The organism is Stenotrophomonas sp. 116085_Sma (assembly GCF_056479585.1).
Window position 1 is genome coordinate 3,201,827 of sequence record NZ_CM151057.1, and the last position, 53,544, is coordinate 3,255,370.

58 protein-coding genes, 5 tRNA genes and 1 riboswitch (2 of these 64 only partly in view) are annotated in these 53,544 nt (G+C 65.3%); of the genes, 18 read left to right on the plus strand and 45 right to left on the minus strand.

Going from position 1 to position 53,544, the window contains the following annotated elements; translation table 11 throughout:
* Both ACZK0Z_RS15000 and ACZK0Z_RS15005 read left to right on the plus strand, forming a co-directional pair.
* Nucleotides 1-735: the 3' portion of an endonuclease/exonuclease/phosphatase family protein gene (locus ACZK0Z_RS15000; protein ID WP_197633397.1), read on the plus strand. 75 nt of this gene lie to the left of the window's left edge; only the last 735 of its 810 coding nucleotides appear in the window; the start codon falls outside the window, past its left edge; its stop codon occupies nt 733-735.
* Nucleotides 736-750: 15 nt separating this feature from the next.
* A complete protein-coding gene (locus ACZK0Z_RS15005) occupies nt 751-2,085 on the plus strand; it encodes an MFS transporter (RefSeq protein WP_232246120.1) in 1,335 nt (444 codons plus the stop codon).
* 58 nt (nt 2,086-2,143) lie between these two features.
* Here ACZK0Z_RS15005 and ACZK0Z_RS15010 read toward each other — a convergent pair whose 3' ends face one another.
* The 9 genes from ACZK0Z_RS15010 to ACZK0Z_RS15050 form a co-directional block, all read right to left on the minus strand.
* Complete coding sequence (locus ACZK0Z_RS15010) at nt 2,144-4,105, minus strand: relaxase/mobilization nuclease domain-containing protein (RefSeq protein WP_197633395.1); 1,962 nt, start codon at nt 4,103-4,105, stop codon at nt 2,144-2,146.
* A gap of 439 nt (nt 4,106-4,544) precedes the next feature.
* Entirely contained in the window at nt 4,545-5,141 is a 597-nt protein-coding gene (locus tag ACZK0Z_RS15015) for a S26 family signal peptidase (RefSeq protein ID WP_197633393.1), read from the minus strand.
* Nucleotides 5,138-5,671: a DUF2840 domain-containing protein gene (locus tag ACZK0Z_RS15020; RefSeq protein WP_197633391.1), complete on the minus strand. Its 534-nt coding sequence runs from the start codon at nt 5,669-5,671 to the stop codon at nt 5,138-5,140. Before ACZK0Z_RS15020 ends, ACZK0Z_RS15015 begins: the two co-directional genes overlap by 4 nt.
* Nucleotides 5,668-5,919, minus strand: coding sequence for a chromosome partitioning protein ParB (locus ACZK0Z_RS15025; protein WP_197633390.1), 252 nt, complete (start codon nt 5,917-5,919; stop codon nt 5,668-5,670). The genes ACZK0Z_RS15020 and ACZK0Z_RS15025 overlap by 4 nt, the downstream gene beginning before the upstream one ends.
* Complete coding sequence (gene parA / locus ACZK0Z_RS15030) at nt 5,916-6,554, minus strand: ParA family partition ATPase (RefSeq protein ID WP_017513917.1); 639 nt, start codon at nt 6,552-6,554, stop codon at nt 5,916-5,918. Before parA ends, ACZK0Z_RS15025 begins: the two co-directional genes overlap by 4 nt.
* Nucleotides 6,555-6,807: 253 nt before the next feature.
* Entirely contained in the window at nt 6,808-7,653 is an 846-nt protein-coding gene (locus tag ACZK0Z_RS15035) for a replication initiator protein A (RefSeq protein ID WP_035882053.1), read from the minus strand.
* A 14-nt stretch (nt 7,654-7,667) separates the two neighbouring features.
* Nucleotides 7,668-7,949 (minus strand): helix-turn-helix domain-containing protein, encoded by a 282-nt coding sequence (locus tag ACZK0Z_RS15040; RefSeq protein WP_035882051.1) that lies wholly within the window; start codon nt 7,947-7,949, stop codon nt 7,668-7,670.
* 125 nt (nt 7,950-8,074) lie between these two features.
* On the minus strand, nt 8,075-8,833 hold the full coding sequence (locus ACZK0Z_RS15045; protein ID WP_197633388.1) for a DUF7011 domain-containing protein: 759 nt from the start codon (nt 8,831-8,833) through the stop codon (nt 8,075-8,077).
* 310 nt (nt 8,834-9,143) lie between these two features.
* Nucleotides 9,144-9,494: a DUF2958 domain-containing protein gene (locus ACZK0Z_RS15050; RefSeq protein WP_197633386.1), complete on the minus strand. Its 351-nt coding sequence runs from the start codon at nt 9,492-9,494 to the stop codon at nt 9,144-9,146.
* Between the two features lie 375 nt (nt 9,495-9,869).
* Here ACZK0Z_RS15050 and ACZK0Z_RS15055 point away from each other — a divergent pair, with 375 nt between their 5' ends.
* The gene (locus tag ACZK0Z_RS15055) at nt 9,870-10,106 is read left to right on the plus strand and encodes an XRE family transcriptional regulator (RefSeq protein WP_264160316.1); all 237 of its coding nucleotides are present in this window, start codon (nt 9,870-9,872) and stop codon (nt 10,104-10,106) included.
* 77 nt (nt 10,107-10,183) lie between these two features.
* Here ACZK0Z_RS15055 and ACZK0Z_RS15060 read toward each other — a convergent pair whose 3' ends face one another.
* The 3 genes from ACZK0Z_RS15060 to ACZK0Z_RS15070 form a co-directional block, all read right to left on the minus strand.
* Nucleotides 10,184-10,501, minus strand: coding sequence for a DUF736 domain-containing protein (locus ACZK0Z_RS15060; RefSeq protein WP_197633384.1), 318 nt, complete (start codon nt 10,499-10,501; stop codon nt 10,184-10,186).
* A 681-nt stretch (nt 10,502-11,182) separates the two neighbouring features.
* Nucleotides 11,183-13,174, minus strand: a complete 1,992-nt coding sequence (locus ACZK0Z_RS15065; RefSeq protein WP_458998369.1) for a ParB/RepB/Spo0J family partition protein — start codon at nt 13,172-13,174, stop codon at nt 11,183-11,185.
* A gap of 136 nt (nt 13,175-13,310) precedes the next feature.
* Nucleotides 13,311-14,135, minus strand: a complete 825-nt coding sequence (locus tag ACZK0Z_RS15070; protein WP_197632357.1) for a DUF932 domain-containing protein — start codon at nt 14,133-14,135, stop codon at nt 13,311-13,313.
* A gap of 520 nt (nt 14,136-14,655) precedes the next feature.
* Here ACZK0Z_RS15070 and ACZK0Z_RS15075 point away from each other — a divergent pair.
* Complete coding sequence (locus tag ACZK0Z_RS15075; RefSeq protein WP_197632356.1) at nt 14,656-15,675, plus strand: IS110 family RNA-guided transposase; 1,020 nt, start codon at nt 14,656-14,658, stop codon at nt 15,673-15,675.
* Between the two features lie 516 nt (nt 15,676-16,191).
* Nucleotides 16,192-18,840, plus strand: coding sequence for an AAA family ATPase (locus tag ACZK0Z_RS15080; RefSeq protein WP_197865088.1), 2,649 nt, complete (start codon nt 16,192-16,194; stop codon nt 18,838-18,840).
* 51 nt (nt 18,841-18,891) lie between these two features.
* Here the strand turns inward: ACZK0Z_RS15080 and ACZK0Z_RS15085 are convergent, their stop codons facing one another.
* The gene (locus tag ACZK0Z_RS15085; protein WP_197632354.1) at nt 18,892-19,956 is read right to left on the minus strand and encodes a PDDEXK nuclease domain-containing protein; all 1,065 of its coding nucleotides are present in this window, start codon (nt 19,954-19,956) and stop codon (nt 18,892-18,894) included.
* Entirely contained in the window at nt 19,953-21,155 is a 1,203-nt protein-coding gene (locus ACZK0Z_RS15090; RefSeq protein ID WP_197632353.1) for a tyrosine-type recombinase/integrase, read from the minus strand. Before ACZK0Z_RS15090 ends, ACZK0Z_RS15085 begins: the two co-directional genes overlap by 4 nt.
* A 383-nt stretch (nt 21,156-21,538) precedes the next feature.
* Between ACZK0Z_RS15090 and ACZK0Z_RS15095 the strand changes: the two genes are divergently transcribed.
* Entirely contained in the window at nt 21,539-22,384 is an 846-nt protein-coding gene (locus tag ACZK0Z_RS15095; RefSeq protein WP_336339775.1) for a tyrosine-type recombinase/integrase, read from the plus strand.
* A 36-nt stretch (nt 22,385-22,420) separates the two neighbouring features.
* On the opposite strand, the gene ACZK0Z_RS15100 is transcribed toward ACZK0Z_RS15095, so the two are convergent.
* The 3 genes from ACZK0Z_RS15100 to ACZK0Z_RS15110 all read right to left on the minus strand — a co-directional run bounded on the left by ACZK0Z_RS15100 (nt 22,421) and on the right by ACZK0Z_RS15110 (nt 24,299).
* On the minus strand, nt 22,421-22,969 hold the full coding sequence (locus ACZK0Z_RS15100; RefSeq protein ID WP_197569452.1) for a hypothetical protein: 549 nt from the start codon (nt 22,967-22,969) through the stop codon (nt 22,421-22,423).
* Nucleotides 22,970-22,972: 3 nt separating this feature from the next.
* Nucleotides 22,973-23,608, minus strand: a complete 636-nt coding sequence (locus ACZK0Z_RS15105; protein ID WP_336339774.1) for a hypothetical protein — start codon at nt 23,606-23,608, stop codon at nt 22,973-22,975.
* Between the two features lie 370 nt (nt 23,609-23,978).
* Nucleotides 23,979-24,299, minus strand: coding sequence for a hypothetical protein (locus ACZK0Z_RS15110; protein WP_100448230.1), 321 nt, complete (start codon nt 24,297-24,299; stop codon nt 23,979-23,981).
* A 425-nt stretch (nt 24,300-24,724) separates the two neighbouring features.
* Here ACZK0Z_RS15110 and ACZK0Z_RS15115 point away from each other — a divergent pair, with 425 nt between their 5' ends.
* A complete protein-coding gene (locus ACZK0Z_RS15115) occupies nt 24,725-24,973 on the plus strand; it encodes a hypothetical protein (RefSeq protein WP_049430641.1) in 249 nt (82 codons plus the stop codon).
* Nucleotides 24,974-25,136: 163 nt separating this feature from the next.
* Here ACZK0Z_RS15115 and hemN read toward each other — a convergent pair whose 3' ends face one another.
* On the minus strand, nt 25,137-26,546 hold the full coding sequence (gene hemN / locus ACZK0Z_RS15120) for an oxygen-independent coproporphyrinogen III oxidase (RefSeq protein WP_049430659.1): 1,410 nt from the start codon (nt 26,544-26,546) through the stop codon (nt 25,137-25,139).
* Nucleotides 26,547-26,590: 44 nt separating this feature from the next.
* Nucleotides 26,591-27,031: a group III truncated hemoglobin gene (locus tag ACZK0Z_RS15125; RefSeq protein ID WP_049430639.1), complete on the minus strand. Its 441-nt coding sequence runs from the start codon at nt 27,029-27,031 to the stop codon at nt 26,591-26,593.
* Between the two features lie 179 nt (nt 27,032-27,210).
* Here ACZK0Z_RS15125 and ACZK0Z_RS15130 point away from each other — a divergent pair, with 179 nt between their 5' ends.
* Both ACZK0Z_RS15130 and ACZK0Z_RS15135 read left to right on the plus strand, forming a co-directional pair.
* Complete coding sequence (locus ACZK0Z_RS15130; protein WP_111203420.1) at nt 27,211-27,498, plus strand: hypothetical protein; 288 nt, start codon at nt 27,211-27,213, stop codon at nt 27,496-27,498.
* Nucleotides 27,495-28,544, plus strand: a complete 1,050-nt coding sequence (locus tag ACZK0Z_RS15135; protein WP_197619666.1) for a 4Fe-4S dicluster domain-containing protein — start codon at nt 27,495-27,497, stop codon at nt 28,542-28,544. The genes ACZK0Z_RS15130 and ACZK0Z_RS15135 overlap by 4 nt, the downstream gene beginning before the upstream one ends.
* Nucleotide 28,545: 1 nt before the next feature.
* Here ACZK0Z_RS15135 and ACZK0Z_RS15140 read toward each other — a convergent pair whose 3' ends face one another.
* Both ACZK0Z_RS15140 and ACZK0Z_RS15145 read right to left on the minus strand, forming a co-directional pair.
* Nucleotides 28,546-28,782, minus strand: coding sequence for a hypothetical protein (locus ACZK0Z_RS15140; RefSeq protein ID WP_005408923.1), 237 nt, complete (start codon nt 28,780-28,782; stop codon nt 28,546-28,548).
* Nucleotides 28,783-29,135: 353 nt separating this feature from the next.
* Nucleotides 29,136-29,345, minus strand: a complete 210-nt coding sequence (locus tag ACZK0Z_RS15145) for a helix-turn-helix domain-containing protein (protein ID WP_049430635.1) — start codon at nt 29,343-29,345, stop codon at nt 29,136-29,138.
* A gap of 111 nt (nt 29,346-29,456) precedes the next feature.
* Between ACZK0Z_RS15145 and ACZK0Z_RS15150 the strand changes: the two genes are divergently transcribed.
* Both ACZK0Z_RS15150 and crcB read left to right on the plus strand, forming a co-directional pair.
* Nucleotides 29,457-29,858, plus strand: coding sequence for a transcriptional regulator (locus tag ACZK0Z_RS15150; protein ID WP_005408921.1), 402 nt, complete (start codon nt 29,457-29,459; stop codon nt 29,856-29,858).
* A 22-nt stretch (nt 29,859-29,880) separates the two neighbouring features.
* Nucleotides 29,881-29,944, plus strand: a riboswitch (Fluoride riboswitch).
* Between the two features lie 74 nt (nt 29,945-30,018).
* Nucleotides 30,019-30,411: a fluoride efflux transporter CrcB gene (gene crcB / locus ACZK0Z_RS15155; RefSeq protein WP_049430634.1), complete on the plus strand. Its 393-nt coding sequence runs from the start codon at nt 30,019-30,021 to the stop codon at nt 30,409-30,411.
* A gap of 3 nt (nt 30,412-30,414) precedes the next feature.
* Here crcB and ACZK0Z_RS15160 read toward each other — a convergent pair whose 3' ends face one another.
* Nucleotides 30,415-31,248 carry an AraC family transcriptional regulator gene (locus ACZK0Z_RS15160; protein WP_197619684.1) on the minus strand — a complete coding sequence of 278 codons (834 nt, stop codon included), beginning with the start codon at nt 31,246-31,248 and terminating at the stop codon, nt 30,415-30,417.
* A 134-nt stretch (nt 31,249-31,382) separates the two neighbouring features.
* Here ACZK0Z_RS15160 and ACZK0Z_RS15165 point away from each other — a divergent pair, with 134 nt between their 5' ends.
* The gene (locus ACZK0Z_RS15165; RefSeq protein ID WP_049430632.1) at nt 31,383-31,877 is read left to right on the plus strand and encodes a DUF6265 family protein; all 495 of its coding nucleotides are present in this window, start codon (nt 31,383-31,385) and stop codon (nt 31,875-31,877) included.
* An 18-nt stretch (nt 31,878-31,895) separates the two neighbouring features.
* Here the strand turns inward: ACZK0Z_RS15165 and ACZK0Z_RS15170 are convergent, their stop codons facing one another.
* Nucleotides 31,896-32,402: a P-loop nucleotide/nucleoside kinase family protein gene (locus tag ACZK0Z_RS15170; RefSeq protein WP_197619664.1), complete on the minus strand. Its 507-nt coding sequence runs from the start codon at nt 32,400-32,402 to the stop codon at nt 31,896-31,898.
* Nucleotides 32,403-32,663: 261 nt separating this feature from the next.
* Between ACZK0Z_RS15170 and ACZK0Z_RS15175 the strand changes: the two genes are divergently transcribed.
* Both ACZK0Z_RS15175 and ACZK0Z_RS15180 read left to right on the plus strand, forming a co-directional pair.
* Nucleotides 32,664-33,740, plus strand: a complete 1,077-nt coding sequence (locus ACZK0Z_RS15175) for an alpha/beta hydrolase family protein (protein WP_049430629.1) — start codon at nt 32,664-32,666, stop codon at nt 33,738-33,740.
* 90 nt (nt 33,741-33,830) lie between these two features.
* A complete protein-coding gene (locus ACZK0Z_RS15180) occupies nt 33,831-34,031 on the plus strand; it encodes a hypothetical protein (RefSeq protein ID WP_049430627.1) in 201 nt (66 codons plus the stop codon).
* Nucleotides 34,032-34,234: 203 nt separating this feature from the next.
* Here the strand turns inward: ACZK0Z_RS15180 and ACZK0Z_RS15185 are convergent, their stop codons facing one another.
* Together ACZK0Z_RS15185 and ACZK0Z_RS15190 are read right to left on the minus strand one after the other, a co-directional pair.
* A complete protein-coding gene (locus ACZK0Z_RS15185) occupies nt 34,235-34,504 on the minus strand; it encodes a hypothetical protein (protein ID WP_049430626.1) in 270 nt (89 codons plus the stop codon).
* A gap of 124 nt (nt 34,505-34,628) precedes the next feature.
* Nucleotides 34,629-35,333 (minus strand): ArsR/SmtB family transcription factor, encoded by a 705-nt coding sequence (locus ACZK0Z_RS15190; protein WP_049430624.1) that lies wholly within the window; start codon nt 35,331-35,333, stop codon nt 34,629-34,631.
* Between the two features lie 105 nt (nt 35,334-35,438).
* Here ACZK0Z_RS15190 and ACZK0Z_RS15195 point away from each other — a divergent pair, with 105 nt between their 5' ends.
* Nucleotides 35,439-36,086: a flavin reductase family protein gene (locus ACZK0Z_RS15195; protein ID WP_049430621.1), complete on the plus strand. Its 648-nt coding sequence runs from the start codon at nt 35,439-35,441 to the stop codon at nt 36,084-36,086.
* Between the two features lie 4 nt (nt 36,087-36,090).
* Here the strand turns inward: ACZK0Z_RS15195 and ACZK0Z_RS15200 are convergent, their stop codons facing one another.
* The 3 genes from ACZK0Z_RS15200 to ACZK0Z_RS15210 all read right to left on the minus strand — a co-directional run bounded on the left by ACZK0Z_RS15200 (nt 36,091) and on the right by ACZK0Z_RS15210 (nt 37,796).
* Nucleotides 36,091-36,618, minus strand: a complete 528-nt coding sequence (locus ACZK0Z_RS15200) for a DUF4124 domain-containing protein (RefSeq protein ID WP_295548533.1) — start codon at nt 36,616-36,618, stop codon at nt 36,091-36,093.
* A gap of 92 nt (nt 36,619-36,710) precedes the next feature.
* A complete protein-coding gene (locus ACZK0Z_RS15205) occupies nt 36,711-37,220 on the minus strand; it encodes a GNAT family N-acetyltransferase (protein ID WP_336339773.1) in 510 nt (169 codons plus the stop codon).
* 78 nt (nt 37,221-37,298) lie between these two features.
* Nucleotides 37,299-37,796 (minus strand): GNAT family N-acetyltransferase, encoded by a 498-nt coding sequence (locus ACZK0Z_RS15210; RefSeq protein WP_197619660.1) that lies wholly within the window; start codon nt 37,794-37,796, stop codon nt 37,299-37,301.
* Between the two features lie 107 nt (nt 37,797-37,903).
* On the opposite strand from ACZK0Z_RS15210, the gene ACZK0Z_RS15215 reads away from it, so the two are divergent.
* Nucleotides 37,904-38,308, plus strand: a complete 405-nt coding sequence (locus ACZK0Z_RS15215; protein ID WP_049430614.1) for an NUDIX domain-containing protein — start codon at nt 37,904-37,906, stop codon at nt 38,306-38,308.
* Between the two features lie 72 nt (nt 38,309-38,380).
* Here the strand turns inward: ACZK0Z_RS15215 and ACZK0Z_RS15220 are convergent.
* The 3 genes from ACZK0Z_RS15220 to ACZK0Z_RS15230 form a co-directional block, all read right to left on the minus strand.
* Nucleotides 38,381-38,454: transfer RNA gene (locus ACZK0Z_RS15220), tRNA-Cys, on the minus strand.
* Nucleotides 38,455-38,520: 66 nt separating this feature from the next.
* A tRNA-Gly gene (locus ACZK0Z_RS15225) sits at nt 38,521-38,596 on the minus strand.
* Nucleotides 38,597-38,738: 142 nt separating this feature from the next.
* Nucleotides 38,739-38,814, minus strand: a tRNA-Gly gene (locus ACZK0Z_RS15230).
* 130 nt (nt 38,815-38,944) lie between these two features.
* Here ACZK0Z_RS15230 and ACZK0Z_RS15235 point away from each other — a divergent pair.
* Together ACZK0Z_RS15235 and ACZK0Z_RS15240 are read left to right on the plus strand one after the other, a co-directional pair.
* Nucleotides 38,945-39,346: a hypothetical protein gene (locus ACZK0Z_RS15235; RefSeq protein ID WP_197632312.1), complete on the plus strand. Its 402-nt coding sequence runs from the start codon at nt 38,945-38,947 to the stop codon at nt 39,344-39,346.
* Complete coding sequence (locus tag ACZK0Z_RS15240) at nt 39,339-39,767, plus strand: hypothetical protein (RefSeq protein WP_049429469.1); 429 nt, start codon at nt 39,339-39,341, stop codon at nt 39,765-39,767. Before ACZK0Z_RS15235 ends, ACZK0Z_RS15240 begins: the two co-directional genes overlap by 8 nt.
* A 22-nt stretch (nt 39,768-39,789) precedes the next feature.
* Here the strand turns inward: ACZK0Z_RS15240 and ACZK0Z_RS15245 are convergent, their stop codons facing one another.
* The 14 genes from ACZK0Z_RS15245 to msbA all read right to left on the minus strand — a co-directional run.
* Nucleotides 39,790-40,710 carry an HlyD family secretion protein gene (locus ACZK0Z_RS15245; protein WP_197632311.1) on the minus strand — a complete coding sequence of 307 codons (921 nt, stop codon included), beginning with the start codon at nt 40,708-40,710 and terminating at the stop codon, nt 39,790-39,792.
* Entirely contained in the window at nt 40,707-41,435 is a 729-nt protein-coding gene (locus ACZK0Z_RS15250) for an ABC transporter ATP-binding protein (protein ID WP_049429471.1), read from the minus strand. The genes ACZK0Z_RS15245 and ACZK0Z_RS15250 overlap by 4 nt, the downstream gene beginning before the upstream one ends.
* A 10-nt stretch (nt 41,436-41,445) precedes the next feature.
* Nucleotides 41,446-42,585 carry an ABC transporter permease gene (locus tag ACZK0Z_RS15255; RefSeq protein WP_049429472.1) on the minus strand — a complete coding sequence of 380 codons (1,140 nt, stop codon included), beginning with the start codon at nt 42,583-42,585 and terminating at the stop codon, nt 41,446-41,448.
* The gene (locus tag ACZK0Z_RS15260) at nt 42,582-44,045 is read right to left on the minus strand and encodes a TolC family protein (protein ID WP_197632310.1); all 1,464 of its coding nucleotides are present in this window, start codon (nt 44,043-44,045) and stop codon (nt 42,582-42,584) included. The genes ACZK0Z_RS15255 and ACZK0Z_RS15260 overlap by 4 nt, the downstream gene beginning before the upstream one ends.
* 369 nt (nt 44,046-44,414) lie before the next feature.
* Nucleotides 44,415-44,490: transfer RNA gene (locus tag ACZK0Z_RS15265), tRNA-Gly, on the minus strand.
* A 115-nt stretch (nt 44,491-44,605) separates the two neighbouring features.
* On the minus strand, nt 44,606-45,712 hold the full coding sequence (locus ACZK0Z_RS15270; protein WP_197632309.1) for an FAD-dependent oxidoreductase: 1,107 nt from the start codon (nt 45,710-45,712) through the stop codon (nt 44,606-44,608).
* A 138-nt stretch (nt 45,713-45,850) separates the two neighbouring features.
* Nucleotides 45,851-45,926, minus strand: a tRNA-Gly gene (locus tag ACZK0Z_RS15275).
* A 111-nt stretch (nt 45,927-46,037) separates the two neighbouring features.
* Nucleotides 46,038-46,664, minus strand: a complete 627-nt coding sequence (pgsA, locus tag ACZK0Z_RS15280) for a CDP-diacylglycerol--glycerol-3-phosphate 3-phosphatidyltransferase (RefSeq protein ID WP_010486073.1) — start codon at nt 46,662-46,664, stop codon at nt 46,038-46,040.
* An 18-nt stretch (nt 46,665-46,682) separates the two neighbouring features.
* Nucleotides 46,683-48,527, minus strand: coding sequence for an excinuclease ABC subunit UvrC (gene uvrC / locus ACZK0Z_RS15285; protein ID WP_049432503.1), 1,845 nt, complete (start codon nt 48,525-48,527; stop codon nt 46,683-46,685).
* Complete coding sequence (locus tag ACZK0Z_RS15290; RefSeq protein ID WP_049432506.1) at nt 48,524-49,936, minus strand: nhl repeat protein; 1,413 nt, start codon at nt 49,934-49,936, stop codon at nt 48,524-48,526. Before ACZK0Z_RS15290 ends, uvrC begins: the two co-directional genes overlap by 4 nt.
* Nucleotides 49,933-50,421: a low molecular weight protein-tyrosine-phosphatase gene (locus tag ACZK0Z_RS15295; protein WP_049432508.1), complete on the minus strand. Its 489-nt coding sequence runs from the start codon at nt 50,419-50,421 to the stop codon at nt 49,933-49,935. Before ACZK0Z_RS15295 ends, ACZK0Z_RS15290 begins: the two co-directional genes overlap by 4 nt.
* Nucleotides 50,418-51,191: a 3-deoxy-manno-octulosonate cytidylyltransferase gene (kdsB, locus tag ACZK0Z_RS15300; protein ID WP_100443625.1), complete on the minus strand. Its 774-nt coding sequence runs from the start codon at nt 51,189-51,191 to the stop codon at nt 50,418-50,420. Before kdsB ends, ACZK0Z_RS15295 begins: the two co-directional genes overlap by 4 nt.
* Before the next feature lie 74 nt (nt 51,192-51,265).
* The gene (lpxK, locus tag ACZK0Z_RS15305) at nt 51,266-52,285 is read right to left on the minus strand and encodes a tetraacyldisaccharide 4'-kinase (protein ID WP_049432514.1); all 1,020 of its coding nucleotides are present in this window, start codon (nt 52,283-52,285) and stop codon (nt 51,266-51,268) included.
* Nucleotides 52,285-53,544, minus strand: the 3' portion of a protein-coding gene (gene msbA / locus ACZK0Z_RS15310) for a lipid A export permease/ATP-binding protein MsbA (RefSeq protein ID WP_049432515.1). Its footprint extends 489 nt past the window's final position; the window shows 1,260 of its 1,749 coding nt (coding positions 490-1,749); the start codon falls outside the window, past its right edge; it ends in the stop codon at nt 52,285-52,287. The genes lpxK and msbA overlap by 1 nt, the downstream gene beginning before the upstream one ends.

Below are 53,544 nucleotides of genomic sequence, written 5' to 3' on the forward strand. Positions count from 1 at the left end.
CAAATCGATCTAATCAAACAGGTGCGCCCCGACGTGTTTCTGATGCAAGAAGCTAAGGGGTTCGATGCCAATGGAAGCGCTTGGCTCTATGCCACGGAAGAGCGCATCGGCATGCGCGGCTTCCTCGCCGTCGCGCCGCGCACTGGCCAGAACGTCGCCATCTTCATCCGCGAGCCGCTGCGCCCACTGACGTTCGAGGCGGATGGCGCGCACTTCCACCATGCACTAGCGACGCTCAAGGTGACTGTGCCAGGCAGCAACGAACCGATCACCTTCATCAGTGCGCACCTGTGCCCCAACGGCCCCGAGGTGCGCCGCCGTGAAGCGGCCTACCTGGCCGTACAAGCCGCGCCGGACCGGCTCGCGCTGGTCGCGGGAGACTTCAATTCGGCCTCGCCGCACGACCCCGAGCCGGAAGGTTTCGAGGCACTGCCGGCGCACCATCGCGCCCGCTACCTGGCCGACGACCTGCAAGGCGCCGACCGCAGCGTTCTGGCCCGCCTAGAGGCGGCTGGATGGGTCGATCTCGGCCACCGGCTGGACCCGGTCAAGGTGGCGACTGTGCCCACGGCGGGCTTCACGGGCACCGAGTTTGCGACGATGCGCTGCGACTACCTGCTGGCCTCCGCTGCCCTCGCCCAGGCGGCGCGGCATTACGAGGTGATCCGCACGCCGGGCACGGATGGCGCCTCGGACCACTACCCCGTCCTCGCACGCTTCGAGTTACCGCAATGACCTCGGAGCCTGCCCATGCTGCCCTCGACACTGGTCACGCGCCTGCGGCCGCTTAACGACCAACATCACGAATTGCCCTCCATGCAGAATGAACTACAAGAAGCGGCCGCCGAAGCCCCCGCCACGACGAAGGGCTGGTTCAATCGCACCGTCGCCGGCGCGGGACTGACCAGCGCCTTGGGCGACTTCTGCTACGAAACGACGACTGTGATCCTGCCTGGTTTCCTGGCTGTGTTGGGTGTTCCGGCGGCGGCGCTGGGCATCATCGAGGGCATCGCCGATGCCGTCGCCAGCTTCACCAAGATGGTATCGGGCTACATCGCGGACAAGCTCGGCCACCGCAAGGGCCTCGTGCTGGTCGGCTACGCGCTCACGCCGATTGGCCAGGTTCTGATCGCCCTGGCGGCCGGATGGCCGCTGCTGCTGCTCGGGCGATTGGTGTCCTGGTTCGGCAAGGGCCTGCGCGGTCCTTTGCGCGATGCCATCGTGGTTCAAGCCGTCAGCGTGCAGACGCGAGGCCGCGCCTTCGGTTTCCACCGGGCGGTGGACACCATCGGCGCGGTCATCGGCCCATTGTTGGGCGTGGCCGTTTTGGGATGGGCGCAGGCTTTGCATTGGGACGATGCGACGGGGCCGTTTCGCTTCGTCCTTTGGCTATCGGTGATCCCTGGTGCGCTTGCCGTGCTGGCCTTCCTCACGCTGGTCAAAGACCCGGAGCATTCGCCCAATCCTGGTCTGCGACTCCTGAGCACGCTGCGTGGATTGCCAACCCGATTCAAACGCTACCTGGGTGCAGTCGGCATATTCGGCTTGGGCGATTTCTCGCATAGTTTGCTGATCCTCGGAGCGACGCAATTGCTCACGTCGTCGCTCGGCGTCGTCCATGCCGCACAGGTCGCCGGGCTGCTCTATGTCGGCCGCAACGTGGTTCAGGTGTTGGCGTCTTATCCCGTAGGCGCATGGGCCGACCGTATCGGCTCGCTGCCGCTACTCGTGGTGGGATACGCCTTAGGCGCGCTGACGGCCGTGTTGATGGTCCTGGCCTTCTGGTTCGGCACGGCAAGCGTCCCGCCGCTCGCCGGCATCTTCGCCGTTGCCGGCCTCTATGTCGCGGTGCAGGAGGCCCTGGAGTCCACGGTAACGGCCGATATGGTTAGTCCCGAAACGCTGGCGACAAGCTATGGCGCATTGGGCACGGTCAATGGCGGCGCGAAGTTTCTCTCCAGTGCGACGGTCGGTATGCTCTGGACGGCCGTTTCGCCAGCGTTTGGGTTCGGACTGGCCGCTGCATTGATGGCTGTCGGCACGTTGGCCTTGTTGCGTGTCCAGCGAAGAAAACCAACCATCTAACGGCTTGCTTCGTGTCAAACGTTCGTGGAGAAGAGGCTGTGATTGTTGAGACGCCGGATCAGCCTACGGTGGGGCCTCGTTGCCTTCCCAGCTCCCAGGACACACCGCCACCACGCACCGTCGCCGCAAGCTGCTGCCCCAGCCGCTGCTCGATCACCGGGCGCCACGGCACGAGACTGAATCCCCTGCCGTCGTCGAGCATCGCATAACGTCCGCTGGCAAGCATGACGCTGCGCCGGTAAATGCCGGCCACGCGCTGCCCCTCGGCCACGGGCCGATGCTCCTGCCCGGTTTCTGCGGCAATGTCCTTCGCGGCCTTCGCCAGCTCGCGCCCGCGCAGCGTCGCCAGCAGGTTGCGCGCGAGGACGACGCGCTGCCCGCGCTGCTCGGCCAAGCCCTGTTCAGTCAAAAAGTCGGCGCGCTGGCGTAGCGCGTCCTTCACCTCGGCCCCAAAGCCCAGGTCGCCCAAGCCCTTGCCACCTCCGATCAACTGCTGGTCGAGCCAGGTGGCGCCGACGACGCGCGCTTGGCGCTCGATGGGTAGGTGCGATTTCAGTTCCACCGCCACGCCGCCGCCAAGGCGCTGCGCGTCGTACTGGCGGCCCTGCTCGGTGAGGTCGTCGGGCACTCGCCAGACGCCTTCGGCCTCGCGCTCCACGATGCCGGCGCGGCGCAGGGCTTCGAGCCGGCGCACGTGCGTGGCCACCACCTCACGCGGATCGCGGTCGGGCGTAGCCTGTCCTTGGGCAAGCGCAAGATGGTGGTCGGTTCGGTACACGCCACCAACGGACAGTGCGGCGATGTTGCGGTCGGCAACGCGCACGTTGGCCGCCCTTTTCACCTCTATCACGGCCCCGGTCGGGTACTGCTCCAACTCCGAGCGCGGCGGCAAAGCGACGTAGTGCGCTTTGCCGTCCGTGCCATCGACGATCAGATAGCCCTTGTCGTACAACTCGTCCGCCAGCCCCTTGCCAGCGACGCGACCGACGATGGCGCGGCCAGCCTCGCCGGGTTGGAACACGACCAGCTCGCGCTGCTTGCCACTCATAGCCCGCTGCATCGTGCGGATGATGTCGCCGCGCTCGCCCATTGCCCGCAAGGCCGGCTCGGCCTCGGCGTGGACGGCCCACACGCCGGGCTGTTGCTCGCTCGCCAGGCCCATGCGTTGCAAGCGTTGCAAACGGCCGATCAGCATTTGTCGCTGGCGTTGCAGCCGGGGTTCTGCGAAGCGTTCGATATGCACCAAGCCGTCGTCGCCGGCCTCGCGCTGCAAGGTGCGATCCAGACCTGTCCATCGCTCCTGTTCGACTTCGCGCAACATGGCCTGCTGCATCTCCAACTCGGTGCGCGGCCCCAGCCATTCGGTCGCCAGCTCCGACGCACGCCGACGCATCCCTTCGGCGATGTAGTCACACGAAATGATGAGGTCTTTGCCGGTGTCGTCCTTGCCGCGCAGAACGACGTGCGTGTGTGGGTTGTCGGTGTTCCAGTGATCGACGGCCGCCCATTCCAGCCGCGTGCCCAGGTCGGCCTCCATGCGCGCCATCAGGTGCCGCGTGTAGGTTCGCAGGTCGTCGAGCTGTTCGGCGTCCTCCGGCGAAACAATGAACCGGAACTGGTGGCGGTCGTCGGCACCACGTTCCTTGAACACTTCGAGGTCGGCGGCATCGGTCGTCGGCCCGTAGGCATGGCCTGGGCCGCCTTGACGATCGACGCCTTCGCGCTCGATGTAGCGCAGGTGCGCAGCAGCGGAGCGCGGCCCCGCCTGTGCCAGATTGACCAGCCTCGCCTTGATCGTCACGCGCCGGGCGTTTGCCCCAAGTCCACGACCAGCAAAGCGAGCGGCAACGTGGCCGCGCCCTAACCGGGAACCGGGTCGCTGGCCGACCTTGCCAGCCGCCTTGCCGAGCTTGGCGCCGGCCTTGTTGGTCTGGCGCAGTACCTTGTTGATGAAGGCGTCGCCACGCTGCTTCGGGGCACCAGGCCGAACGCGGAATCGGTCGTCGTCACGGCTGCTCATGGTGCGGTTACATCCAAGGCCGTCGCAGTCCAGCGGACGAAGCACGCGGTTTCGCCAACGCCGATGCGGCGTTGCGCACCTTCGCGGCACGCTGCCGCCCCCTGGCGCGTGCCGCGCCACCCCCATGTGCAGACAAGGTTTCCAAGCGGCCACGTGCCGCGACCTTTTATCTTGCCTTCCGCCTTTGCCCTGCGCTGTCGCTCCGGGCGTCGGCGGCCCGGCGGCGCTGCGCTGCTTGCAGCCAGCGCGCCGGCGAACGCGCCCACGGCCACCGGCCGGGCGCGTTCGAGGCAAGACGCATGCACGTGTGAAAGCAATGCCGGATGCTGCGCAACGTGCGACGCGGATGCGCTCGCACGACATGCGCGACGACACGGCAAAGGGCGGCAGGACGACACGCCGGATGGCACGATGAAGCGCAGCGAATCGGCGGCCATCATCAGCGTGTCTCCAACCAGACCGGATGCGCGAGGCCGAGCACGGCCGATGCGCACACCGGCCCGAAGTAACGGCTGTCGAACGACGCGGGATTGGTCACGCTCAGTAGGAACAGCTCGCCCGGTTCGAGGCGGCGGCACTGCTGCCAGGATGGCAGCGGCCGGCCCATGCGGTCGGCAGGCAATGCGGCGGCCACTGGCACGCCGTCGATGCGCACGCTGCGACCGACAATACACACCTCCTGCGGCGCGACGGCACCAACGCGCTTGAGCAACGGAATGCGCGTCGGCAGGTAGCCGCGCTGCGCAGCCAGCGCAGCGGCTTCGGCCGGCAAGGGCACCAGCACGATGCTGTCCACGGACAACGGACGTGACAGCAAGGCGGTATGCGGGTCGAACGGTTCGATGCGATACCAACCGATCGCCACGCTGTCGGACGGGTTGTAGGTCAGGCGCGGCAGCGGCGACACGAAGGATGCCCAAGCCAGCGCAGCGAAGCCGCAGACCGACAGATTCGCCAGCACGAGGCGAGCGCGCAGGCGCGAGCGAGGATGCGGCGCTGTTTCCGTAGTGTTTGCGGACGTGGGAAGCGTCGTCATGGCAGCGCCCTCCCGGCGAGCCAGGCGGCGTGCCGCTCGGCGGTGTACGCCGGCAGCGGCAAGCGTGCCGCGAGCCGGTTGCCGAGCGTGCGCCAATACGCCGGCGAAGCGGCGTTCGGCGCAATGCCCAGCGCCTCGATGGCGTCGAGCTGTGCCAACACGGCGCGCACGGCGGGTTCACCTTCGGCGTGCAGCAGCAGGCGCGCACCGGGCAGCACGCCGGGAATGCGCTGTGCCGCGTCCAGTGGTGTGCAAGCCTGCATCACCATGAGTTGCCAGCGCACGGTTCCGTACTCGTTGGCGTGCCAGCGGATGCGGCAGAACATCGCGCCAGGCAGGAACACCGCGACGCGACGCCAGCGGTCGAGCCGGACGATACGCGCTGGCTCGCCGAAGCGCAGATAGAGGTCGATGCGTTGCTCAACGTAGGCGAGCGATACGCGGGTTAGCGGCGCGGCGCCGGCCTGGCCGGCGAGCACTGCGGGCGATGGCGGCGGGGCAGCCGTGGCCGCCAGAGCAGATGCGTTCATGAGGTCTTCTCCGGGAACTCGCGTTCGAGCAGCGCGCGCAGCAGTTCGGCGACAGTCACGCCCTGCGTGAACGCCGATACCTTGATGCGGGCGCGCATCGCAGGCGTGATGTCGAGGGTCAGGCGCGCGGTGTAGAGGTCGCCTTTCTGGATGCCGTCAGCGTCGCCCTGGCGAATCCACGCCTCGGCGTGTGGATTCGCCGGCGGACGCGCGCCGATAGCGATGCGCTTGCCGCCACGCTCGCTCATGCTGGCCACCGCAGCAGCTCGTCGGTGAGCGCGGCGATCTCGCGCGCGGCGGCGCTATCAGGCGCCATTTCGCGTGCAAGCCGGCCAGCGGTCACGCTGTCTGCAAAGACGATGCGCTGATGCACTTCCGAGCGCAGCGCCGGCAGCGGCTGCTCGGCGAGCGCGCTGCGCGCCTCGCGTCCGATGACGGTGGTGCTGACGCGACGGTTGACGACGAACGCCGCGCGCAGCGCAGGCCGGAACACTTGCGCCTCGCGGATCAGCGACACCATCTCGGCCGACGCCCACAAGTCGTAGGGACTCGGTTGTACGGGGATCAGCACACGCTCGGCCGCCAGCAGCGCGGAGCGCGCTAAGGCGGCAATGCGTGGCGGGCCATCGATGACCACGTGATCGGCGCGACGGGCCAGCTCCGGCGCTTCCTGGTGCAGCGTCTCGCGGGCGAGGCCCACGGCGCTGAACAAGCGCGGCAAGCCTTGCTGGCTTCTGCGCTGCGTCCAGTCCAGCGCAGAACCTTGCGGGTCGGCATCAAGCAAGATGACGTGCTGGCCGCGCATCGCCAGCTCGCCGGCGATGTGTGTGGCAAGCGTGGTCTTGCCAACCCCGCCTTTCTGGTTGAGCAACGCGACGATCATGGCGCGGCCCTCCGTGTGTGAAGGCCAGGCTTTCGCAGTTGCCCGCAGTGCCGTTTCGCGGTTTTCCACCGAAACGGCGCGCTCTTATTAAAAGTTAGAGTATTTGAGTTAGGGAAGTTAGAGCACGCCGAAACCCGCGCCACTATTGGCTTTCCGGCGATTTCGCACGCCTGATAGCACGATAGGGACACGCCTGATAGCACGATACCCCGCACGCCTGATAGCACGAGGCCGTCCACACGTTTTCCCCGAGTTATCCCCGTGCCGTGGACGGCACCGGTCGAAAGGTCAACAGTTCCTCGCCGGTATCCAGCGTCCGTTCGATGCCGAGCACATAGCCGGGCAGCGACTGCCGCGCGACCAGCGCGCGCAGGTCGCAAGCGAAGTCGTAGGGCTTCGCCGTGCTGCCCGATTTGCGGTGCAGGTGCCGGAAGTCGAACTGCCAGCCGCCCGGCTGTTTGCCGCCGTGCTTGCGCACTAGGCGGTACAGCCACCGCTCGATGCCACCGGTGAGCTTGAAGTAAGCCGGGTCGATGGTCAGCACCAGCGCGGCGTCGAGCACGCCGGCATAGAACCAGTCCGGCAGGATTAGCTCGATGCCCAGCGGCGTGCCGCGGGCGTCGGCCAGCTCCTTCCATTCGTTGATCCACGAGAAGCGATGCAGGCGCCGTCCGGTCGTCTCGCGGATGGATGTGGCCACGCTGGTCGATTGCAGCCGATCGAGCGCGGCCTTGAGGCGCTGGTAGTCGCGCAGCGACGTGCCGCGCCCGATGAAGCGCAGGATCTCGTAGGGCGTCGCGTGCATCAGGCGCGACGGGCGAATGCCTGCGTCTCGCGCTTCCACGATCTGCGATGCCGCCCAAATCAGCACGTCCGCATCCCAAATCGTGGCGATGCCATGCTCCTGCGTGCCCTCCACGCGCACGGTGACGCCACCGGCGCGGAAGTCGATCGGCGCCGTGCGCCGCGACTTCGCTAGCGAGAAGAACGGAAAGGCCATCAAGTCCTGGCTGTCGCGCGGCGCCATGTCGCCCGGCAAGGCGCGGAACAGGTCGAGCTGTTCCCGCTCCCGCGATGGGCTGGGCATGGCGATGGCCACCGGCGAGCCTTCCGTCAGCGCGCACGGCTGTCGGCCGAGTGGTGCTCGGCGTATTCGGGGTCGGACGTAGCCTCGAAGCTGCGCTGGTCGGCCCAGGCGTCGAGGTCGGCCACCGCGTACATGACACGGCGGCCGAACTTGCGGAACTTCGGGCCGCCGCCGATCACTCGCTGCTTTTCCAGCGTGCGCGGCGACAGCCGCAGGTACTCGGCGGCTTCGTCGTTGGTAAGGTAGCGTTGGGGCTGCGCAGGCGCAGCGGCAGCAGCGGCAGCAGGCCGCGTGGGTGCGGGTCGCATCGGGTGAACCTCCATCGGTCAGAAACGCCGGCAGCACCAGCGCAGCCGGATGGAGGCAGTCTCAAGATAGCGACGGGTTGCGCAGAGGGTCGTTTTGCAGCGCAGGCAAAGCGACCCTCCCCAGGTCATTCGAGCCGTGCCAGGCGGCGGTAGCCGCCGCGCATCAGCGATTGGCCGCGCCGCACCAGGCGGCGCACGCGCGAGCGCAGGCCGCCATCGGTGTACCAGCCGGCGGCCACGGCTTCAGCGCCGAACAGCCCTTCGGCTGTCTCCCGCAAGGACGCGCCCGCGAGGGTCGCGTCGAGCGCCTGCAAGGTGTGCAGTTCCAGCAGCGCGGCCGGCGTGGGCCTCGAGCGGGCCGCTGCCGTAGGCACGGCCGCCGCGTCCACCGTCGCCAGCTTGTCCAGCTCGGCCGTGCTCGTGCGGTAGCTCGCGCAAGGCGCTGCGCAAGCGCGAACGGCATAGAGATAGGCCATGCCGTCGGCCAGGCCCGGCGCAAGTGCAAGCCGCACGCAGCAGCCGGGCCAGCGTGCCGTCAGCACCAGGCGCTTGCCATCGTGGATCAATTGCTTGTTGCCTGGGACGCGCCAGAACTCGAAGGTGTGGGCTTCCGGTGGCGGGTCGGCGTCCGGGTAGAGCTGGAGCACGCCGTCATGATCGGGGAACCAAACAGGATGCGCGTCGCGTGCATCCTGGCGCGGGTCTTCCAACAAGCGCAGGCCCCATGCGTGCGCCGCCTCCGATCGGCGGCGACGGCGTTGCCAGTCACGCCGGTAGTCAGGATGGCGGCGCAAATACTCCCAGGCCAGCGCTGGGCCATCCAGATGCAGGACGTACAGATACGCAGCAGTGGGATACCACCCTTCGGGGCTTCGATCAGCCATGACGCGACCTCCTGTTCAACAGGAACGTCGCCACGGACACTGAAATGCAGGACTACAGCCTCATCGGCAATTTGTCATCGAGGTGGAATAAGCCGAGTAATCAAGTCCGATTAATTCCGAAGCCTTGCATGGATCGTCCGAGTGCGACGGCTGCGCAGCTCGAAAATGGTGCGCAGCGTCACGTACCCTGCCGGAAGCTGCGTCCTGCACCATGTCTCTTTCGGTCAAGGCCGCACCCGCTTGGTGCAAGAGTGCCGATTCAGACTCCAACTGTCTTGAACTAGACCTAAAAAGACACAATTCGCCTCAGTCAGTCGGGGATGGAGCCATCACGTTGCGCGAGCTGCACGTATTCCGATAGCGGTCGTGCCGCACGGAAATACAGGTCACGCAGGACCGGCCGCTGCTGCGGCCCGACGATGCCGGCCAGGTCGGACAGCTTGACCGTCCCGAGCGACGGCATCCCGATGCCAAGGTCGATCAGTCCCCAAGCGGTGTCACTGTCAGCGGGGTCGAGCGCGGCCAACAGCCAGGTCGCGTGCGCATCGGGCGTGAACAGCCGCACCACCGGTAACGGGTCGATGCCTTGACCGGCTGTGCGCGCCGCGCCGACGGCGAGCAGTTGCGCACGTTGTTCGGTAGTGACAAGCGGCTGGGTCATGGCCGGGAATCTCACGAAACCGCCGATGCACGGACACGCTTTGCCGCCAAGACGTGGAAGCGTCGAAGCGGATGCGTGCTTTCGTGCGAAAGCACGCAGGCGTAAGCCATCGAATCCGTACATGCACGGAAACGCAGAAGCGGCATTGTGCAGGTCTGGAAAGACACGGATGTGACTCTCTGGTTCGGTCGAAATCCGCATCTGTGGATTTCCGTAAAGGAACGAATACGTAAATCAGTATCGCCAAATGAACACTATAGATTGTAGCCCTATAGAGCGCAATCGGCTGTCATCTTGGTTTTTCAGGGGAAACCATAGGTGGCGGCGAAGGACTCATTGGCGACGGCAATACGGACGGTCAGGAAGGCGCGTGGCTTGAGCCAGGAAGCGTTTTCCGACGTGTCCAGCCGCACGTATATGAGTTCACTGGAGCGCAACCTGAAAAGTCCAACCCTGCACAAGCTGACCGAGCTGTGCGAGGTCATGGAAGTTCATCCGCTCACGCTGCTGACGCTGGCCTACGCCGGCGACAGCACGCGCAAGGCCGATCAGCTTCTGGAGCAGGTGCGCCAGGAGCTTGAGGCTGTCTTGAAGGAGCGCGACGCGCCATAGGCGCGCGTGCGTGACGTGCTGCGCTAGCAGTACGGCGCCCCGCCGCAAGGGACGGGACGGGGCGCGGTGGGGCGGCGTCAGTCCGCCTGCTGCGGCTTGCTGCGCGACCAGATCAGGTCGTGCGTGCCGTTCTCGCCTTCGATCAGGCGGGCGTAGACCGTTGCCGGGAACGAAGGATCGTCGAGGGTCACGGACAGGTAATCCCGGCCGGCCTCGCTGGTCTTCTTCCACGCCGCGCCGATGTCGTGGCCAGCCGCCTGCAGGCGGAAGTCCGGGGCTTTCTCGTTGTCGCCCTTGTCGTTGGGAACCAGCTTGACCTTGATGTTGAGCGTCAGGGTGCGAAGCGTGCCGGTGAAGCCGTCTTTCTCTGCGGTGAAGGTGCCGATGTTAGCCATGATGTTTCTCCTTTCGGGTTGAACAAGGTCGCGCCGGTGCGTCCTTGTTGTGAACCGGCCGGCGGGGGATGGGCGGGTCGCACCGCGCAGCGGTCGCAACAACGTGGAGAACCTGGAAGCGAAAAGAATTTGTCCCGCGAGGAATGCGCGCAGCGCAGGGGAAATTGTTTTCGCTGGAAGGTTGCGGCCATGAAGCCCAAGGCGCAGCCGTGCCCTCGCCAGGATTCACAACAAGCCAAGGACGCACGGGCCGCCCGCTCCCGAAAGGAGAAGCGGCTGACTTGGCATCCCCGCGTGACGGCTGCACCGGCTTGCACCCTGACGCGGACAAGGCCAACCGCCAGCGACAAGGCGAGAACGCCCCTTGCCGCCCGAAGGCGGCCTTCGTAGTTAAGGCGTGGCGTGGAAGCTCCATAGCAAGGCCGGTGGCGTGTCGGTGAACCGTCCTTCGTGACGTACAGGCGGCGAACCGTCAGCGTCGAGGACGGCACGCTTTGGCACAACCTGTCGCAGCAAGCCGGGGCGTAGCTCCACAAGCCCCGTCCCTTGCGGCGGGGCGCCATCGAAATCTTGCCCGCGCCAGCGGGCGCGGATTGTCGTGCCGCGTGCAAGGCACTTGCACGCCCGCCACGTCGCCGCCTGGTCGAAGGCGGCGACGTGGCGATTTTGCTGCGGACTACTTCACGCGGCCAGCGCGTGCGCTTCCTCCTCGCTGGTGGCATCTTCCGGCGCGTCGGCGTCAGCCTCGTCCGCCGCCTCTGGCACGCCTTCCGGCTCGGTGTGATGGCGGGTCTGGAATACGGCGGGCATCCAAGCCGTACCATCCGCCAGCCGTTCCGCTTCGCTGGCAATGTCGCCTTTCTTCAACTTTGACAGGCGGGTGACATGCGCCGGGGCGTACTGGTTCACGGCTTCCAGAATCACGGCCTTGGGGACGTGCTGGAAATAGCCCTCGGCGGTCGGCTTCCACCATGCGGCCATGTCCAGCTCCACGGCCTGCGCCAATTCCGCGCCGGGCTGGTGCTGCGCGGCGCGAGGCGTCACCACGTCCACCGTGGAAGCCACGCACACGGCAAGCAGGCGCACCAGTTCATCTTGCGACTTCGCCAGCAACACGGCGAACAGTTCGACGCTGTCCTCCGGCAAGGCTTCGCCCGCGACTTCCTGCAAGGTGCGCAATGCCACGGCGGCGGGCGATTCCGACACGTCCGGGGCAAGGCTTTCCAGCCGGTCTTGCACTTTCAGGCTGACGCCAAGCGGTAAGTCATGGCGGTGGTAGCGGTCTTGCAGCACGGTTTGCACCATGCCATGCACCAGCGCAGCCAGTGCCACCAGCGGATGCCGGGCGACTTCGACTTGCAACGCCGCCGTGCGGTGGGCGCTCAACCGCTGCGCCAGCCGATCGGACACGCTGGCGGTCTTGGGCGCTTCGGGTTCGTCGCCTTCGTCGTCGTTCGCGCTTTCCCCGACGAAACCCTGCCGCAGCTTTTCCAGCGTGCGCAGTGCCTTGGCCTCGGCCTCGCGCAGCAGGCCGCGATGAATCACGGCTTCGCCCTCGCGGTCGAGCGTGACGATGGCACCGGCCACGGCGCGCACGTCCGGGGCGTAGCTTTGCAGGGCTTCTTCGATGGTTTGCAGTTCCCCGGCCACGTGTTCGCGGCGTTCTTCCAGCGTTGCCGCCTTGTCCTCGTCCTCGGCGTCATAAGCGTCTTCCAGTTCGGCGTCGATTTTTTCGAGGCGGGTTTGCAGCGAGGCGAAACGGCGGGCTTCGCGGGCGGTCGGTTCGCGGCGCTGGCGCGGCGCGTTCTGGAACGCCTGCCGGTCGGCGGAACTGATGTGCGGCGTAGCATCCACCCACGCCCAGCCTTCGGCACGCACACCCTCGGCCAGCGCGTCCAGCTTGCCGCGCACCAGCGTTTCCAGCAGTGCGGCGTCGGTCAGGTAGGTTCCGGTATCGCCTTCGGCGAACAGGTCGCGGCGGGTGCCGCCGCCTGCCGCCGCGTAGGTGTCCAGCCCGGCGAAACGCACCAGCGGATGCGCGGCATTGATTTCGCGCTCGGTCAGGCGTTCGCGCAACGCGGACGCGCCACGCTGCCATTCCGGCGCACCGTAGTACGCGGCTTCCTGCGCGGCGTGGTCGTCGGTGACGGTCAAGGCCATCAACTGTTCCAGCGTTGCGGTGCCGGCGCGGTAATCGACCAGCAGGCGCTGCGAGACGTTTGCCAGCTTCAAGCGGCGCTGCACCACCAGCGGCGTCACGCCGAAGTCAGCGGCAATGTCCTCGATGGGTCGGCCTTCCTTGACCAGTGCGGCAAAAGCCGCGAACTGATCGGCGGGGTGCATGTTCTCGCGCTGCACGTTTTCCGCGAGGCTCACGGTACGGGCGGACGCATCGGCCACCAGCAGGCACGGCACTTCGTAGTCGGCGGCGATGCGCTTCTTCTTCGCCAGCAGCCTCAACGCGGTCAGGCGGCGGTCGCCCGCCACGACTTCGTAATGCTCGACATCTGCGGCGGCAATCACGATGAGGTTTTGCAGCAGGCCGACGCGGGCGATGCTCGCGGCCAGTTCGGGGATGGACTGGCGCGGAGTCGTGCGGACATTGCGCTTGGAGCGGCGCGGCAACAGTTGCGACAGCGGAACCAGAATCAGGTTCTTGGTCGGGTCGGCCACTTCCAGCGGCGTGGCGGCTTCAACGGCGAAGACTTCGGTTTTGAGAACGGCGTTCATGGTGATAACTCCTTGCGGTTAGGGATGCAGCAGCGAAGGAAGCGGCAAGGGCTGCTGCCTGCCCCTGCCGCGTGGGGGTTCAGGCTTTCAACTGGCGCAGGCCATCGGCCAGCAGCCACAAGGCGCGATTGAGGCGGATGCCGTTGTCGATGCCTTGCACTGGCCGCGTGGTCTGGCGGCGACCATTCGCGGCGCGGGCGGACAGGCCGCCTTTGATGAGGTTTTCTTGCGTGCGGTTGAACACGCTCCACAAGTCGCGGCGGCTGTCGTCGTGACGGCGCGGCATCAGGATTTGCGATTCCGTGATGGGCACGGGCTTGTCCTCGTCGTACTTCAACGCCAGCGCAGCGCGGGCGAAGACTTCCGATTCCCCGGCGTCCAGCGTGATGGCCTGCATGGCATCGCGGGATTCCTGCGCTCGGTCGAAGCCGTGCAGGACTTCGTAAGCGCCTTCGATGACCTGCGCGGCCACATCGCCCTTGTGGGGTACGCGCACGTCCGCCACGGTGTCGCCGCAAACGAGGCCGTTCTGGCACACAAAGCGGAACATGCCGGCGAGCATCTGATAGCTGCTCGTGCCGTCGTGGGAGTTCAGCAGAATGATTTCGTTGGCCTCGCGGCCGTTGATCTGGCTGGCGTGGCGCAGCCGGATCATGTGCTTGGTGTAGTCGCGGCGGTCGTCGGCGCGCACGCGGGTCTGGCACACCATGAAGGGCTCGAAGCCTTCACCGCGAAGTTCTTGCAGCACCGTGGCGGTGGGAATGTAGCTGTATCGTTGCGAGCGGCTTTCGTGCGGGGCGTCCGCGAAGATGGAAGGCGCTACGGCTCGGATTTGGTCATCCAACAAGGGACGTTCCGAACGCAGCACCGGGGAACGGGAAGCGAAGCGGGATGCGAGTTGCATGGTCTTTCTCCTGACAAAGAAAAAAAGGTTTGCTGTTCACCGCACACCGGATTCCTAGATTCGGAGCCCAGCCTTTTGGCTGTTCGGTGCGGTCGGCACGAGGAACCCGGTTGGCCCGGTTGCCACCGTCTTTCCTGAGTTCATCGCCCGCGACGGTCAGGAGCGCGCGGACGGGGGCCGTCAAGGAAGCAAGCGCAGGGTTGGTGCGGCCCGCAGGCGCAGCCGAGGACACGGCCCTGCGCGCCTTGACGGCACACGACCGCGGGCTACAGTCGCGAGCAAGGTGATGAAGTCAGGGGAGACGGCTGGACATGGCAACGGCCGCCTCGATGTGCAGACCGCACGCAAGCGAAGCGCGCAGGCCCGAAGCTGGAAGCCGGGCCGTAGGCGAATGGAATGAACGCCTCCCACCTATGTGGAGCGGCTAATGAGGATGCGAAGGCGGATCCTCAGGGGCCGACGGCATCAGAGTGCCCAGAGGTGAAGAATGGAGTCTTCACAGCCAACCGAAGGATCCGAAATGCAGTTTATGCCCGTAGGGATCGACATTGCAAAGAGCGTCTTTCAGGTCCACTACGTGGACGCCGGGACAGGAGAAATCGTGAGCAAGGCGATCAAACGCGCCGTGCTTCTCGAGTTCTTCGCCAATCGCAGTCATTGCCTGATTGGCATGGAAGCATGTGGTGGCGCGCAGCACTGGGCACGTGCGCTGACTCGCATGGGCCATCAGGTCAGGCTGATGCCGGCCAGGTTCGTCAAGGCATTCAACATCGGCAACAAGAACGACGCCGCGGATGCTCGTGCGATCTGGCTGGCGGTACAGCAGCCCGGCAAGGCCGTCGCCGTGAAGACCGAAGCGCAACAGGCAGTGCTGGCGCTGCACCGGATGCGCCAGCAGTTGGTGAAGTTCCGGACGATGCAGATCAACAGTTTGCGCGGACTGCTGACCGAGTACGGCGAGGTGATGGGGAGAAGTCGGGCCGCGCTGAACAAGGCCATGCCGGACGTGCTGGAACGAGTTGCAGATCGGCTGCCCGCGGTGCTGGTGGATACGCTGCGCGAACAGTGGAATGGATCGGCAGCATTGGACAAACAGATTGCCGAGATCGAGCGACGGCTGCGACAGTGGATGCAGGAAGACCAGTCCGTCAAAGCGATCTCGGAGATCCCCGGAGTTGGGCTTCTGAGCGCGACGGCAGCGGTGGCGACGATGGGCGATGCCAAAGCGTTCAAATCGGGACGGGAGTTTGCGTCCTGGCTCGGCCTGGTGCCAAAACAAACTGGCTCCGGAGGCAAGGTCCAGCTTCTGGGCATCAGCAAGCGTGGCGACACGTATCTACGCACACTGCTGATCCACGGCGCACGCAGTGTCCTCAGGCATGCCAAAGAGCCTGGTCCGTGGCTCGACCAGATCAGCAAGCGAAAACCATTCAACGTGGTGATCGTGGCACTGGCCAATAAGATGGCACGCACGATCTGGGCGCTCCTCGCGCATGGCAGTCGGTATCAGAAGGAGTATGTGAGCGTGCGGCCCGCGTAGTGGCCAGCACGGCACGCAAGGCTTGACAGTGACGTCAAGAGGTTGCGTCGGCAATCGAGTGAGATGACAAAACAGGTCGGACCGGGGTTCACCAAACCTGAATCGCTGACAGAGCTCGAAGCTCGCCAGGCGAATGAGGAGTGAATCAGCGGATTTCATCGGGGCCCGCAGCGCATCAGGCTGCATCAAGGCCGGATATAGAGCTGCAGCCCATCCTGTGCGTCAGATTACAAGAGACCCCTTCGCAAACGGGAGGCGTTCATATAGTCAGCGATGTGGAAGGCTGGCGAATGCCAGTCCCGTCAGGGATGAGCGAATAGCGAACCTGGAGCAGCGCGACCCGGCCGTGTTTGCCGGCCCGGGGGACGCTGATGCAGTGAAGGTACTGCATGGATTCGCCGTTTCGGGCGATATGACGACACAACGGATGTCTTGGAATCTCTACCGGCCCCCAAGCAAAGGATTACGCTTAAACTGAAGTTACACTAAGTAACCAAAACGGGATTGGGGGGGAATATGTCCATATTGCAGGAGCTTCTTGTTTGGTCGCAGGGGTTGCCAACCTGGCAAAGTGACGCCGTTTCTCGCCTGCTCGCTAAACAAACCTTGGCGCTCGAAGATCATGAAGATTTATACGCGCTGCTCAAACTTGCACATGGGATTCCCGATCCGAAGAATCGCCAGCCGCAGCCCCTGACTGCCGACCAGATTCCTGCACCCGTCAAGGTGACAACGCATGTGGAATTGCAGGCGATCAAGAATCTGCGAAACGTCAATGCAATTGCGGAGAACCAGCTTCTCGCAGTGACAAGTCCTGGGATGACTGTCATTTACGGAGATAACGGTTCGGGCAAATCTGGCTATTCGCGCGTCCTGAAGCGCGCGTGTCGGGCACGTGACCAGTCAGAGGCGATCCATCCGAATGCGAATCTACCGGGTGCCAAGGCTGGCGGCGCAGAGGCGTCCTTCGATATTAGTGTTGACGGCGTATCCAAGGCGGTCGTCTGGCAAGAAGGAAAAGCGGCGCCGCCCGAGCTTTCTTCATTTTCCATCTTTGATTCGCGCTGCGCTCGTGCCTATTTGGACAATGAGGATGATTTCTCATATGTGCCTTATGGCTTGGATGTGTTTGAGGCGCTGGCGAAAGTATGCCAACAACTCAAGGCATCTATCGATAACGAATATGCGCAGTCAGCCGTGGATCTCACTGCCTTTGCCCATCTTCAGGGTGATACGGCCGTCGGCAAATTGATTGGCGCCCTATCATCCAAGACCGATAGCGCGCGGATCGAGGCTCTTGCCACGCTGACCCCGGAGGAACTGGAGCAGCGGGAAACGCTGGAGAAGAGCCTCAAGGAGAACAATCCAAAGGAGAAGGCCACCCAATTGAGACTGCTTGCGCGTCGCGTAGAAGTGATCGCCAAGAATGCCGGTGAAAGGGTGGTCGCGGTTAGCGAAGAAGTGGTTGCCAAGTTTAAGGTGTTGGCCGACGGATACCGTACCGCGCAGGCCAGCGCGGCTTTAGCTGCGAAGCAATTCAAGGAAGGTGAAAACCTCCTGCCGGGAACCGGTGGAGAGGCGTGGCGCGAGCTATTCGACGCGGCGAGAAAGTTTGCGCTGGAAGCCCATCCTGACAAACAGTTCCCCGATCTCGGGGCAGACGCCTCGTGCCCTCTGTGCCAGCAGCCGCTAGCAGAAGGCACCGAGCGGCTGCTGCGTTTTGAGGCATTTATACAAGCCGAGGCGGAAAAAACTGCGCAGGCGCGCCGCCAAGCTTTATACGTCGAGTACAAGCCGTTTGCCGCGTCGGCGATGACGCTGAATCTTGATGATGTGACGCATGCCGAGATCGTAGCAATTGACCCTCAGCTTGCGGCAGACACCAAAGAGTTCGAGGCGGCGTTGGTGGTGCGGCAGGAGGCTATCAAGGCAGCCGTTATATCTCATGATTGGAGCGGTGTAGGTCAGCCGCAGGCTAATCCGGTAGCTCGCCTTCAAGCGCTCGCTGGCAAATTGAACGCCGAGGCTGAAGCCCTTGAGAAGGCATCAAACGAGAAAGCCCGCGCTCTTTTACAGACGCAGCTTGCCGAGTTGGACGCTCGGAAAAAGCTCGGCCAGGTGAAGGACGCGGTAATTGCGGCGGTTTTCAAACTGGACCATCAGGCGAAGCTCAAGAACTGTCTGTCGGCAGTTAAAACGAATGGCATATCGCTCAAGGCGTCGGAGCTGGCCGAGAAAGTCGTCTCCAAGGAATTGGCGGAAGCTCTGAACCGTGAGTTCAAGGCGCTCGGCGTAGGAACATTGAGTGTTTCACTGCAAAGCCGCGCCGATCGAGGGAAGGCATTACACAAGCTGAAGCTGCAACTGCCTCAAGCTCGCAGCCCCGGCGATATTCTGAGCGAGGGCGAGCAGCGCGCCGTGGCCATAGGGTCATTCTTGGCAGAAGTCGGATTGAGTGGCGGTAAAGGCGGAATTGTTTTTGACGATCCGGTGTCGTCCCTAGATCACCGCCGGCGCGAGCGCGTAGCCAAGCGCCTTGCCGTTGAGGCTTCTGAGCGACAGGTGATCATCCTGACGCATGACATTTATTTCCTCTGCCTGCTTGTCGAAGAAGCAAAGCAGACGGGCGTTGCCATCAGCACGCAAAGCTTGACTCGGCGCGCTGAAGGCTTCGGCGTTGCGGACCCTGAACTTCCTTTTGAGGGGAAGAATGCGAGCAAGCGCATCGGCGCGCTCAAGGCTCAGCAGCAAGCCATCGCGAAGCTGCATAAGGACGGGGAGGAACAAGAGCATCGCAAGCAAACCGTAGATGCGTATTTCCGTTTGCGTATGGCGTGGGAACGAGCGGTGGAGGAAGTTCTCTTGCGCGAAGTCATTTTGCGTTTCCGCAAGGGCGTGGAGACGCAAAGACTCGTCGGCGTGAGTGTTGAGGACGATGACTTCGCCCGAGTCAATGAAGGGATGAGCAGGTGCTCGAACTACGCTCACGACAAAGCATTGATGGGCGGAGTCGCGGTGCCTGACCCGGACGAACTGCTCACCGACATTCTTGCCCTAGAGAATTGGCGTCTACTGGTTCACAAACGCTCCGAGGAAACAGCCAAGAAGCGTAAAGCTGGGCCGACGCCCGCGGCAGGGGCCGCAGTACCAGCGGGAGCGGCGTAGCGACAGACCGCAGCGCGGAACTGATTGACTAGGTCAGTGCGGCAATCGAGACTAACTGTTGTCGCCTCGTTGCTGCTCAAGTTGCAACCGTGCCCGTTGGGTCGCCTGTTGCAACCGTTCGCCCAACACCGCACGCGGCGGCAAGGTCGTCAGGTACTCGGCTACGTGGATGCCCGACTTGTCCAGCTCCAGCAGTTCGATTTGTTCGTGCTTCTTGCCCGTGCAGAGAATAATCCCCAACGGCGAGGCTTCTTCCGGTTCTCGCTCGTGCTTGTCGAGCCAGCGCAGGTAAAGCTCCATCTGCCCCTTGTACGCCGCCTTGAACTCGCCAATCTTCAACTCCACCGCCACCAGCCGGCGCAGCTTACGGTTGTAGAACAGCAGGTCGAGATGGAAATCCTCATCGTCGATCTGAATGCGCTTCTGCCGGGCGACGAATGAGAAGCCCGCTCCCAACTCCAGCAGGAAGGATTCCATTTCACGAATGATTGCGGCTTCGAGGTCGCCTTCCTGCCAGGTGTCCCGCAGGCCCAGGAAGTCGAGGATGTATGGGTCGCGCATGACCAGGGCTGGCGACATGCGCTGCGCATCGCGCAGGGCAGCCAGCTCTTGCGCGATCGTCTCGTCCGGCTTCTTGGACAGCGCAGTACGCTCGTAAAGCATCGAGTCGATACGCTCGCGCAACGTGCGCACGCTCCAGCGTTCGGCGCTGGCCATCTGCGCGTAATAATCCCGCTGGAACGGGTCTTTCAGCGGCAACAGCGCCACGAAATGCGACCAACTCAATTGTCGTGACAGCGTCACGACAATTGGCTTCTCCGGGTAGGTAGCGGCGAACTGCACCATCCTGCGCAGGTTCTTATCCGCGAAGCTGCGCCCGTAGTCTTGGACAAGCTGCTCGGCCAGGGTCGGCAGGATTTCCTCGCCGTACCCGGCACGCTGGCCGGCCAGCACCTCCGTATGGATGCGCTGGCCGATCCGCCAGAACAGCAGGGTCAGCTCGGCATTGACCGCCGAAGCGACGCGCTGGCGCGCCGCCTCGATCAGTGCCCGAATGTCGCCCAGCAGCGCCGACGGCGCCGCTGCCGAAGGAACGAATACTTTGCGCTTGGTCATGCCGTCGCCTCCGCAGGTTGCTGCTTGGCGCCGGTGATCGCCTTGCGCCGGTTCGCCACCAGTTCGGCCGCGTTGCGCACCGGGTCATCCTCCGTGTGGACGTAGCGCATGAACATCGCCACGGTCTTGTGTGCTGTCAGGGCCATGCCAACCTTGACCGGGACGCCCGAATTAGCGATGTCGGTCGCCGAGCGATGGCGGATGCCGTGGGTGCCGACCTTTGGCACGCCGGCGCGATCGAGGATGCGCCGCCACGCTTGGTAGTACGAATGTGGACTGAGCGATTTGTCGTGATCGAGGACGGCGGGGCAGACGTAAGGCGACTTGCCGTATCGCGGGGCTCTCGTCAGCAGCCGACGGGCTTCCTCGCTCAGTGGTTTGGACATATCGCCCGTCTTGCTGTCGGGCCAAACCACCCGGCCGTTAGGCAAGTCGAGCCAATCCCACTGCAAGAGCAGGATCTCCGACATGCGTGCGGCGAACTCGAATTGCAGTCGGACAGCCAGCAGGTAGATCGGATGTTCTAGCTCCTCGGCTTCGGCTTTGTCGAGATACGCGAACAGGTTGACCATCTGCTCATCGGTGATGAGGCGGGTCGAGCCTTTTTCCGGGTACTTTGGCACATGGCGGCACGGGTTCGAGCCGTCGGGCCGGTAGCCCCACAGCTCGGACAGGTTGAGCATCTTGCGAGCGAGCGAGAGCACGCGGTTGGCCTGCGTGGGGGACTTCTCCATGCGCTTCATCAGCGCGGTGATGTCGTGGCGCGTAACCTCGTGAACCTTCTTGCTGCCGAAGGCCGGGATGATGAAGCTGTCGATCTGGTACTGATAGCCGTCCTGCGTACTCGGCTTGTTGTGCGGCTTGGAGTGGTCTTCCATGAACCGGCCGCACAGTTCCTTGACCGTGGGGGCCTTGCGCGCCTCGGCCTTGTTGTGTCCGGGGTCGCCGCCGCGCCGGACTTCGGCCAGCCAGTCCTGGGCCAGAGAGCGGGCCTGTTCAACGGTCAGCTCGCCGAACTGGCCGAGGGCTGGTTTGCGCCGCACACCGGAGTTCGTGCGGTACTGAAGCATGAATACCTTGCGGCCGGTTGGTGTAACCTTGCACAAGAAGCCCGGAACCGTCGTATCCCGGAGTTCAACGTCGTAGGTTTGCGGCTGTGCCGCGTCAACCACGGTCTTGGTAAGTTTGATCTTCGCCATGAAGTGCTCCTGAAAGGCCCCGATTTCCAGGAGCCGGCCAAGAGCCAAGCGAAAGGGAACCGGGGCGGTTTGCATCGCGCACCGGGATATGATCGAACGCTTGGCTCCGAAGGAAAACCCGCCATAGCGAGCTGTATCCAAGCCAAGCAATACCCGGCGCGGACACCATCCTCTGGCTTAAAATCCGCCGGGGGCAACCCCATGCCGGTTCGATTCCGGCTCCGGGCACCATCGCATGTTTCGGGGAGCCAACGTGTTCGCCACGATTCACCCCGATTCGGCACGAAATCAGGCACTTAGGGCGATCCGAATTTCCGCGATCACCACGATTTGCCCGGGGTTGCCCGGCTACTCTCCCCAAAAATTCCCCATATGATGCGGCCATGGCCAGCATTCAACGATCAGGGAACAAGTGGCGCGTGCAGGTGTACGTGGCGGGCGTTCGCGACTCCACTACTAAACACACAAAGCAAGAAGCTGCGAAGTGGGCTCTTGAGCGCGAGGCTGAGCTGCGTGGCGGGAAACTGCCAGATAAGTCGCTGCGCGAAGCTATGCGCCGCTACGTCAAGGAAGAGGCGCCCAAGCGAGCTGGCGAACGGTGGGAGTCGGTGCGCATCGCCGCTTGGGAACGGTCCCTGCCTCTCTTGGACAGGCGAATTGCGACAGTCAGCAGTTCGGACATCATCGCTTGGCGAGATGGAAGACTTAAGCAGGTCAAGCGTGGGACCGTTGCTCGCGAAATGAACCTGATGCGGTCCGTGTTCGAGACGGCGCGCCGGGAATGGAAGTGGATCAAGCAAAACCCCATGTCGGACGTTCGCTGGCCGCAACAGCCTAAAGGCCGCGCGCGACGCGTATCTCCCACTGAGGAAGCCGACCTGATCGCAGCGTTCGGGCTCGACAAGGGTCTGTCGGCGGAGACGGCCACCCAGCGGACGGGCTTGGCCTTCCTGCTCGCCCTGGAGACAGCCATGCGATCAGGAGAGATCCTGTCACTGACTTGGCCGAACGTGCATCTATCCGAGCAGTACGTTTACTTACCCAAAACCAAGAACGGCGACGCGAGGGATGTACCGCTCAGCCGGCGGGCCTGCGAGATCCTGAGAACACTCCCGCTTGGCTTCGGGCCCGTCTTCCAGCTCAAGTCCCCCGTGCGTGATGCACTCTGTTCATTGCCGGGAAGGCCGTTGTTCAATACAGCGCGCGTCAGATCGCCTAATGCATCGTAGGCGCCGCCGGCGTGCAACTACCGGCGGCGCTTGTCCTCAACGCAGCAGGAGCTGCGCCTTGGCCATCTCAACGGTCTGAACGGTCACGCCCAGCGCGCAGGGCCCCGGCCCCGGGGCCATTCTGAAGGTGACCAGGGCGCCTCCGATAGTGGTGCCGACAAGCGAATTGGCCCGCGGGTCATGTGGGACCTGGAGAACGAGCAAATTGGGATACTGCGAAAGCAGAGTTCGCGTCGAGACACAGCCTCCGCGAAGGTCGAACGAAAGCTCTTCCAACTTTCCTGCAGGATCGAGCTGTAGCGCAACATTTGTGCCAGTGAGTCGGTTACCGATAGCCAAGTCGGATGTCCCGCCGCTAGGCAGAGGCCCATGTTCTATCGCAGCAGCACGCTTGACGCTATCTGCCCCCGCGACGGTCGCGAATGCGAGTTGTTCCACCTTCTTCCACAAAGCCGTCTGGTCTTCGCGAGACGCCGGTTCTGAGGCTTTCGGAATGGATAGATCCGTGCCCGCCGCCCGCACGTGCAACGGCGCCACATGGAGTATGGACAACGCCGCCAACGCAGTGAGAATGCTGGTCTTCATGGTTCAGACCTCCGTGCCGAAAAGGGATTGTACGCCGACGTTCTCGTCGTACCATTTCCCGTAGAAGGTTCGATAGTTCTCGCCCGTCAACGAATTGGTGTTGTTGTCGCGGAAACTGCTTCCAACCCTTTCGTCAAGCTTCTCGCCGCCAGCCAATATGATTGCCTGTAGCTGTGAGGCATTTGAAGCGATGAGCGGAATTTCTACCGTCTCCTCTGATGTATTCAAGATCTCTGACCGTGCTCTCCAATTGTTCAGAACAGCACGCCCCTCATCGGTGCACATTCGCTTGACGAATGCGTCCCTGGAACCTGCCAAAGATGCCGGCGCATCGAAAAATGCATGCCCCATCTCATGCGAGACCTGGCCCACAACCCCGTTGAGGCCATGAAGATTGTCAGGAGAACAGGTGTAGTTCATTACGTAGACGATCTTGTTGTCCTTATCAATCCATGATGCGTTGGAGTACTTAAAGGTGTAGGGGCCGTGTTCACCTGATTCATCAATGTAGGCGAACCATAGATGAAGAAATCTACGCATTCCCCCAATCCTGTTTGCACTGGCGGCTGCTGAGCTTTCGCTGGTGCGCTCATTACCAATGCCAATAGCAGTGTCCCAGATATGACCAATTTCATGCATGCTCCCTTGCGAAAAATTGGCCCCCCCCCCCTGCAACGCGACAGCGCTGCGGTTCCGATCCTAGGGGGATATTTCTCACTACGCAAAGCGTGACGCACGTTTCATGAGCGCGTCCGAAAGCGACAAGGAATGAAGGCAGGCCAAGCCCGGAAAGATCGGAAAAAAGCGAATCCCTGGATCTGTTAAGAAAAACATACAGGCAGAGTTCGCTATTCCTATTTATGCATCAATTAGCACTGCCTAATGTAGCCGCATGAGGTCGGGACGGCCGACCGAGTGGGCTTTTACATATGGCAAAGAATGGCAAGTGTGGCGAAGCAACCATGTCCGCTCCCGCGAACTCACAAGGAACCGTTGCCATAGACCGCCCTCAGCGGTCGTAACTCTTGCCACCCGTGGAAATGTCGTAGAGCGCTTGGCTATACGGCAAGCGGAGCAAGACGGTGCTGTTGCTGGCGACACCGCCCATCATTCCCAAGCGGCACAGCAGCGACACGCCCCCCATTTCTCGCTCACACATGGCATCGGCGCTGTCGATGAACTCGGTCTTGTTGAGCCGAAGGATGACCAGCGTTTTGCCCTCGGGAACAGCTCCGATGGGCTGGATGACGAAGATCGTGAGCTGCGTGTAGATCACGACAGCCAGTACGACAAACACGATGAGCAGAATGCTGACGGTCTTCCTAGTCATGGGATCCCCCTGTCCGTAGTCCCGGAGCGGATCATGCCATGGCTGGCTGAGATTGGAAGAAACGAAGGGCAGCACCAGGACCTAGCCAACTGGCCAGAGCCGGCAAGGCACTCGGAGCGGGCTCGGCAATGCGCTGATAGATCGAGGGCGAACGCTGGCTCAGCGCGGATTCCTGTGCCGTCCTCTTGGGCCTGACGACGCCGGACGGGAAGCCCAACCGGCGCGGCTTCCTTGAAAGGATTGCGTGCCGTCCCAGCTTCCCCGCCCCGCCTCAGATCGGAAACGAAAAGAAGTGGAAGAGGTCGGAGCTACTGCGGTGGGCAGATGATGAACGCCGTATGGAGCTCAAATTCCCCAAGCACAAAGGCGAGGAAACATGAGCGACGGATTTGGACACTAGAATTCAATGCACAAGAAGCCCGCACATGAAGCTGTCTGTCCTGATACTCCCCCTGCTGTGCGTGATCAGCCTTCCGGCGCTGGCGCAGTCCTACTCCGACAGCCGCCACAATCGCGACGGAAGCGTGGACATCCGCTACAGCGATGGGTCTTCCAGCCGCATCACGCGCGATCTGTCCAAGCGCGTGATCGCCGAGCACAGTGACGGCAGCCGCTCGCCCACCACCTCTGACCTCAGTGGCCGCAATCGCAGCACCTACAGCGACGGCAGCTAGTCCGACACCAGCACCGACCTGAGCGGCAGGGTCATCACGCAGTACAGCAACGGTGCGCGCTCCACCAGCACACGTGACCTGAGCGGCAGGTGGCGCACCACCGCCAGTGGTGGCATGGCCGCCCGTCATCCAGAACGCGGCGTCGGCAAAAAGCCCTGAGCGATCAGATCGCACGCGAGTAGCGTGGTTGCTCGTGTGCGGCGCGCAGGTAGGGGTCAAAGCACATCGCCAGCAACCGCAGCAGTGGTCGCCCCGGCTCGCTGGCGCGCACGACCCCCTCCCGGTACTCGGCCAGGCCGTCCTGTTGCAGCCGCTGCACCGCACGCAGGTCTTCGGCAAAGTACTGCTGGAAATCCACGCCGTGGCGCTGCCCCAGCACTGCACCATCCACCTCGCCCTGGCACATCAGCTGCTGGATCAGCTCCGCGCGCAGCTGGTCGTCGGCACTCAGCGCGACACCGCGCCAGACCGGCAACTGTCCCTGGTCCACCGCGTCCTCCCACGACGGCAGGTCACGTGGATTCTGGCTGTAGGTGGCACCGATATGGCTGATCGCACTGACGCCCAGGCCGAGCAAATCGGTATCGGCGTGGGTGGTGTAGCCCATGAAGTTGCGATGCAGCTGGCCGGCACGCTGCGCGCGTGAAAGATCCTCCTCCGGCAATGCGAAATGATCCATGCCGATGTACTGGTAGCCGGCCGCGGAGAGCTTCTCCACCGCCAGCCCCAGCAGCGCCAGCTTGTCTTCTGGAGAGGGCAACCGGCTTTCGTCGATCTGCTTCTGCGCGCGGAACAGATGCGGCAGGTGCGCGTAGCCATAGACCGCCAGGCGGTCGGGGCGCAGCGCCAGTACCCCGTCCAGGGTTCGCCCGAATCCCTCCAGGCTCTGCCCGGGCAGGCCGTAGATCAGGTCGACGTTGACCGAACGCATGCCGCTGTCGCGGCACGCACGGAGGATGTCCAGGGTCTGCTGCACGCCCTGCACGCGGTTGATCGATTCCTGCACCAACGGGTCGAAATCCTGCACGCCCAGGCTGGCCCGGTTGAACCCCAGCCGCGCCAGCATCCCCACGTCGCGGGCATCGATGAAGCGCGGATCGAGCTCGATCGAAAAATCGCGCTGCGGCGAATCGCTGAAGTCAAAGCGACGGCGCAGGCCTTCCACCAGCGTGGTCATCGCCTCGGCATCCAGGAAATTCGGCGTACCGCCGCCGAGATGCAACTGGATGACCTCGCGACCGTCATCGAACTGTGGTGCCAGCAGATCGGCCTCGGCCAGCAGGCGCGAAACATAGCTGTGGCCACGACCGCGATCGCGGGTGATCACCCGGTTGCAGCCACAGTAGAAGCACGGGCTGGAACAGAACGGCACATGCACGTACAGCGACAGCGCGCGTGCCAGCTTGTTGCTGTCGGCAATCGCCTGGCGCAGCGCCGGTGCATCGAAGCCATCGTGGAAGTGCGGCGCGGTCGGATACGAGGTGTAGCGTGGCCCCGGCCGGTCATGCCGGCGCAGAAGGTCGGGGTCGAAGGTCCAAGCCAGGCCACCGGCGGCGGGAGAGAACGTGTCCATGCCACCAGCATCGCGCCGGACGGCCGCTGCCGCCTTGACCAAGATCAATCCTTGGCGGCGATCCCCAGCACCGGCAGCCCGACCTGGGGCCAGCGCAGCATCTGGTAGCGCTTCCAGAAGGTATCGCCGATGCGTGCGGCCACGTCGTTGGCCAGTTCCTGCATCGCCGGGTTGTCGCATTCGGCCGTGGTGATCCGGAACAGCACCAGCCAGCGGTCGAACAGGTCCTTGTCCAGCTCGATGGCCATGTGCTTGGACATCGGCGAGCCCTTGAAGCGGCGGGTACCGCGCAGCATCGCCGACCAGAAGTCGACCAGCTGTGCCAGGTGCTCTGGCCAGTCGTGCACATGCGCCTCGAACACCGGCCCGAGGCGCTCTTCCTCGCGCACGCGCGCGTAGAAGTCGTGGACCAGGCGGGTCACCTCCTGCTCGGTACACAACCCAGGCGAGGCGACGGGGAGAACAGGCGGCGGTGTTGCGTTCATCGGGGTACCCAAAGCGTGCCGGCAGTGTGCCGCAGCGAGGCGGCACCACCGTTGATCCAGATCAATGTCGGCGCAGTCGGCTGCACCTAGGCTGGCACGCCTGCAGGAAGCATGCCCTGCGGATGCTGCGCCAACCTCGGCGGAGTATACGCGCCGCCCACTTTTCGATCCGGGACAGCATGAACAGACCCTCTCCCAGCCGCCGCCAGCAGCTGATCCAGCACTGGGGCGCCATCCTTTGGCCCAGCTTCATCGCCGCGGGCGTGGCCAGCGTGGTGTTCTTCGCCTTCGTCGATCCCCTGCGCCTGCAGGCAATCAGTTTCCCGGACACCTCCATCAGCCGCGAGCTGGGCTATACCGCAGGCTTCTTCATGTTCTGGACGGTGACGGCGCTGTCCAGCGCGGTCACCTGGTACCTGCAACGCCCCATGCCCAGTGACGACGACGACGAGCTGCCACTGGGATGAGCGCGCGCCCTACCTCGAGAACCAGGCCCCGGCACTGGCGCGGCACGCTCAGCACTGCCCTGCTGGCACTGTTCTACGCCCTGCCGTGGCTGCGCTGGGACGGGCGGCAGGCGTTGCTGCTGGACATCAACGCGCGGCGCTTCGACCTGTTCGGCTGGACCCTGTGGCCCAGCGACGTCGGCGTGCTGATCGGCCTGCTGGCGGTGCTCGCGGTGGGCCTTGCCCTGCTCACCCACCTCGCCGGGCGCATCTGGTGCGGCCATGCCTGCCCGCAGACACTGTGGCGCCGCACCTTCGACTGGATCGCCGACGGCATGGTCCGCACGCTTCCGGCACGCGTTGCGCGCGCGGCCACGCAGCTGGCCTGGGGGCTGCTCTCACTGTGGACCGGCATTACCTTCGTGGGCCTGTTCAGCCCGATCGCCGAGCTGGTGATCGCAGCGCCGCGTGCCGGCTGGAGCGGCTGGGAGACCTTCTGGGTGCTGTTCTACGCCGCCGCCACCTGGGGCAATGCCGGTTTCCTGCGCGAACAGGTCTGCCGTTCGCTGTGCCCATTCGCACGCATGCAGCCGCTGCTGACCGATCCACACACGCCACGCATGCTGTACGACGCCCGACGCGGCGAGCCGCGCGGGCCGCGCCCGTCGGGGCTGGGCGGCGTACTGGGCCGGGGTCGCGGCCTGCTCGACCCGACCACCGCCCAGGACTACGTGTTCCGCGCCGCGCACCCGCTGCTGGCCGGACCGATGCCGACCTTCAACGCCGATCGTCTCGGAGACTGCACCGATTGTGCCGCCTGTGTCAGCGCCTGCCCGATGCAGTTGGACATCCGCCAGGGGCCGCAGGCCGACTGCCTGGCCTGCGGCGCGTGTCTGGAAGCCTGCGCACAGCAACAGCACCGGGCCGGGTTCGGTCCGGGGCTGGTGCGTTACTGCAGTCCGCAGGCGATGGCCGGGCAACAGAAGCGCTGGTGGCGACCCCGGACCCTGGCCCTGCTGTGCTTGATGCTGACGCTGCTTGCCTTCGGCGCCTGGCGCTTGTTCTGAATCAACGCGGCCCGTCGGCGTGCGGCGGAACCAGCTGCGCACGTCGGACAATGCCCAACTGCTCGATGATCAGCGCCATTTCGTTGGTGAACTCGGTACGCTCGGTCCCCTGCGGGACGAGCCGGTCCAGCACCTGCTGGTAGGTATCCCAGAACGCCGGACCGCATCCGTGTTTGTGATAGCTGGCTTCCAGTTCGCGGCGTACCCGTTCAGCCAAGCCATGCATGCCGTATTCCATACGACCTCCGTTGGACTTGTTCTGCATCGTTGACGGTCTACCGACTCACTTGCGTGCTACTGAAAGACTCCCGGGCTTCACGTCCGGTTGATCCAAATTAGTCACAGATTTCACGACAGGTCAATTACATGCAGCGACTTTCGCGATTGAAATTATTAATCGTTCACGAAACTACATACGGGACCCCGCCCCTCCCGGATGGGGTGAAGCCGACAACGCGACCCAGGCACCTGGCACGGCAGCCGGTAGGCGTCGACGATCGGTACTGCCAGAACGATCAGTTTTTCCTATTTTGCTAAGTGTACTTAGCAGAACGCGCTTAGCGTGCTAAATGCGACAAAAGGCGGCGTAATTCAGATGGATTCGACTTCGGCGGCGGCAGTTGCGGGGAACAGGTTCGGGTAGCGCTGATGCAGGATGTACTGCCGCAGAGCCGGAATCGGAAAGTCTTTCGGCCATTGCGATACTGCGGAACGGCTGATGCCGAAGAAGCGCGCCAGCTCCGCATCGGTCTGGAATCCCAGCCGCGTGCGAACCTGCCGCTTGTTCCAGAATTCGGTCATGGTCTGCCCTTCTGTTAACCAGACTTATTCTTGCGGCAAGGATTCTTCGCATTCCACGCGTTAAGCTGGCTTGCATAGATGAATACTCTCGGCCAACGACTCGCCGCCGCCATGAAGAAAGCCGGGCACCCCCGCCCGGCCGATCTGGCCCGCGCCGCCAAATCCACCACGGCAACCATCAGCAACTGGCTCAACGACCATGTCAGTGCGTCCCATGTGAAAGCCGAGCAGCTGTTCCGCATCGCAGATGCGGCCAAGCTGGACGCACGCGAGCTGCTGTACGGAGTGAACGGGCGCGGCGTCGGGGAGCCGGGTAACGCCTACATTCCCAGCCAGGCCCACCTGGATGTATGGCAGGACGCCTACGAGCTGGTCAGTCACTTGGTGGCCGAGAATGGCCTGGAAATCGACCACCGCCGCCACGCGGCGCTGGACCTGCTCGCGTTCGAACTGCTGATGGATGGCTTCAGCCGCAGCAAGGTCGCCCGCGTGCTGACCACCTCGATGACGTGAATGCACTACCGCTGGTAGCATGGACCACGATGGGGATGGGGCTCCCCCGATAACCGCCTGAGAAGGCTGATGGCTCCTGCCAAGACGAACCCGGTGTTCGTCGATGGCAGGCCGTGCCTGCCCTCGGCGTTCGCCATCGACCCTGCACTCGAGGCACGCGATGCAAACGCTGAACAACTATGTCCTGGTCTTCATCGGAGGTGGCATCGGCGCCTGCCTTCGCCATGCCTGCAACCTGATCGGCGCCCGGGTGGCCGTCGGCAGCCCCTGGCCGTGGTCGACCTTCCTGATCAACATCAGCGGCGCGCTGCTGATGGGCGTGGTGGTCGAGGTCTTCGCGATGCGCAATGGCGCCTCGCCGCAGCTGCGCCTGCTGCTCGCCACCGGCATCCTCGGCGGCTACACCACGTTCTCCACCTATGCGCTGGAGATCGGCCTGCTGCTGCAGCGCGGCCAGCATGGGCTGGCCGCGCTGTATGCCGGTGGCTCGGTGGCACTGGGCCTGGCCGGCCTGTTCGGTGGCATGAAGCTGGCCCGGCTGGTCCTGGGCTGAGGCTCAGGCCGCGCCAGCACGCGCCTGTCCGCGCCATTCGCGTGGTGACTGCCCCGTGTGCGCCTTGAACGCGCGCGAGAGTGCCGCCTCGCTGCCATAGCCCACCTCGTCGGCAATCCGCTTCAGCGGCCGGCCCTGGCGCAGCGCCTGCTGTGCCAGCCCAACCCGCCAGCCCTGCAGGTACTGGCCCGGGGTGGTCCCCATCGCTTCGCGGAAGCTGGCGGCGAACACGCTGCGTGACATCCCGGCCACCTCGGCCAGATCTTCCAGCGTCCATCCCTGCGCCGGGGCTTCATGCATCGCCACCAGCGCCAGCCGCAATCGCGGATGGCCAAGCCCAGCGAACAGACCGCCGCGCATTTCGCCACCTTCCATCAGCTGGCGCAGCACCTGGATCATCACCACCTCGAACAGACGGTTGACCATCGCCGCTCGCCCGCAACGCTGCTCGAACGCTTCTTCGAACAACAACTCCAGGGCCGCCTTGCCGCCATACAGCTCGGCCAGTGGCAGGCAGATGAAATCAGGCAGCGCGGCACTGATCGGATTCAGCCGGCCGCCTTCGAAATGCAGGTTCGCGCAGGCCATGTCGGCGCCCTGCTGAGGATCGGTACTGAAGCGGTGCGGCATCGGGCGCGGGTACAGCAGCAGGCTGGGCACCTCGACCTGTACGGTCTGCTGGCCATGACTGACCTGCAGCGGGCCACGTCGCACCAGGTGCAGTTGGCCGGCCTCATCCTCGCCGTCCAGCGTGTTGATGCCGCACAGCGCACCGGCATGGAACACCGAGGCGGTGACCGCGAAGCGTTCAAGCAGAATGGCGAGGCGATCGACCATGGCGGGACGTTGGGTCAAGCGAGACAGGCTCAGTGCGACAGATCGTATCGGAATCACTGCAGGAAAGGAGGGCACTGGCCGGGCGGTCCACCGGGCGCTATACAGGCCCCAGATTCCCGCGCATTGAGGCACCGATGTCGATCCGCATCGCCCCGGCCCTGCTGACGCTGCTGCTTGCGGTGGCCCACGCACAGGCCTCGCCGCCGTCGAAGATCGAACACCTGGCCTGGCTGGCCGGCTGCTGGCAACTTGACGGGCAGCCGCCCGGCGCCGGCGAGCAGTGGTCCAGCCTTGCTGGAAACACCCTGTTCGGCAGCAGCCGCAGCCTGCGTGACGGGCGAACCGTCGGCTTCGAATTCATGCAACTGCGCCAGCACGATGATGGGCGCCTGGTACTGACCGCCCTGCCCTCTGGCCAGAACGCCACGGACTTCAACGCCACGCGGGTCGATGGCAACGAGGCGGTGTTCGAGAACCCGACCAACGACTTTCCGCAGCGCATCCGCTACCGGCGCCTGGACGAGCAGCGGGCGCATGCGCGCATCGAGATCGCGCAGGACAATCCGGCACAGGCGATCGACTTTCCCATGCATCGCGTCGCCTGCGGTGGACCGGCGCCCGCGCGCTGATCCGCTTCCAGGCCACCCCTACGCCGTATGGCGGATTACCACGAAGCCTTCTTCCCTGGCCGGTGCCACGAAGTGACGGGTGATCTGCTCGAATTCCTCATCGCTGGCCTGGAAGGGATGCTCGCCGCGCGCATTGCGTGCACGCAGCCGCGCCTTGCAGACTTCGTCGGCAACATCGAGGAAGTGCAGTTGATGCGCGGCGCCCACTGGCGAGAACACCTCACGCGCCCACGCGCGGGTGGCGGGCGTGTTGAAGGGAAAATCGAGCACCACCGAAACGCCGGCCTGCAGCAGCGCACGCAGATGATCGGTCAGCACGCTGCGCAGCGTGGCTGCGCGCTGCAGATAATCCGCGATGGAGTGGATTTCGCCCGGGTGCAGCGCTGCCAACCATGCGTCCTCGCTGATCAGCACGTGGTGCGGCCTCGCCACCAGTTGCCGCGACAGCGTGGACTTTCCTGCGCCAATCTTGCCGCACAGCAGGTGCAGGGTTGCGCCGTCGGCGGCGGGTGAAGGGTATTGCATCTACGATCTCCTCGGTGGATTCCAGTTCCCGGGAGAGCGCTGCGTGCAATCCGCCTTCCCGGGCGGGTTGCAGGGCCGTAACGACCGCGCGCTACCCCGCCTTCCCGTGGGGAATGCGGATAATCGACGCGGTGACATGCGGGGCCATGCCGCCAGCGTAGAGCGCCGCCTCTTCGGCCCGCAACCCCCTGCGGCAGTGCAGCGCGCGCAACGTTTCATTGGCATCTATGCTCGGCGCCATTCCCGCATGGAATGACCACGATGCGCCCCTTGCTTCGATGTGCCCTCGCCCTTGGCCTGCTGCTTCCTTCGACGGCATTGCTGGCAGCACCACCCTCGGCGCCACGCACGCTCAGCGGCGAGCTGCAGGGCGCCCCCTGGCGGCTGGATGTACCGGCAGACTGGAACGGCGACCTGGTGATGCTGGCCCACGGCTATGAGCCCGTGGGCGTGCCGCGCACCATGCCAATGGCCGCCAACGACAGCACGGCAGCGCTGCTGGGCGCCGGTTACGCCGTCGCGCAGAGCGCGTATTCCGGCCAGGGCTGGGCGGTGGCTGATGCGGTCAACGACATGGAACACCTGCGACACCATGCGCTGGGTGAACTCAAGCGCGTGCAGCACACCTGGATGCTCGGCTTCTCGATGGGCGGCGCCGTGACCATCGGCAGCCTCGAGCGCTTCCCGCAGCACTATGCCGGTGGCGTGTCGCTGTGCGGTGCCAATCTCAGTGGCGAACAGATCGCGGCCGACCTGCTGACCACGCTGGTCGCGTTCGATTATTTCTTCCCCAAGGCGGAGGGGCTGCCGGGCACCGGATTGGCATCGCGCGAAGCGGCCCTGCTGCCGCAGGGTGAGCTGTACCAGGGAATCGCTACTGCGCTGCAGCGCGACCCGGCGCATGCCGCGTTGCTGGCGCAGCGGCTGCAGGTCTCCCGCGGCGAAGTGGCCGGCACGATCAGCCTGCACGCCCTGGTCCTGCATGAACTGGCCACACGCAGCGGTGGCATGCCGGTCGGCAACAGGGGCGTGGTCTACAGCGGCTTCGGCGATGACTCCGCATTCAATGCCGGGGTGCAGCGCATCGAAGCTGTACCCGCCGCGCAGGCCAAGGTGCGCGCGACGCTGGCGCTGACCGGCGCCCTGAAGCGCCCGCTGGTGATCCAGTTCAACCACAACGACCCGACCATCGTGCCGCACATGCAGACGGCGTATCCGCAGTTGGCCGCACACGCCGGTGCGCGGCCAGCGCCACGGGTACTGCCATCGGTGGGCGAAGGGCATTGTGGCTTTTCGGAAGCACAGGTGGTCGACGCCTTGAAGGCGGTACAGCACTGAGACCAGCGCGTGCCGCAGCGCATCAGGACCGTCCAGCAAGTGCTGCTATGGTGGCCCGGCCCATTGACGGGCACACAAAGGACTGACGTGATGATCAAGACGACCTTGAAGACCGTGATGCTCCTTGGCATGGCCGTGACCGGCCTGGCCTTCGCTGCAGATTCCTGCGAGTTCTGCACCCTGAAGTACGAGCAGTGCCTGCGTACATCACATGGACCGCTGGGCAAGACCTCCGAGCAGTGCCTGGCCGAATACAAGCTGTGTCGTGAAATGGACTGCCCGTCGCCCTGACCGGTGTCCGGCCGGCTCCTTCGGGGGCCGGCTCAGCCCACCTGTTCGGCACGCCCGAAGGCGAATGGCTGGGCTTCGACACGTCAGTCTCGTTCGGCCGACAGGGGCTTGGCCTGACCCGCACGGTGCTGCACGATGCGCGCGGTCCAATTGGCACGCTTGACCAGGCCTTGACCGTGCGCCCGTTGCCGCAACAGGCCGGATCAACCGCCCAGCGTGCCCATCGTGAAGGTGTAGCCGGAGCTCATCAGGAATTCGCGCATGCGCATTTCCGCCCGCCGTGGCGAGGCCAGGTTGGCCGGCGCATACAGTGCATACACCAGGCCCGATCCCTCGATATGCTCGCGGCGGACCTCGCAGCGAGCGGTCTCCGAGGCAATCACCCATCCGTCCTTCAGCCGCTCCGGTCCAATGGATTGCCCGTTCTTCAACCGGAAGGTCAGCCAGCGCACATCTGCCAAGATTTTGCTCATTTCCGATTCGCTCCGTGCCCGAAGCGACCCGTGATGTCCTTGCTCGCCATTGCAGCTCCCTGAGACGTGGAACTCGACCATAACGCCTTGCCATGTCGTGGGTGACTGAGACTGGACGGGCACCTCAGGTCGCCAGGTTGAACAGCCGCCACAATGCCTCACGCCCCGGTGGGGTCAGGCGCAGTTCCCGGCGGCCTTCCACGCGCCGAAGCCAATCGTTGTTCACGAAACTGTCCAGCATCGCCTCACCGACCAGGCCTGCCAGGTGCGGGCGACGTTCGGTGCAATCCAGGCAGCCACGGCAATAACGCGCCGGCTTGGCCACCACCGGCTGCCGCAGAAGCTCGCGCAGTGGCTGGCCCAGCCCGCCGAGGAATGCGGCGCCTTCGGCGCTGATCCGCCAATGCCCTTCGCAGGGCAGCACATGCCCCACCTGCAGCAGGCGATCGGTGATGGCTACCGCGTGCACACCGGCCAGGTGCCGATAGCAGGAACGCGCCTCGCGCAGCGCGGGCATGCTGCGCGCGGCCGCAGCGGTACACGAGGGGGTACGGTCGGCCACGCGCAGGATGCCTTCGAGCATCTCTGCCACCTCGCTTGACGCCAACCGGTGATAGCGATGCCGCCCCTGCGCCAGCGCCACCAGCAGATCACCTTCGACCAGCCTGCGCAGGTGCATGCTCGCCGTCTGCGGGGTCACACCGGCCACGTGCGCCAGCTCCGTTGCGGTGTAGGCACGCCCGTCCATCAACTGCAGCAGCATGGCCGCGCGTGCCTGGTCACCGACCAGGGCGCCGACACTGACAAGGGAACCAGAGGTGTGGACCATGCCGGGATTGTGGCACGCCCACCTGTGCAGACACTTCGATGCAGACCGAAGCTTCGGTGCCCGCAACCACGCCACAGTGGCCGTCCCGCCACCGTGAGATCCACCGTGAACACCGCCTCGATCCAGCGCCGCCGCATCACCCCATCGGTCCTGTACCCGGGCACGCCCGTGCTGCTGATGACCACGTTGAATGACGATGGCAGCAACAACATCAGCCCGCTTTCTTCGTTCTGGGCACTGGGCAACCGCGTGGTACTGGGCCTCGGCACGCAGGGCCAGGGCTATCGCAACCTGCAGCTGCGCAACCAGTGCGTGCTGAACTTTCCCTCATCCGCGCAGGCCGCACAGGTCGAGGCCATCGCCAGAGCGACCGGCTGCAACCCTGTGCCGGCCGCCAAGCAGGCGATGGGCTACGTGCACGTGCGTGACAAATTCGCGCTGGGCGGGTTCAGCCCCGTCGCATCCACCCACGTTGCGCCGATGGCGATTGCCGAATGCCCGTTACAGGTGGAGGCCAGCGTAATGGCGATGCATCCGCCCGGCGAGGATGATGGCCAGGGCTTCGTGATCGTCGAAGCCCGCATCCGCTGCGTGCATGCGCACGAAGACATCACCGTGGACGGCACCCAGCACATCGATGTGGCGCGCTGGAAACCATTGATCTACCTGTTCCGGCACTACCTGGGTGTAGGAGAGCCGGTCGGGCGCAACTTCCGCGCGGAAACGCCCATGCGCGCGTCTACCGCGCAGTGACCAGTCAATTCGCAGGGGCGGTCGAACTGCTGAACTTGTCGCGCACCGACCGCTCACGTTCGCGCCGGACCGATGCACACTGTTCGCGCGCGTTCGACATCTGCGTATCTGCTGCAACGCGCTCAGCGCTCAACGACTGCTGCAGGCTGGCGATCTGTGCACGGATGCCGGAGTCCTGTGTCGCGCCGGCCAGGTTGGTGCCCGCCGCAGCAAGTTGATGGTTCAGCTCGGCGACCTGCCGGCCAACCTGCTGGCTGCGGGACTCCAGCGGACCGTAGATGCGCGAGCGCTCACCCTGCACGCAGTTGCGCTCGGCGATGCCGGCGTCGGCCAGTTCGGTGTTCTGGTACACCGCCGCGCGGTTCGATGCCTCCCCCGCCGTTTCCGTGGAGGAACGGCTGGAACGCAGCTTCATGGGTTCAGCGCCGGCAGCACAAGGATTCTGGCTGTACACCGTTTCGCCGGATGCGCCCTTGCACTTGTAGACCTGGGCCGATGCCAACGGGGCACACCCCAGCAGGATCATCGCCATCACTGCCTTCCCTTTCATCCTGCACCGCTCCCTGGTTCATTGGACAACCGCCACGATACGGTGGTTTGGTGGCGACTGCACGCTGGCGCCATTCAGACCGTTTCGCCCTGCAGATCGAGCACATCCGTGGTCCAGCGGCGCGCTCCCAGCGTGGCCACCATGCCGCCGCGATAGACGAACCGGCGTGCTTGACCGTCTTCAATGAAGCAGGTCTCGTTCTGCATCGGCACATAGCCCGCAGAAGCATAGTGCCGATGATCCAGAGCGAACAGCACGGCGAAATCGATACCGTGCAGGCGCAGCTCTGCATGGGCCGCTTCGATCAAGCGCGAGGCAACGCCTTGCCGGCGAACGTCGGCACGCATCACCACGCCGCCGATCAGGCCGATGCGTTCCGGCTCGCCGTCCAGCAGTGCATTGCGTTCGTACAGTGCGAGGTGGGCGATCACGTGATCACCTTCCATCGCCAGGACCAGAGCGACCGGCCCCGGGATGGCGTAGCCCTCGCCCTGCATGTCCGGGAAAGCCTCGCGGAGCAGATCCACCGCCTGCTGACGGTGTTCCGGCGCCACGCGCTCCCTGCTGGATACCTGAACGTGCATTGCCCTGTCTTCCTGGAACCGGTGCCCAGCCTCATCGTGCCACGGAAACATGACCATGCCCGCGGTAACGTTTCGCTGTCAGTGCAGCGTGATCCAGTACGAAACGATATCCGTGTAGCTGCCCTCGCGCTTGACTGCCCGCGGCTCCCTTCCGAGTGCGCTGAAACCCAGCGATTCATACAGCCTGCGCGCGGCAGTATTGTCCGCCAGCACCGTCAGGGTGACCGATTCAATGCCCTCGGCGCGCGCAGACGCAAACGCAGCACGAAGAAGCTGGCGGGCGACACCCTGGCCACGATGGTCGGTGCCCACATGGACACTGTGCACTTCCGCCGTATGCCGTCGCGCCATCCGCATCGGGCGTACGTAGCGCAGGAAGCCCGCAAGCATGCCGTCGATGAAAGCGCCGAAGTAGCGCGTGCCAGGATCAGCAAGTTGGATGCGCATCACGTCTGCCGTCTCATTCTGCGCTTCGGCCAGCGTGGACAGGAACGCAGCGGGCGACTCGCCAAGCGCCTGCAACCGTGCCTGCCAGAGAATGTCGGCGTCGTCAGCACCAAGCTGCCGGATGAGCATGCGACACACCTGCGAGGTTGTTGATACACAGGCGCCCAGCCTAGCGCGGGTCCGCCTGATGCGACGTGCATGCGAGAATGAAGAACGTCCCTTCTTCACCCAACGCCATGACTGAACTGCAGATTCCCCGCGTGGGATGTGGCGCCGTCGTCCGTGATGCCGACGGCCGCATCCTGCTGATCCAGCGCGGACGCGAGCCGGAGCGCGGGCACTGGGGCCTGCCCGGTGGAAAAGTCGACTGGATGGAAACGGTGGAGGCTGCCGTGGTCCGTGAAATCCGCGAGGAGACGGCGCTGGAAGTGACGTTGCTGCGCCTGCTGTGCGTGGCCGATCATTTCGAGCCGGCGCTTGCGCAGCATTGGGTCGCGCCGATCTTCGAGGCACGGGCATCTGCCGCTGCCGAGGCCTCCATCCAGGAACCGGGCGTGCAGACCGGGCTGGGCTGGTTCGCGCGGGATGCCCTGCCCCAGCCGCTGACCCAGGCCACGGTGCAGGCGCTGGCCATGCTGTAGCGGGCATCGATCCGGGCGCGTGCCGGTATCCAGGCAAACAAAAAGCCCTGACCGGAGTCAGGGCTTTTCAATTGGAGGCCTCAAGCGGAATCGAACCGCTGTAAACGGATTTGCAATCCGGTGCATAGCCACTCTGCCATGAGGCCAACGTACTGCGCGCCAGGAACGTAGCCCTGACAAGACAAAACCCCAAGATGGGGCCTGTCGGAACATGGAGCGGGAAACGAGACTCGAACTCGCGACCTCAACCTTGGCAAGGTTGCGCTCTACCAACTGAGCTATTCCCGCGTAAGCCGACATGCTACCGGAAATCCGGAAAACACACCAGCGATTTCACCTTTCTAACTGCGCGTAAAGCCTTGTGGCCCAACGTGCCCCGCCTTGCCGTGGCGGGAGAAAAACAAGGCCCCTACCGGGGCCCTGTAGAATCTGGAGCGGGAAACGAGACTCGAACTCGCGACCTCAACCTTGGCAAGGTTGCGCTCTACCAACTGAGCTATTCCCGCAGATTCCATTCGACCTGTGTCGAAGGAGCGCTATTGTGTCCAAATTCCTTCACGCCGTCAACAGTCTTCACATCATGCGGTCACAGGCGTCCGCGCTGGGGTACGCTGCCCCGCCCGGCCCGGTTCGCCCATGTTCCTTCGCGGCACGCCCCTGTTGATCGCCCTGCTGCTGCACCTGCTGGTGGCCCTGCTGTACTGGGCACTGAAACCACTGGGAATGAACGGGTATCGCGACCATTTCGGCTTTACGTCACATCGTGACATCGGCCTGGGCATCGCCCAGTTCCATCTGTTCTGGATGTTCATTGGCGCCCAGCCGCTGATTGCGGTGCTGCGGCCGCTGTTCGCCAAGCTGCTCGTGCTGGCCATTCCCTTGGCATTCGCAACCTGGACGCTGATGCACAACCATCCGCTGCGCCTGCTGTACTTCACGGTCGGGCCGGGTTTGCTGGCACTGGCCGCGATCGCCATATCCGTGCGCCATGCATCACGCAGCCACTTGCCCACCACCACGGACACCGCCGATGCCTAGACGCTACGTCCGCCTGTTCTGGTTGCTGGTTGCATTGACCTGGCTGGCGTTGATCGCAGCGCTGGTCAACGCCGGCTTCACCCCGGACTACTGGCTGCTGCATCGCCTGGAAGGCGCCGAGCTGCCCTACCCAACCAGCACCGTCATCGTGTTCACGCTGCTGGGCACGGTCGAGCTGGTGGTGGCCGCCTTGATCGTGCGGCCCTGGAAACTGAAGCGGCTGTGGTTGCGCCTGCTGATCGCCTTCGCGCTGCTGCTTGTGTGGTCGGTACCGTGGATGCTGTCGGCGATGCACCAGCCGCCCGTACACGGTATGCACCTGCTGTGGTTGCTGCTGCTGGATGTGGGCCTGCTGCTGGCGCTGTGCGTGGTGTCGGCGGTGAGCGCATGGCGGGCACTCAGGCGTCGAAAGGGTTCATAAGCGCCCCGACACAACGCCAGGCCTACTTCCGGAACTCCACCCGCACATGCTGGCCGAAGCGCGCCTTGGCCTCGCCATCGAACTCCAGCACGCACTCCACCACCTTGGCCACGCCGCGCCCTGCGTCTTCAGGCAGGCGTGCCTGCGCGAACACCGGGCTGATGCGCACCACGCGTGCAGTTGGCAGCGTGCCGGTGCTTTCGGCGCCATCGCTGTCCGGCACCACCGTGGCCTGCATGCCTACCTGCACGGCATCGGCATAGGCGGCGCTGAGTTCGGCACGCACCTGCAGCGGGCGCGCCGGCAACAACGAGATCGCCGGCTTGCCCGCCTGCACGAAGGCGCCAAGGCCCGGCACCTGGCCGACCACCGTGCCGGCTTCCGGCGCACTCAGCGACATCTGCTGCAGTTTCAGCCTGGCGTGTTCCAGCTTGTGCTGGGCCATGTCGACCTGCGCACCGGCAACGTCGACATCGGCACGTACGCCGGCCAGCTGCTGCTTGGCCGCATCGGCCTGCTGGTTCGAGGACACACCTTCGCTGGCGCCCGTAGACAGGCGGGTGGCGTTGCGCTCCAGTTCGCGCAGCTGCGCCTGGCTGCCCTTCAGGCGGTCATTGGCCAACGCCAGGTCGGCGGTGGCCATTGCCACTTCCTGCTGCAACAGGGCGCCATCCAGCGACAGCAGCAGCTGCCCCTTCTTCACCACGGCGCCTTCCTTCACCGGCGCAGCGGTGATCGAGCCATCCACCGGTGGCGCCAGTGCGATCAGCCCGCCTTCGACGTCGATGATGCCCCGCGCCACGGCGACCTTGCCGGCGACGACAGTACCCGACTTGCCTGAGGGTGCCGATGCGGGGGGGGGCGCTTCCCTGGAACAGGCACCGAGCAGCAATGCCGCCGACAGGGCCAGGCTGAGGGGAAGCAGGTTCGACGTCTTGGTCATGGGGCGGACTCTACAGTTTCGTTCTGGCGGCGGTCATCACGGACCATGCCGTCTTCCATGGCGATCACCCGGTCGGCATGCCGGATCAGACGCGGATCGTGGCTTACGCACAGCACGGTGGCGCCATGCGCACGTGCGTAGCGATGCAGGATATCGATCACGCGCTGGCCGTTCTCGGCATCCAGCGCGCTGGTGGGCTCGTCGGCGAAGATCAGCGTCGGCGACTTGGCAAACGCGCGGGCCACAGCAACGCGCTGCTTCTCACCGCCGGACAGCTGCGCCGGGCGCATGTGGCTGCGATGGCTGAGGCCGACTTCTTCCAGCGCACGGCGCGCCAGCGGTTCGCTTTCGCGATTGCGCATGCCGCGGTAGCCCAGTGGCAGCTGCACCTGCTCCAGCGCGGTCAGCGCCGGGAACAGGTTGAAGCCCTGGAACACGAAACCGACATGGTGCAGGCGGAAACGCTCCACTTCGGCGCGGCTCATGTGGCCCACATCCTGGCCGAGTGCATGCACGCGCCCCCCATCGGGGGCGGACAGGCCGGACAGCAGTGACAGCAGCGTGCTCTTGCCGCATCCGGAAGGGCCGGATACCAGGGTCAGCTCGCCGGGATAGATGTCCAGCGACAGGCCACGCAGCACCGGCACCTGCACATCGCCGGACATGAAGCCCTTTTCCAGTGCGTCGGCCCGCAGGGTCGGAGCGACGGCGCGTGTAGAAGTCATCAGCCGGTCCTCAACGCAGCAGCAACGATGGATCGGAGCGGACCACGCTGCGCACCGCCATGATGCTCGACAGCATGGCCATCACCGCGACCAGCGCCACGCAGCCGAGGATCACCATCGGTGTCAGCTGGACCGGAACGCGCTGGGTCTGCGCAATCAACAGCACCACCGTGCTGAAGGCCGCCGCCAGCAACATGCCGACTCCGCCGATCAGCAATGCCTGCTCGAACACCACGCGCGCCAGCGCATAGCGACCCGCACCGAGCGCATTGAGCGTGGCGTACTCGCGTACCGATCCGGCCACCACCGACGCGAACGACTGGTTGGTGATCACCGCGCCGACGAAGCAGACGATGACCGCCATGAACAACACCGCGATACCCGCGCCGGTATCGAACAACCAGTACTGCTGAGAGCGGCTGGCGAATTCCGGTGCGGTCCAGAGCTCGACCGGTGTGGCCTGGCCCATCGACGCCGCAAGGCGGTCACGCACGCGATCGGCCAGTTCCGGCGAGCGCACGCCCGCCACGAAATAGGTACTGCCCTCATGCGGGTCGGTGCCGGCGATGGCGCGCGCGGTATCCAGCGAGGCCAGCACGTTGACGCCACCAAGACCACGCAGCCCCGGCTGCGCGGCAACCACACGCACGGCCTTGCCGTTGATCCACGCGCGGTTGCTCTGCAGGTCCACGCCGAGCGTATCCAGGTCGGCGCTGTCCACGATCACGGCCCCCGGTTCACGCAGCTGTGCACGCAGATCGGCCGGCAGGATGCGAGCGAACATCATCGCGTCGTCGCGGGTGGAGATGCCGGACAGGTAGACCGACACATTGCCTGTACCCTGCGCACTGGAACGCCACTCGCCATCCACCCACTCGTAGGGTTCGACGCGGGTGACATCCGGGTCCATGCGCAGGTAGCTTTCAACATCCGCGCTGATCGCATGGCCGTAGTTGACGCTCTGGGTACCGGGGAAACCGGCCCAGATATCGGCCGAGGACGCCTTCACGTAGATCGCGGCGGTGCCGAAGATGCCCAGCACCAGTGCCGCCTGCACGATCAGCAGCACACCGGCGAAACACATCGCCAGCACCACCGGCAGGAACCGCCGCCACTCATAGGCCAGGGTCTTGCGGGCCAGCGCGATCATTGCGAAGCGTCCTCACCCTCGACCGGCAGCGGTGCGCCGCCCAAGGCGCGGTACAGCGAGGCGAACGCCAGTACGCGCGCGCCCTGCGCGGCGATCAGGTCGCCCTGCGAGGCCAGCGCCGCACGCTGCGTGTCCAGCCCATCGAACTCGCTGGACAGGCCCAGCTGCACCTGCCGCGCCTGGCGCTTGACCTGCTGGCCAGCAGCATCATTGGCCGCACGCAGCGACTGGATGCTGCTGTCCTGGCGAGCCAGGCTGCCCAGCGCGCCTTCCACTTCACTCACACCCTCCAGCACCGCCTTGCGGTAGCCGAGCAGCGCGGCATCGAGCTGCTTCTCATCGGCATGGAAGCGCGCGCGGCGCTGGCCCCAATCCCACAGCGGGATGTCGATGTATGGGCCGATCGACGGGCTGGAATCGGAATTGGAGCGCGCGTTCTGGGTGAGGTTGTAGGCGTACAGGATCGAGCCGCCGAGGCTGACCCGCGGATACATTGCCGCGCGGGCGGAGCCCTTGCTGGCGGCGGCCTGCATCACCTCCGATTCGGCCAGCAGGATCTGTGGCCGGTGGCGCAGCAGATCCGCAGGCACCTGCTGCAGCGAGAACGTGCCCAGCCTCGGCGGCGCGCGGTATGCGCGCCAGGCCGGATCTGGACCGTCACGGCCCAGCAGCAATGCCAGCGCGCGGGCCGCGTTGTCAGCGTTTTCCCGAGCCTGTGCGACGGCGGCGCGGGTGGCGGCCTGGCGTGCACGCAGGCGGTCCAGTTCGCCCGGCTCATCCAGTCTCAGCCGTTGACGGATCAAGGCCAGCTGCTCGCCGCGATCATCCACGGCCTGTTGCCGGGCCAGCAGGTCCTGCTGGGCCTGTGCCACGGTCAGGTCCAGATAGCTGCGCACCACGTCGGCGATCACCGCGACCTGCGCGGCGCTACGCAGCGCCTCGGCATTGCCGGCCGAGGCCTGCGCGCCCAGCTGCGCGCTCTCGGCGGCACCGAACAGGCCCAGGTCCCAGATCGCTTCGATGCCGGCATGGAAATAGGTATCGACCGCAGCAGCGTCCTGCACCTGCTTGGCGCTGGCCGAGATTTCCGGCAGGAAGCGCGAGTCCGAGGTGCCGGCGACGATCCGCACGGCCTGCAGCCGCAGCGTGGCCTGCTGCAGGTCGAGGTTACCGGCGATGGCCTGGTCCACCAGGCCGTCCAGCGCCGGGTCGGCCAGCACCTTCCACCACTGCCTGGCATCCACCGCCACGCCCTGCCCCTGCGGCACCTGGGTCCAGGCGCTGGGCGTGCGATCAGGCAGATCCGGGATGGACACCGACATGCAGCCAGCCAGGGCCAGGCTTGCCAGCAGCGCGGAGGGGCGCAGCACTGCCTGCAGGGAGAATCCGCGCCCGGTCCTGGGCACTGCCACTGGAGTGATACGCCTGACCACCAGCCCGCCAACGTGTAGAAGGAGCATGAAGGCTACCGTGCGATTGTGGAGCGAACATGGAGAAATGGTCCGAAAAAGGTCACAGCACGCGTGCGGTTCAGGCAACGATGCCATTGGCCTTTCGCCAGCCTTTCACTGCATGCGACGCACGGAACGCTGGTGCGACATCCAGGCCATTGCGTCTTGTTGCCACCTTCCCCGAGCCCCGCGCCTGCGGCCATCCCCACGACCGATACGCCCCGCTATTCCGATTGCGACACTGACGTCGGATTCGTCACGCTTGGCCACTGATATCATGCCCGCCATGAAGATGCCGTGGCGCGACTGTAGCGGCCCTGCCGGCCAACTTCATGACAAACGAAAAACGCCCCCTTGCGGGAGCGTTCCTCTTGAATCTGGAGCGGGAAACGAGACTCGAACTCGCGACCTCAACCTTGGCAAGGTTGCGCTCTACCAACTGAGCTATTCCCGCAGATTTCGTTCGACCTGCGTCGAAGGAGCGCTATTGTGTCGATATTGCTGCGCGGCGTCAACAGGAATTTTCACGTGAGTGAAGGACGGTGTTCAGACGCCCCCACCTGCTCTCTTCACGTGCGCACACCACGGCGGTGGAAGTAGACCTGCTCGGCGATGCGCCGCGTAGCCGCCGTGTGCAGCAGTGCGTTGAGCGGCCAGTCGGCCTGCAGATGATCCATCGCCCAACGCAGCAGGTATTTGCCGTGAAATGCAGGCGCGGCCTGCCGCGCCACCCGTTCGGCGTCCGGCCCCTGGCCACGCAGATGGCGGGCAATCGCCTCGCCGACTGCCCAGCCGTGTCGCCATGAGGAGTGGATGCCGCCGGCCGAGAGCGGCGAGACGATGCCGACCGCGTCGCCGGTCAGGATCACGCGCTGGCCGGTGATCGGCCCGTCCGGCCGGCCGCAGGGCACCAGGCCGGCGCGGGTGGCCGAGGGACGCGCCGAAGGCGGAATGCCGACCACGTCGCGCACGTGATCGAGGAAACCATCGATGTCCGGCCGCCGCACCTGTTGCGGGTCATGACGCAACGCCAACCCGACCTGCAGGCCGGTTGGATTCTGCGCGACCCAGCCGATGTAACCCGGCGCGTAGCGCTTGCTGACGAAGCAATGCAGCGCATCGCCCTGCGTCACCTGCAGGCCGGCGAACTCACGTTCGACGCCGTAGAGGTTGTCACGCACCTGGCCGAGCCCGGTGCGCTGTGCCACGCGTGAGCGTACGCCGTCAGCGCCAACCAGATAGGCACATCGCCCTGACCCATCCACCAGCCAGCCGTCACCATTGCCATGGGCATCGGTGAAGGACTGCTGCAGGCGCAGGTCGACACCGTTCGCGCGCAGCTCGCTGGCCAGCCAGCGCATCAGGTTCGGCGTATCGGTGGTGAGGAAGTAGTAGCCCGGCGCGGCGAGCAACACGCTGCGAAGATTGGGGGCATACAGGCGCACGTTCGCGACCCGCTGCACCAGATGTCCGGGCATGCGCCCCAGCCAGGTCTGCTCCATCGCTTCCTTCACCACGATGCCGGTGGTGTGCAGGCGCTCACCGGGGTCGGCCTTGCGTTCCAGCACGCAGACACGCAGGCCGTATTGGGCGGCCGCCAAGGCGCAGGCGGCACCGGCGAAACTGGCGCCGACGATGACTACGTCGTGGTCGTAGGCGGAGGGCGTGTGGGGCATTGCTGCATCGTCCTGGAGGAACACAGATGCAGCTTCGAGCGGGGGCGTGGTGAGACGAAGAAGTGGCGGTGAAGTGGGAATGAAGCGCGCAGTACGCAAACGAAAAACGCCCCCTTACGGGAGCGCTTTTCTTGAATCTGGAGCGGGAAACGAGACTCGAACTCGCGACCTCGACCTTGGCAAGGTTGCGCTCTACCAACTGAGCTATTCCCGCTTGGGAGGCGAAATTTTACCTATTCCAAGGATTGCGTCAAGCGCTTTTTTCAGGGTCTGGGAGGCGCCTTGCACCACGTATCCACGCCATGCGTGGATCCGACCCCGTGCCTCAGTTGCCCAGCTTCTTCTGTCGCGAGCGCTCGCGTGCGGCGCGTTCGTCTTCGCGCAGGCTCGGCCAGGCGGCGTGCAGGTACTGCAGGCCCGACCACAACGTCAGCACTGCGGCAATGGCCAGGGTCCAGTCGCCGATGTGGAACACCGGCCAGCCCATCCAGATGTCTTCCACCGGCACGTTCGGCGCCACCGAATACAGCAGGCACAGCAGCGCGACCATCTGCGCGGTGGTCTTGACCTTGCCGATCATCGCCACGCGCACCTTGGCGCGCTGGCCCAGTTCGGCCATCCACTCACGCAGCGCCGACACCGCGATCTCACGACCCACGATCACCGCCGCCCAGAACGCCATCCACGGCGTCGGGTGGCCCTGCACGATCAGGAACAGCGCCACCGCCACCATCAGCTTGTCGGCGACCGGGTCGAGGAAGGCACCGAAGGCCGACTCCAGCTGGTAGCGGCGGGCGATCCAGCCATCGAGCCAGTCAGTGATCGCGGCCAGGCCGAAGATCGCCGCCGAAGCGAAGTTGGTCCAGGTGTAGGGCAGGTAGAACACCAGCACCAGCACCGGGATCATCACGATCCGCAACAACGTCAGCCAGGTGGGCAGGGTCAACTTCATGCTTGCGTGCTTCTCTCTCTACTCGGCCGCATCAGGCGTGGCCAACCCGTGCAGGTTAGCGTAGATACGTGCCGCGAGGGCGTCATTGATGCCTTCCACCTTGGCGATTTCCGCTTCGCCAGCGGCTTTCAGGCCCACCAGGCCGCCGAAATGCTTGAGCAGGCTGGCACGGCGGCGCGGCCCGATGCCGGGGATGTCCTCCAGCTTGCTGGTCATCCGCGCCTTCTGGCGGCGGCCGCGGTGGCCGGTGATGGCGAAGCGGTGGGCCTCGTCGCGCACCTGCTGGATGAACTGCAGCGCCGGGTTGGCCGCGCCGGGGCGCAGCTCGCGGCCGTCGGGCATCACCAGCGCTTCGTGGCCGGCGCGGCGCTCCACGCCCTTGGCCACGCCCACCAGCAGAACGCCTTCCACGCCCAGGTCGGCCAGCGCGGCCTGCGCCTGTGCCAGCTGACCGGCGCCGCCGTCGATCAGCAGCACGTCCGGCAGCACACCCTGCTCTTCCACTGCACGGCGGAAGCGGCGGTCGATGGCCTGGCGCATGGCGGCGTAGTCATCGCCCGGCTCGATGCCGCTGATGTTGAAGCGGCGGTACTGCGCGCGCACCGGGCCGGCGGCATCGAACACCACGCACGACGCCACGGTGGCCTCGCCCAAGGTGTGGCTGATGTCGAAGCATTCCACGCGCTTGACCGGCTCGGCCAGGCCCAGCATGTCGCGCAGCGCATCGCTGCGCGCGTGCTGCGCATTGCGGCTGTTGAGTTCAGTGGCCAGCGTCAGCTGCGCGTTGCGGCTGGCCAGTTCCACGTAGCCGGCGCGCTCGCCGCGCACGTTCCACTTCAGCTGCACCTTGCGTTCGGCCGACGCGGACAGCGCGGCGACCAGCAGGTCGGCATCGGGAATCTCGCGGTCCAGCAGGATCTCGCGCGGCGGCTCGAATTCGATGTAGTACTGCGAGACGAACGCCGCCAGCACTTCCTCGGGGCTTTCCTCGCCATTGGTGCGCGGGAAGAACGGACGGGTGCCGAGGTTGCGGCCATCACGGAAGGCCAGCAGCAGCACGCAGGCCTGCGAGCCCTGCATGGCCACCGACAGCACGTCCAGGTCGGCGGCGCGGCCATCCACGTACTGGCGGGTCTGCATGCTGCGCAGCGAGGAGATCAGGTCACGCAGGCGCGCAGCCTGCTCGAATTCCAGTGCCTCGCTGGCGGCCTGCATCTGCTCGCCCAGCTCGCGGGTCAGCTCGTCGCTCTTGCCTTCCAGGAACAGCGCGGCGCGACGCACCGATTCGGCGTACTCGGCAGGCGCCACCAGCTCCACGCAGGGCGCGCTGCAGCGGCCGATCTGGTATTGCAGGCACGGCCGCGAGCGGTTGCGGAACACACTGTCCTCGCAGCTGCGCAGCTTGAACAGCTTGTGCATCAGGTTAAGGGTTTCGCGCACCGCAGTGACGCCGGGATACGGCCCGAAATAGCGCCCGGGAATGGCGCGCGGGCCGCGATGCAGGGCGATGCGCGGCCAGTCCTCGCGGGTCAGCAGCACATGCGGATAGGTCTTGTCGTCGCGCAGCGAGACGTTGTAACGCGGCGACAGCGACTTGATCAGCTGGTTTTCCAGCAGCAGCGCCTCGGCCTCCGAGCGCGTCACGGTCACGTCCATGCGCGTGATCTGCGAGATCATCGACATGATCCGCGCATTCTTCGGGCTGCCGTTGAAATAGCTGCCGACGCGGTTGCGCAACGCACGCGCCTTGCCGACATACAGCAGCGTGTCGTCGGCGGCGTACATGCGGTACACGCCGGGGGCGGTGCTGAGCTGGGCCGCGAAGGCCTTGCCGTCGAAGGCCGGGGCGGGAACGTCGGTCATTCGCTGATCGATACTTCGCTGAGCACGCCACTGTCGGGATCGAAACGCAGCACGGCGTGGGCGTCGGTCTCAGCGATCCACACCGCGCCTGCACCCACCGTCAGGCCGGCCGGGCCATGCAGGCGCCGCGGCAGCGGCTGGGTGGTCAACTCACCGCCGCCGAGGCGCAACGTGCGCAGGCGGCCGTTGCCGGTGTCGGCAATCCACAGCAGCGGCGCATCCGGACTGAGCGCGATCGCCTGTGGGAACTGCAGGCTGGCCTGCGCGCGCGGGCCATCTTCGTCACCGAAACGCCAGGGACCCTGCCCGACCAGCGTCTGCACCAGATCCCCGCGCAGCTGCAGTGCACGGATCGAGGAGCCCAGCGCATCGGCCACGTACAGCACCTGCTGCACCACGGCGAGTGCAGTCGGTTGTGCGAATGCGGCCAGGTGGCCGCTGCCATCACGCTCGTCGATGGCACCGCTGCCGGCGCGCCACTGCAGGCTGCGCTGACCCAGGTGGTAGCTCCAGATGCGGTTGTCGCCGGCCATGGCGATGTGCAGCTGGTTGTCGGCGATGGCCAGGCCGACCGGGTGGTCCAGCGAGACCTGCCGCGCCTGCACGACTGGGCCCTCCACCGGCGCGCCGGGGCGGCCATTGCCGCACAGCGTGTCGACGATGCCGGTCAGCAGGTTGATGCGGCGCACGGCATGGTTGCCGGTGTCGGCCACGTACAGCGCATCGCGCTCCAGCACCAGCGCCTGCGGGCGATGGAACGCCGCTTCGGCGAGGTTGCCGTCCATGAAATCGGCCGTCCCCAGCCCGAATTGGCGCAGGATGCGCCCGCCGTGGCTGCATTCGAGGATGCGGTGATGGCCACTGTCGGCGATGTACAGGCGTTCGGTGCTGACCGCCAGGCCCAGCGGGAAACGCAGTGCCTGGCGCGGCTCCGGATGCAGCTCGGCACCGCCGCGCGGCGGTGCCGACGGCGCACCGTGGCACAGCGCATTCAACGCACGCTCCAGGTCTCCCGGAGCACCCAGCCCGACCAGCCGTTGCTGTTCGCGACCCTGCGCGTCCAGCAGGACCACGGTCGGCCACGATGTAATGCCGAAGCGACGCCAGCCATCCCAGTCGGCATCGAGCAGGACCGGCATTGACAGCCCCTGGCGACGCAGCAGTTTCAGTGCGGCGCCGGCGTCACGCTCGAAATCGAAGCGGGGTACCTGCAACACCAGTGGCTGCAGCATGCCAGGGTGACGCGACAGCCATTGGCCGAATTCGGCCAGGCGCTGCGCGCTCCAGGCAGAAGCGGCGTTGACGAACAACAGGGCCACCGGCCGACCGCGCAGTTCGGTCAGGGTGCAGGGGGCGGCATTGAGCCAGGTGGCGAACTCGGGCAGGTCCGGGACGGGCTGGACGTTCATGGCCCGATTATGCCGGAGTCGGCGTCATGCAACAGTCGTGCCACTGCACGTTTTGCAGCATTGTCGACCAGCGTCCAGACCTGTTCAAAGTGATCGCTGCCGCCGGTGTAGGGATCCGGGATGGCCACCTGCCCCTCCCCGCCCGACCAGGGCAGGTACAGCGCCAGCCGCTCACGCTGGGCAGGTGCCACCAAGCGTCCCGCATCCCGCAGGTTCGCCTCGTCGGCGCACAGGATCCAGTCGAAACGGTCGAAATCCGAGGCGTGCAGCTGGCGCGCACGCAGGCCGCCGATGTCCACGCCGTGCCCGGCCGCGCAGGCGATCGCGCGCCGGTCCGGCGGCTCGCCGACATGCCAGTCGCCGGTGCCGGCCGAATCCACCTGCACCCGCCCCGCCAGCGGTGAAGCGTCCAGGCGTGCGCGCAGCGCACCTTCGGCCATCGGCGAACGGCAGATGTTGCCGAGGCAGACGACCAGCAGCCTCATCGCGCGGCCAGCGTCTGCAGCAACGCTTCGGCACGCTCCAGGTCCTCGGGCGTGTCGATACCCGGCGGGAACGGCTCCGGCGAGATCGCCACGCTGATCGGGTAACCCGCCTCCAGCACACGCAGCTGCTCCAGCGATTCGACCTGCTCCAGCTGGCCCGGTGGCATCGCGGCGAACTGCTGCAGGAAACCGGCGCGGTAGCCGTAGATGCCGATGTGGCGCAGCCAGGCATGGCCTTCCGGCAGCGCGTCGCGGCTGCGCGCGAAGCCATCGCGGTGCCAGGCGATCGGTGCACGGCTGAAGTACATGGCCTCCTTGCGTGCGTTGCGTACCAGCTTCACCACGTTCGGGTCGAACAGGGTCTGCGCGTCCTCGACGGTCGTGGCCAGGGTCGACATGGGCGAGCTGCCGCCGACCAACGCTTCGGCCACCGCACGGATGCCGGCCGCAGGCGCGAACGGTTCGTCGCCCTGCAGGTTGACCACTACGGTGTCGTCGGCCCAGCCGGCGATGCGTGCGCACTCGGCCAGTCGGTCGGTACCAGAGGCATGCGAGGTGGCGGTCATCGCGACCTTCACCTCGGCCAGCCCGGACAGCGCGTCGGCAATGCGTTGATCGTCGGTAGCAACCCATACCTCGCCAGCGCCGGCCTGCAGCGCGCGGCGCGCCACGTGCAGCACCAGCGGCTCACCGCCCAGCAGGCGCAGCGGCTTGCCCGGCAGGCGAGAGGCGGCATAGCGGGCCGGAATGGCGACAACGAATTCAGTCATGGGGCGATACTCGGCAGGCTCGTTACAACGGGGGTGCGGCCGGCGGCGCGTGAATGCAAGCGCCGCCGCGCCACTCAGTTCGGTCGCAGCTTGTCCAGGCGGTCAGTCAGCGCCACCCAGAACGCAGCAGGCAGTTCGGCACGCAACGGCACCGCGTAATGCCAATCGTTGCCGAACGCGCGGCATTTCACTGCGTCCTTCTCGGTCATCAGCACCGGCAGCTGGCTACCGAAGGACAGATCCTGCGGCTGGTAGGCCTGGTGGTCGGCGAAGGCATGCGGGACCACGCCGATGCCACGCGCGCGCAGCATGTCGAAGAAGCGCTGTGGATGGGCGATGCCCGCCACCGCATGAACACGCTGGCCCTTGAAGTACGACAACGGGCGCGCGCGGCCACCGGCCAACGGCTGCGCACTGTCGATGTGCAGGGCCATCGGCCACTGGCCGAAACCGCAGGCCTGGGCCGCGGTTTCCTCATCGGCCTGGCCCAGGTTGACCACACGGAAATCGCATTCGCCGGCACGGCTGACCGGCTCGCGCAGCGGTCCGGCGGGAATCATCCGGCCGTTGCCGTAGCGCCGCTGGGCATCGACCACTTCGATCTCGATGTCGCGCGCCAGCCGGTAGTGCTGCAGGCCGTCATCGCAGACGATCACATCGCAGCCGGCCTGGATCAGTGCCTTGCCTGCGGCCACGCGGTCGGCGTCCACGCGCACCGGTACGCCGGTCTTCCAGGCGATCAGCACCGGTTCGTCACCGCCCTTGGCAGTTGGCGTGTCGGCCTGCACCCACAGCGGCTTGTCGGCGTCTTCGCGGCCATAGCCACGGCTGGCGACGCCCGGCTTCCAGCCGGCCGCGCGCAGGCGCTCGACCAGGGCGATGGTCAGCGGTGTCTTGCCGGTGCCACCGGCGGTGATGTTGCCGACCACGATGACCGGCACCGGCAGCGTGTAGCGCTTGCGCCAGCCGCGCCGATAAGCGCGGCGACGCAGCGCGGTGACGCCGGCATACAACGGTGCCAGCAGGCGCATCGCCCACGGAACCGGGCTGCCGTCGTACCAGTACGGCGGGGTCTGGGTACCCTTGCCAGCCATCAGTCCTGCCTTTCGCGGAACTGCATGCTGTGCAGATGCTGGTACAGGCCACCCATGGCAAGCAGCTCCTTGTGGGTGCCCCGTTCAACGATGCGGCCGTGGTCCATCACCAGCACCAGGTCGGCATGCTCGATGGTCGACAGGCGGTGCGCGATCACCAGCGTGGTGCGTTCGGGCATCAGGCGCTGCAGCGCGTCCTGCACCAGTCGCTCGGATTCGTTGTCCAGCGCGGCGGTGGCTTCGTCGAGGATCAGGATCGGCGCGTCACGCAGGATCGCGCGGGCGATCGCCAGGCGCTGGCGCTGGCCGCCGGACAGCAGCGCGCCATTCTCGCCGACCGGGGTCTGCAGCTGCTGCGGCATGCGCGCGATGAACTCCCACGCATTGGCTGCTTCGGCCGCCGCACGGATCTGCTCCTCGCTCGCTTCCATGCCATAGGCGATGTTGGCCGCGATGGTGTCATCGAACAGCATGACCTTCTGCCCGACCATCGCCACCTGCCGACGCAGGTCGGCCAACGGATAGTCATCCAGCGCGACGCCATCGAGGGTGATCACACCACCGCTGGGCTCATAGAAGCGCGGCACCAGCCGGATCAGGCTGGTCTTGCCACTGCCGGAACGACCCACAATGGCGGTGACCGTACCCGGCTTGGCCACGAAACTGATGTCGTCCAGGGCGATGCCGCTGTCCTCGCGGTAGCGCAGCATGACGTGGTCGAAGGCCAGCTCGCCACGCACGCGCTGCACGTTGTTGCGGCCCTCGTCACGCTCCACCTGCATGTCGAGGATGCCGAACAGGCGCTCTGCGGCGGCCACGCCGCGCGAAATCGAGGTCTGCACGCTGGTCAGGCGGCGCAGCGAAGGAATGATGGCCATCATCGAGGTCATCAGGCCCATGAACTGGCCGGCATTGAGGCGGCCGGCCAGCGCTTCGCGGGTCGATACCCAGACGATCACCGCCAGCGCCAGTGCGGCCAGGAACTGCACCACGCTGGACGCCGCCGCTCGGGTGACTTCCACCTTCATGTTCAGCGCCAGCATGCGGTTGGCCAGGCGCGAATAGCGCGAGATCTCATGCTGCTGGGTGCCGTGCACCTTCACTTCCTGCTGTGCCGCCAGCGACTGTTCGGCGGTCTGCGCCATCGACCCCATGCCGTCCTGGATACCGCGGCTGATGCGGCGGTAGCGCTTGCCCACGTAGGACACGATCACGCCGATCAGCGGCACCACCACCAGCATGGCCACGGTGACCTTGAC

Bases quoted from the DNA above. Each gene is read 5' to 3' on its own strand.
- ACZK0Z_RS15040 (WP_035882051.1), bottom strand. From the start codon at position 7,949: ATGCGACCCGCACCCACGCGGCCTGCTGCCGCTGCTGCCGCTGCGCCT.
- ACZK0Z_RS15100 (WP_197569452.1), bottom strand. From the start codon at position 22,969: ATGAAGACCAGCATTCTCACTGCGTTGGCGGCGTTGTCCATACTCCAT.
- ACZK0Z_RS15200 (WP_295548533.1), bottom strand. From the start codon at position 36,618: ATGGCGATGATCCTGCTGGGGTGTGCCCCGTTGGCATCGGCCCAGGTC.
- ACZK0Z_RS15240 (WP_049429469.1), top strand. From the start codon at position 39,339: ATGCCTAGACGCTACGTCCGCCTGTTCTGGTTGCTGGTTGCATTGACC.
- ACZK0Z_RS15045 (WP_197633388.1), bottom strand. From the start codon at position 8,833: ATGGCTGATCGAAGCCCCGAAGGGTGGTATCCCACTGCTGCGTATCTG.
- uvrC (WP_049432503.1), bottom strand. From the start codon at position 48,527: ATGACCGACGTTCCCGCCCCGGCCTTCGACGGCAAGGCCTTCGCGGCC.
- pgsA (WP_010486073.1), bottom strand. From the start codon at position 46,664: ATGAAGTTGACCCTGCCCACCTGGCTGACGTTGTTGCGGATCGTGATG.
- ACZK0Z_RS15115 (WP_049430641.1), top strand. From the start codon at position 24,725: ATGAAGCTGTCTGTCCTGATACTCCCCCTGCTGTGCGTGATCAGCCTT.
- ACZK0Z_RS15050 (WP_197633386.1), bottom strand. From the start codon at position 9,494: ATGACCCAGCCGCTTGTCACTACCGAACAACGTGCGCAACTGCTCGCC.
- ACZK0Z_RS15080 (WP_197865088.1), top strand. From the start codon at position 16,192: ATGTCCATATTGCAGGAGCTTCTTGTTTGGTCGCAGGGGTTGCCAACC.
- ACZK0Z_RS15095 (WP_336339775.1), top strand. From the start codon at position 21,539: ATGGCCAGCATTCAACGATCAGGGAACAAGTGGCGCGTGCAGGTGTAC.
- ACZK0Z_RS15085 (WP_197632354.1), bottom strand. From the start codon at position 19,956: ATGACCAAGCGCAAAGTATTCGTTCCTTCGGCAGCGGCGCCGTCGGCG.
- ACZK0Z_RS15170 (WP_197619664.1), bottom strand. From the start codon at position 32,402: ATGCAATACCCTTCACCCGCCGCCGACGGCGCAACCCTGCACCTGCTG.
- ACZK0Z_RS15130 (WP_111203420.1), top strand. From the start codon at position 27,211: ATGAACAGACCCTCTCCCAGCCGCCGCCAGCAGCTGATCCAGCACTGG.
- ACZK0Z_RS15105 (WP_336339774.1), bottom strand. From the start codon at position 23,608: ATGCATGAAATTGGTCATATCTGGGACACTGCTATTGGCATTGGTAAT.
- ACZK0Z_RS15090 (WP_197632353.1), bottom strand. From the start codon at position 21,155: ATGGCGAAGATCAAACTTACCAAGACCGTGGTTGACGCGGCACAGCCG.
- ACZK0Z_RS15015 (WP_197633393.1), bottom strand. From the start codon at position 5,141: ATGACGACGCTTCCCACGTCCGCAAACACTACGGAAACAGCGCCGCAT.
- ACZK0Z_RS15190 (WP_049430624.1), bottom strand. From the start codon at position 35,333: ATGGTCCACACCTCTGGTTCCCTTGTCAGTGTCGGCGCCCTGGTCGGT.
- ACZK0Z_RS15255 (WP_049429472.1), bottom strand. From the start codon at position 42,585: ATGATCGCGCTGGCCCGCAAGACCCTGGCCTATGAGTGGCGGCGGTTC.
- ACZK0Z_RS15110 (WP_100448230.1), bottom strand. From the start codon at position 24,299: ATGACTAGGAAGACCGTCAGCATTCTGCTCATCGTGTTTGTCGTACTG.
- ACZK0Z_RS15235 (WP_197632312.1), top strand. From the start codon at position 38,945: ATGTTCCTTCGCGGCACGCCCCTGTTGATCGCCCTGCTGCTGCACCTG.
- ACZK0Z_RS15005 (WP_232246120.1), top strand. From the start codon at position 751: ATGCTGCCCTCGACACTGGTCACGCGCCTGCGGCCGCTTAACGACCAA.
- ACZK0Z_RS15245 (WP_197632311.1), bottom strand. From the start codon at position 40,710: ATGACCAAGACGTCGAACCTGCTTCCCCTCAGCCTGGCCCTGTCGGCG.
- ACZK0Z_RS15125 (WP_049430639.1), bottom strand. From the start codon at position 27,031: ATGAACGCAACACCGCCGCCTGTTCTCCCCGTCGCCTCGCCTGGGTTG.
- ACZK0Z_RS15290 (WP_049432506.1), bottom strand. From the start codon at position 49,936: ATGAACGTCCAGCCCGTCCCGGACCTGCCCGAGTTCGCCACCTGGCTC.
- ACZK0Z_RS15295 (WP_049432508.1), bottom strand. From the start codon at position 50,421: ATGAGGCTGCTGGTCGTCTGCCTCGGCAACATCTGCCGTTCGCCGATG.
- ACZK0Z_RS15175 (WP_049430629.1), top strand. From the start codon at position 32,664: ATGCGCCCCTTGCTTCGATGTGCCCTCGCCCTTGGCCTGCTGCTTCCT.
- ACZK0Z_RS15260 (WP_197632310.1), bottom strand. From the start codon at position 44,045: ATGCTCCTTCTACACGTTGGCGGGCTGGTGGTCAGGCGTATCACTCCA.
- ACZK0Z_RS15160 (WP_197619684.1), bottom strand. From the start codon at position 31,248: ATGGTCGATCGCCTCGCCATTCTGCTTGAACGCTTCGCGGTCACCGCC.
- ACZK0Z_RS15145 (WP_049430635.1), bottom strand. From the start codon at position 29,345: ATGACCGAATTCTGGAACAAGCGGCAGGTTCGCACGCGGCTGGGATTC.
- ACZK0Z_RS15135 (WP_197619666.1), top strand. From the start codon at position 27,495: ATGAGCGCGCGCCCTACCTCGAGAACCAGGCCCCGGCACTGGCGCGGC.
- kdsB (WP_100443625.1), bottom strand. From the start codon at position 51,191: ATGACTGAATTCGTTGTCGCCATTCCGGCCCGCTATGCCGCCTCTCGC.
- ACZK0Z_RS15010 (WP_197633395.1), bottom strand. From the start codon at position 4,105: ATGAGCAGCCGTGACGACGACCGATTCCGCGTTCGGCCTGGTGCCCCG.
- ACZK0Z_RS15205 (WP_336339773.1), bottom strand. From the start codon at position 37,220: ATGCACGTTCAGGTATCCAGCAGGGAGCGCGTGGCGCCGGAACACCGT.
- ACZK0Z_RS15060 (WP_197633384.1), bottom strand. From the start codon at position 10,501: ATGGCTAACATCGGCACCTTCACCGCAGAGAAAGACGGCTTCACCGGC.
- ACZK0Z_RS15180 (WP_049430627.1), top strand. From the start codon at position 33,831: ATGATCAAGACGACCTTGAAGACCGTGATGCTCCTTGGCATGGCCGTG.
- ACZK0Z_RS15215 (WP_049430614.1), top strand. From the start codon at position 37,904: ATGACTGAACTGCAGATTCCCCGCGTGGGATGTGGCGCCGTCGTCCGT.
- ACZK0Z_RS15185 (WP_049430626.1), bottom strand. From the start codon at position 34,504: ATGAGCAAAATCTTGGCAGATGTGCGCTGGCTGACCTTCCGGTTGAAG.
- ACZK0Z_RS15070 (WP_197632357.1), bottom strand. From the start codon at position 14,135: ATGCAACTCGCATCCCGCTTCGCTTCCCGTTCCCCGGTGCTGCGTTCG.
- ACZK0Z_RS15140 (WP_005408923.1), bottom strand. From the start codon at position 28,782: ATGGAATACGGCATGCATGGCTTGGCTGAACGGGTACGCCGCGAACTG.
- ACZK0Z_RS15025 (WP_197633390.1), bottom strand. From the start codon at position 5,919: ATGAGCGAGCGTGGCGGCAAGCGCATCGCTATCGGCGCGCGTCCGCCG.
- ACZK0Z_RS15075 (WP_197632356.1), top strand. From the start codon at position 14,656: ATGCAGTTTATGCCCGTAGGGATCGACATTGCAAAGAGCGTCTTTCAG.
- ACZK0Z_RS15020 (WP_197633391.1), bottom strand. From the start codon at position 5,671: ATGAACGCATCTGCTCTGGCGGCCACGGCTGCCCCGCCGCCATCGCCC.
- ACZK0Z_RS15150 (WP_005408921.1), top strand. From the start codon at position 29,457: ATGAAGAAAGCCGGGCACCCCCGCCCGGCCGATCTGGCCCGCGCCGCC.
- ACZK0Z_RS15210 (WP_197619660.1), bottom strand. From the start codon at position 37,796: ATGCTCATCCGGCAGCTTGGTGCTGACGACGCCGACATTCTCTGGCAG.
- ACZK0Z_RS15250 (WP_049429471.1), bottom strand. From the start codon at position 41,435: ATGACTTCTACACGCGCCGTCGCTCCGACCCTGCGGGCCGACGCACTG.
- parA (WP_017513917.1), bottom strand. From the start codon at position 6,554: ATGATCGTCGCGTTGCTCAACCAGAAAGGCGGGGTTGGCAAGACCACG.
- crcB (WP_049430634.1), top strand. From the start codon at position 30,019: ATGCAAACGCTGAACAACTATGTCCTGGTCTTCATCGGAGGTGGCATC.
- lpxK (WP_049432514.1), bottom strand. From the start codon at position 52,285: ATGGCTGGCAAGGGTACCCAGACCCCGCCGTACTGGTACGACGGCAGC.
- ACZK0Z_RS15270 (WP_197632309.1), bottom strand. From the start codon at position 45,712: ATGCCCCACACGCCCTCCGCCTACGACCACGACGTAGTCATCGTCGGC.
- hemN (WP_049430659.1), bottom strand. From the start codon at position 26,546: ATGGACACGTTCTCTCCCGCCGCCGGTGGCCTGGCTTGGACCTTCGAC.
- ACZK0Z_RS15165 (WP_049430632.1), top strand. From the start codon at position 31,383: ATGTCGATCCGCATCGCCCCGGCCCTGCTGACGCTGCTGCTTGCGGTG.